This window comes from Mycolicibacterium houstonense (assembly GCF_900078665.2).
Classification (GTDB): domain Bacteria; phylum Actinomycetota; class Actinomycetes; order Mycobacteriales; family Mycobacteriaceae; genus Mycobacterium; species Mycobacterium houstonense.
Map to the genome: position 1 here is coordinate 1,138,231 of NZ_LT546207.1, position 52,090 is coordinate 1,190,320.

Genomic DNA, 52,090 nt, shown 5'->3' on the forward strand with positions numbered 1-52,090 from the left:
AGCGCCGCCCGCCGCGAGCGCCCCGGGCAGCCGGTCGGCCAGGAAGCCGGCGAACAACGAGCCGAAGATCGCGGCGCCGAAGGAACTGCCGATGGTCCGGAAGAACGTCACGCCCGACGTCGCGACGCCCAGATCGGCGAAGTCCGAGGTGTTCTGCACGATCAGGACGAGCACCTGCATGCACATGCCGATACCGGCGCCCAGGATCAGGAGATACAGCGACTGCAGCGGGATCGGGGTGGCGGCGTTCATCCGGGACAGCAGCACGAAGCCGACGAGCATGATCGCGGTACCTGCCACCGGGTAGATCTTGTAGCGGCCGGTGCGGCCGACCAGGCTGCCGCTGACGGTCGAGGTGATCAGCAGTCCGATGACCATCGGCATGGTCCGCAATCCCGACTCCGACGGGGATACGCCGTCGACGAACTGCATGAAGGTGGGCATGAACGTGAGCGCACCGAGCATCGCGAAGCCCACGACGAGCGACAGCACGCAGCACATGGTGAAGACCGGATTCCGGAACAGCCGCATCGGCAGAATCGGTTCGGCCGCCTTCAGTTCCACCCGGACGAACATCGCCAGGGCCAGGATCGACCCGACCACCAGTCCGATGATGGTCGGCGAGGTCCAGGCCAGCTCGCCGCCGAGACTGGTCGCCAGCGTGAGGCCCGACGCCCCGATTCCGACCCAGAAGATCCCGGCGTAATCGATCACCGGGCGGGCGCCACGGTGCGCGAGCGCGGGGATCGTGGCCGCGGCGACCACCAGGANGGCGCCGACTGCGGGCGCTGCCGGCGCACGATCCGCGCCATCATCGCCGCCCATCAGGCCGAAGGCCGGCCCACCCCGTACAACGGTTGCCCGTCGCGGGCGACTCGCTAGGCCTTGCGGTCGGCGAACTGAGCCAGCGCATCCACATTGGCCGCGGTGCCCACCAGTTCGACGAACAACGCCTTCTCCCGCTCGACGGCCGCGGTGATCGCGTCACGGACCGGCGCCACCATGGTCTGTTTGACGGCGATCAGGCTCGAAATCGGCTTGGCGGCCAGGGTTTCGGCATGCCGCCGGGCCTCGGCCAGCAGTGCGTCGGGCTCGCAGACCTTCCACACCAGGCCCATCTCCCGAGCCTCGGCCGCATCCACCCACTCCGAGGACATCAGCAGCCAGGCGGCGTTCTGCCTGCCCAGCAATCGCGGCATCAGATACGACGAGGCGGCCTCGGGCGCCACGCCCAAGCTGGTGAACGGACACTTCAACCGGGCCGATGACGACATGAAGGCGAGATCGGCAAAACCGAGGATCGTGGTGCCGATCCCCACGCCGACCCCATTGACCGCACAGATCAACGGCTTCGGGAAATCCGCGAGCGCGTCGAGCATGCCGTAGAACCCGTGCTCCCCCGGCGTGAACTCNCAGCGCCGCCGATGTCGACGACGCGCCGCTGACCTGGCTACGCGAGGTGTTCGCCGACAGCCAGGTGAGCCAACGGCCCCGGGCCTATCACGGTGGTTACCGGCTACCCGAACGCATCGCCGGAACCCTGGCTTCGCTGCGCTCCACCGCCGAGCGTGACACTTGCGCCGATGACCCCGAGTCGTCCGACACCGGGCTGTCACAGTTGCTGACCGCCGCGGCGGTGCTGCTCGACGCGATCGCCGACCAAGGCCACACCGCCCGGCGCGACGCCGAGCACGCCCTGGTTCGCGTGCAGACCGCGGCCGCGGGCGTCACCGGTCCCGAAGCGGCCCTGGCACAACGCCTCTGTGAACAACTACGTGAGGCCGCGGCGCTGCGGTTCGGCCAGTTGCACCGGCCCGACCTGATCGGGTCGCTGGCCTCGGCGCCCGCCGTGGTGCGCTCACACCTGACCTGGACCTCGCCGATCCTGCGGCACGCAATCCGGCTGTCCGTGACCACCGCGCTGGCGGCCGCGGCGGCCCGCTACGGCGGGCTCGAACACGGCTACTGGATGCCGTTGGCTGTGGTCGTGGTGCTGCGGCCGGAAACGGCACACACCTACACCCGCTGCGCCGGCCGGATGGCGGGCCTGGCCGCCGGCATCGTCGTCGCCTCCCTGATCACCTTGATGTGGCAGCCCGGTCCGGTGGGCTCGGCGGTGTGTGCGCTCGTGTTCGTCGCCGTCGGCTATGCGGTATCGCAGTTCGGTTATCTCGCAGTCGGCGTCGCGGTCGGCACGATCGTGGTCTTCGCCGTCGGCGTGANGCGACCACCAGGACGACGACGCCGACCGGGATGCTGAGCCAGAATGCCCAGCGCCAGCCGAGGTGATCGGTGACGAAGCCACCCAGCAGGGGGCCGGCGACGGTGGTGACGCCGAACACCGCGCCGAGCGCGCCCTGATAGCGCCCGCGGTCCCGCAGCGGGATGACCTCCGCGATCAGGGCGGACGAGGTCACCATGATCGCGCCGCCGCCGATGCCCTGCAGCGCCCGCGCTGCCACCAGCATGGCCATCGATCCGGCCAGTCCGCTGAGCACCGACCCGACCAGGAAGCACACAACGGCGGTCTGGTACACGGCTTTCCGGCCGAAGATGTCGCCGACCTTGCCGACGACGGCGGTGATCACGGTCGAGGCGAGCAGGTAGCTGGTAACCACCCACGCCTGATGACCGGCACCGCCGAGGTCGGCCACGACCGTGGGCAGCGCGGTGGCGACGATGGTCTGGTTGAGCGAGGCCAGCAGCATGCCGAGCAGCACCGCGACGAAGACCAGGTTGCGCCTGCGCACGCTCAGCAGCGCGGCACCGGACGGCTGCTCCTCGGTTGTTGTCGGGCTCGTCATGACTACCTTTCGTCACCCCCTGCAGATTCAACAGCCATATCGTTAGGCAGGCTATGAAAGTTACAGCACGCACAAAGCCGCCCCGAACAACCGGCGGTTCACCGGCTACCCGGGGCGGCTTCGGCTGAAACGGCCCTGCCGACCCCTACTGCGGCGGCCGGGAGACGCACTGCGCGGCGTAGAGCGCGTCGCCCAACTTGTCCATCAGCTCCAACTGGGTTTCCAGATAGTCGATGTGACCTTCCTCGTCGGCCAGGATGGTCTCCAGGATGCCTGCCGAGGTGGCGTCCTGCTTCTCGCGGCACATCACGATGCCCGGCTTGAGCCGGGCCACCACCTCGTACTCGATCGCCAGATCGGCCTCGAACTGTTCCCGGAGGGTCTGCCCGACGCGCAGCGAAAACAACCGCTGATAGTTGGGCAGGCCGTCCAGCAGCAGGATTCGGTCGGTGATGGTCTCCGCGTGCCGCATCTCCTCGAACGATTCCGCCCGAGTGTGCGCCGCCAGTTCCGTAAATCCCCAGTTGTCCTGCATTTTGGAATGCAGGAAATACTGGTTAATCGCAGTGAGTTCGCTCGTCAATTGCTCGTTGAGCAATTTCAGAACTTCCGCGTCGCCTTGCATCGTCACTCCTAAGCACCTTGAGGGCTGGTCAAGTGTTGCCGTTAGCCGTGCACATCCAATCTAGTCCAGAATGCGCCGCACGGCGCAATGATTGTTACCCAATTCGGCGTGTTCTCGCGTTCTTTACAGATCGGCTCGGCGAGGCGCGTCGTGGCGTGGCCACGAAGAGTGGACTGCCTGTCCTAACTAAGGTTAGACTGCGCTAATCTGTCCACCACCCCGAAAGAAAGGCCGGTATTAAATGAGTGAGTACGATTTACACTCGCTCATTCTCTCCTGTGATTTCCGCGTCGACGATGTCGAAGAGATGTGGAAATGGATGAAGAAACACCGGTCGGGACTGTTGTCGATCGGCGCCCATCACGTGGTGCTCTACAAATCCATTTGGGAGCCCGGCCGGGTATTGGTGACAATCGGAATTCGGCATGCTCGGTCCATTCGTGACGTGCTGCGCTCACCGGCGATTTTCGAATGGTTCGACATTTCCGGCGTCGAAGATATTCCGCCGATATTCGGCGGCGAAGTGGTGGAAAAGATCGACCTGACCGAACCGTCCCCGGAAGGACACGTGGCCGGCGTGATCGTCGGTGCGGTGGCGACCGTCGATGACGTGCCCACGCTGATGCGCAAGGTGCACGACGGCCTCGACCGCTTCGAACAGGGCGGTATCCGCAAGATTTGGGTGTACCAGGCGCTCGACGACGGCCAGGAAGTCATGATCCTGCAGGAGGTCGCCGACGAGATCAGCGCCCGGCAGTGGATCGACCATCCGGACGCGGCCGCCGAATGGATGGCCACGGCCGGTTTCGGCGCATACCCGAGCCTGTTCGTCGGCAAGCTGGCCCACNAACGGTTGCCCGTCGCGGGCGACTCGCTAGGCCTTGCGGTCGGCGAACTGAGCCAGCGCATCCACATTGGCCGCGGTGCCCACCAGTTCGACGAACAACGCCTTCTCCCGCTCGACGGCCGCGGTGATCGCGTCACGGACCGGCGCCACCATGGTCTGTTTGACGGCGATCAGGCTCGAAATCGGCTTGGCGGCCAGGGTTTCGGCATGCCGCCGGGCCTCGGCCAGCAGTGCGTCGGGCTCGCAGACCTTCCACACCAGGCCCATCTCCCGAGCCTCGGCCGCATCCACCCACTCCGAGGACATCAGCAGCCAGGCGGCGTTCTGCCTGCCCAGCAATCGCGGCATCAGATACGACGAGGCGGCCTCGGGCGCCACGCCCAAGCTGGTGAACGGACACTTCAACCGGGCCGATGACGACATGAAGGCGAGATCGGCAAAACCGAGGATCGTGGTGCCGATCCCCACGCCGACCCCATTGACCGCACAGATCAACGGCTTCGGGAAATCCGCGAGCGCGTCGAGCATGCCGTAGAACCCGTGCTCCCCCGGCGTGAACTCCGGGTTGGTGATGCGGGTCTGCATCTCCACGAGGTCGTTGCCCGCGCTGAACGCCCGGCCGGCGCCGGTCAGCAGCACCACCGCCACGTCGGGATCGTCGGCCGCGGCCCGCAGCGCCCTGGTGGTCTCGTCGTACAGCGCCTCGTTGAACGCGTTGAGAGCATCCGGGCGGTTCAGGGTAAGGGTGCGAACCCGATTGTCGTCCTCGATCAGCAGGGTCATTCTCACTCCTCGCGTGCGCGCCTGGACCGCTGCAGCCTAACTAGAACACGTTCCACTATCGCCGGCCGGGGTGGGAAGCACGCGCGTCAGAATGGGGCCCGGTAGACGTAACGACTGGTCGGCACGGTGTCGACGTTGCTGCTCGCACCGAACGCATCCGTGCTGGCCACCATCCGGCGCATGCGGTCGGCGAGATCGTCGTCATCGACGGCGCCGAAGAACACATGCAGATCCGAAACCGCCTCCTGCCGGAACAACTCTTCCACGATGCCGTCGATCGCCGGGGCGTCCGGGGTGAGCGCACGGACCACCGTGTTCTGCGTGTAGCCGAAGGTGTCCTGCGTTTCGATGGCCACCGACGTGTGGTCGAGGTGCCAGCGGTGCAACCAGGTCGCCTGATCCAGCTCGGCCGGCCGGCGCAGCAGCGCGATATTGGCCAGACCATTGGTCCGTTCCCCGGCGCCGGTCACCGGGGCCGGCAGCGGAACCGACTCGGTGACCAGATAGGCGGCGATCGAATCACATTCGGCGGCAAGCACTTCCAATGCCTCCCGGACCTGCTCACCGTAGTACTGGCGGGCCCAGATGCTGACCACCGCGACCACCGGCGGATCCAGGGTGGTCAGCGTCATCAGCGAGTCGCGCACCGCGTCGTCCCGAACGTTGACCGTCAGACCAGGCAGTCCGAGCGCGAGCAGTCGATCGGTGACCCGGGTGCGCATCTGTTGGCACCACTGCTCATCCGACGTCGCGGCACGCAGCAGGACGATGACTTTCTCCACGGTGGAGAACCTACCCGCGCCCCGATCCGCGCCACGCGCAGGCAGTTGTGCCACCGCGGGCCCGCGCCGAGTGAGAATGGTGGGGTGCACACGGGTGGACAGGCAGCCGACGCACTTCGGCTGAGTACCNGCGCGGCGCACCGCCGAGCCCCGCGGTGCCGTGGAGCCTGGACACCGCCGAACTCTCGACCGCGCTGCGGCGCGTCCACAACGTGGCCTCGACCCTGGCAGCCGACAACGGCGCCGCCCGCATCCTCATCGGCGAGCTGACCACGATCACCCGCAGCCTGGAGGAGATCTCCATCGACCGCGTGGCACCGGCCGGCGACGCGCGCTGAGCACGGCTCAGCCGCGTGCCCACTTCGGCAGGATGAACACCCCTTCGGCCTCGGCGGTGATCCCCTCGGCATCCGAAACATGACCGGAGGCAAAGGCTTTGATCCCGTCGGTGCGGGTGATCCGCCCTTCGGCGTGCAGATCGCCGAGCGGGGTGGCCCGCAGGTAGCGGATGGTCAGGGTGCCGGTGAAGCGCGGACGGTCCGAGTCACTGGCGGCCACCTCACCCAGCACGTGATCGAGCACCATGGCCACCATGCCGCCGTGCACGTGGCCGGGCGGGCCCTCGTAGGCAGCACCCAAGTGGAAATCGGTGCGCACGCCGCCGGCCGGGTCCTTGACGATCACCAATGGCGGCGCGATCGGGTTGCGGATGCCGATTGCCGGGTTGCCCCACGGCATTCGGTCTCCGTCGGAGGTGAACCTGACCCCGAACGGCCCGTCGATCTGTTCGGCCCGCAAGCGCGCGGTCGCGTCGTCGATCTGCGCCCGCACCGCGGCGACTTCGCCGGCGCCGACCTCCGACCGGATCGCGGCATCGATCAGCTCGCGCACCGAACCGGCCAACGGCTCCCAGACCGACCGCAGACGCTGCACATCCGCGGAACTGAGACCCTCGACATGGGTGTAACCCGGCATGCCAGCACTAGAACATGTCGGGTGCGCCGCTGTCGAGCTACCCCGGGGCCACCACAGCTACTACCGTCGTAGCGGTGACCGATCCCGCGCAGACCGAGCCGTACTACCGGCTCGGGTCCTACCACCGGCCGACAGACACCTCGTCGCCGCCGGCGCAGACCTGGTTCGACCGCGGGATGGTCTGGGCCTACGCGTTCAACCACGAGGAAGCCATCCGGTGCTTCGAACGCGCGCTGGCGCTCGACCCGGATTTCGGGCTCGCCCGTTGGGGCATCGCCTACGCGGCCGGGCCGAACTACAACAAGGCCTGGGACGCGTTCGATCCCATCGATCTGAGCACATCGCTGACCCGGGCCCGGGCTGAACTCGAACGCGCGGCCACGGGACGCGCCGACCCGTTGGAACGCGAGCTGATCGAGGCTCTGCGGAAACGCTTTCCGACCGCCGATCCCGACGACGGCGACGCCCTCACCGCCGGCCACGCCGCATATGCGGACGCGATGGTGGCGCTGGCCGACGGCCATCCCGACGACATCGACGTGCAGACGCTGGCCGCCGACGCCCTGCTCAACGTGACCGCCTGGGCGCTGTGGGACGGCCGTACCGGTGAGCCCGCCCCGGGATCCCGTGTGCTGGAGGCGAAACGCATCCTCGACTCCGCGCTGACCACCGAGGCCGGCCGGCAGCACCCGGGAGTGCTGCACCTGTACATCCACGCGATGGAGATGTCGACGACACCGCAGGCGGCGCTGCCGGCCGCCGACCTGTTGCGCGGACTGGTGCCCGACGCCGGTCACCTGCAGCACATGGCCAGCCACATCGACGTGTTGTGCGGGGACTACCGAAACTCCGTGACGGCCAACCTCGCTGCGGTACAGGCCGACCGGAAGTTCGTCGCGCGCGAGGGGGCGCTCAACTTCTACTCGCTCTATCGTGCGCACGACCTGCACTTCGTGGTGTACTCCGCGATGTTCGAGGGCAGCTCGCAGATCGCGTTGGACGCGGCCGAGGAGCTCGCCGCCCAACTGACTCCCGAGCTGCTCTCGGTCGCCTCCCCGCCGATGGCCGACTGGCTGGAGGCGTTCGTCCCGTTGCGGGTGCACGTGCTGGTGCGGTTCGGCCGCTGGGACGATCTGCTCGCCGAACCGCTGCCCGCCGATCCCGACCTGTACTGCACCACCACCGCGACGGTCCACTACGGCCGGGGAGTGGCGCATGCGGCCAAGGGGCAGATCACCGAGGCCCGCGCCGAGCGGGAGCGGTTCCTCGCGGCCTACCGCCGCATTCCAGACACGCGCTACCTGTTCAACAACACCAGCCTGGACATCCTGGCGATCGCCGAGCAGATGCTCAACGGTGAGATCGCCTATCGGGAAGGCGATTACGAGACGGCGTTCGAATATCTCCGACGGGCCATCGAACTCGACGACGCCCTACCGTACGACGAACCGTGGGGATGGATGCAGCCCACCCGCCACGCCTACGGCGCGCTGTTGCTCGAACAGGGCCGGGTCGAGGAGGCCGCCCACGTTTACGCGGCGGATCTGGGCCTGGACCCGACGTTGAGCCGGTCCAGCCATCATCCGAACAACGTGTGGAGCCTGCACGGGTATCACGAATGCCTGCGCCGCCTGGGCCGCGACGCCGAGGCCGGCATCATCGGCCAGCAGCTCGAGTTGGCGCTGGCACGAGCCGACGTCACGGTGCGGGCATCCTGCGCCTGTCGCCTGGAGGTGGCGAGCCCGTGTTGCGACTGAGCTTGCCCGCCTCGTCCCGGGCGTAAACTCGTGGCCGTGGCCATCACCGAGAGCGACCTCGATCAGCTGCGCAAATGCGTGGAATTGGCTCGTGAAGCCCTCGATTCCGGTGACGAGCCGTTCGGATCGATCCTGGTCGACGCCACCGGGACGACGGTGTTCAGCGACCGCAACCGGGTCAAGGACGGGGATGCCACCCAACATCCCGAATTCGCCATCGCCCGTTGGGCAGTGGAGCACCTGAACCCGCAGGACCGGGCTGCCGCCACGGTGTACACCTCGGGCGAGCACTGCCCGATGTGCTCTGCCGCGCACGCCTGGGTGGGCCTGGGCCGGATCGTCTACGCCACCTCCTCGGCGCAGCTCAGTGGCTGGTTGTCCGAGTGGGGCGTGCCGGCCGCTCCGGTGGCTCCCCTGCCGATCACCACGGTCGCCCCCGGTGTCGACGTGGACGGGCCGGCGCAGGAGCTGGCCGAGACCATGAAAGACCTGTACGCGGCGAAGTTTCGTGTCTGAGCCCGGCTGGGTGGCACACGCCGTCTGGTGGCAGATCTATCCACTGGGCTTCGTCGGCGCCTTCCCCGCCGACCAGCCGCCGACCGTCGACGAGCACCGGCTTCGGCGCATCGTCGGCTGGCTGGATCACGCCGTGCGGCTCGGCGCGTCGGGCATCGCGCTCGGACCGATCTTCGCGTCACGCACCCACGGCTATGACACCACCGACCACTTCCGCGTCGATCCGCGACTGGGTGACGACGACGATTTCGACCACCTGGTGGCCGAGGCCCGACAACGCGGTCTGCGCATCCTGCTCGACGGCGTGTTCAACCATGTGGGTACCGACTTCCCGCGGTACCGCGAGGCCGTCGACGGCGGGCCCGACCACCCATCGTCGAAATGGTTTCGCCGCCGCGGCAACACCTCTCGGTTCGACACGTTCGAAGGCCACGACGAACTGATCGCGCTCAACCACACCGATCCCGAGGTGGTGGATTACACCGCCTCGGTGCTGCGGCACTGGCTGGGCCGGGGAGCCGACGGCTGGCGTCTCGACGCCGCCTATGCGGTACCCGACGCGTTCTGGGCCAAGGTGCTGCCCGCCGTGCGCCGAGAATTCCCCGAGGCCTGGTTCGTCGGCGAGGTGATCCACGGTGACTACGCGTCGACCGTGCGCGCCGCGACCTTCGATTCGGTCACCCAGTACGAACTCTGGAAGGCCATCTGGAGCAGCCTCAACGACGGCAATTTCCACGAACTGGACTGGGGTCTGCAACGGCACAACGACTTCCTCGGCACGTTCGTGCCGTTGACGTTCGTCGGCAACCACGATGTCACCCGGATCGCGAGCCAATTGACCAATCCCGGACACCTGGAACACGCCCTGGTGATCTTGCTGACCACGGGCGGCACGCCGAGCATCTATGCCGGGGACGAGTCGGCCTACCGCGGTGTGAAAGAGGAACGCCGCGGCGGCGACGATGCGGTTCGCCCGGAGTTCACCACTCCCCCAGCGGATTCCGATGCGCTGCGGCTGCACCAGTACCTGATCGGGCTGCGCCGCCGCCACCCGTGGCTGCACGCCGCGACGACCTCACCACTACTGCTGACCAATACCCAGTACGTGTACCGGACCAGCGCCGGGGCCGAGTCGCTGATCGTCGCACTCAATGTCGACACCGCCCCACTTGCCGTGTCGTTGCCCGATTTCGGGGTGGCCCGGGGGCAGGTGCTCGCGGGTTCGGGCGCACCACCGCAAGAGGAGATCTCACGGACCGAGGTGCCCCCGCACGGCTGGCTGATCATCCAGCCGCACTGAGCATTTCGAGGGTGAGCGGATCGGCGCGTCCGTCGTACAACGTATCCAGTACCGCCTGGAAATCCGCGGCGTCGTCGGCGGCCGCGGCGAACAACGTCATCGATGACCGGACCTTCATGCAATCCGGCCGGCCGAAGATCTCCTCAGCGGTGCGCCCGTCGATCTCGACGACGAGGCGGGCGCATTCTCGCAGTCGCGGGCCCAACGTCGGGTGGGCCAGGTAGCCACGTGCCTCTTCGGTGGAGGCGATGCCGTAATGGTCGGCGGTCGCGCTGCGACCCAGCCCGCGCAGTTGGGGAAAGACGAACCAGATCCAGTGACTGCGCTTGCGGCCGTCCCGCAACTCGGCGAGCACCTGCGGGTACACGCGGGCCTGGGCATCGACGAACCTCTGCAAGTCGAACGGGTCGCTCATTCCTCGAGTTTGTCGCGCACCCACCCGCAATACATCGCGACAGGCTAATCTTCGGGATTCAATGGGTACAACTGCCGACGTCGACCGCGTCGCTCCGACCAGAAGTGCGCGTCGGCGCGTCATGTCGCGGATCAGCATTCAGTCGAAGTTGCTGGTGATGCTGCTGGTGACCAGCATCCTTTCGGCGGCCGTCGTCGGCGCCATCGGTTACCAGTCCGGCAGATCGTCCCTTCGGCAATCGGTGTTCGATCGGCTGACCGAGGTCCGCGAATCGCAGACCCGGCAGTTGGAGTCCAAGTTCACCGACCTCGAGGACTCGCTGATCGTCTATACCCGGGGCACGACCTCCATCGAGGCCGTGGAGGCGTTTTCGGACGCCTTCGGTCAGCTCGGCAACTCGACGATCAACCCGCAGCAGTGGCAGTCGATCGTCGACTATTACCGCACCGAATTCGAGCCGCTCGAGCAGAAACAGACCGGCGACACCGTGGACGTATCCCGGCTGCTGCCCACCTCCAACGCGCAGAAGTACCTACAGGCGCACTACACGGCGCCGGTCGCCGACCCGGAGAAGGCGATCGCCGTCGACGACGCGCGCGACGGCAGTGCCTGGTCGGCCACGAACGCGCGGTTCAACGACTTCTTCCGGGAGATCGTCGAACGCTTCCAGTTCGAGGACGCGCTCCTGCTCGACACGGTTGGCAACGTCATCTACACCGCGTACAAGGGCATCGACCTCGGCACCAACATCCTCACCGGGCCGTACCGACAGAGCCTGCTGACCGACGCTTACCAGAAAACCCTGGCCTCCAACACCGTCGACTATGTCGGGGTCACCGACTTCGCCGACTATCAACCGGCCGATGAGCCGACGGCCTGGATGATGGCACCGGTCGGTCCCCCGGGCCGGGTCGAGGGCGTGCTGGCCCTGCAGTTCCCGATCTCCAAGATCAACCGGCTGATGACCGCCGACCAACAATGGGAAACCGCGGGGATGGGCGCCACCGGCGAGACCTTCGTGGTCGGCCCCGACGCTTTGATGCGCTCTGATTCGCGCCTGTTCCTGGAGGATCCGGAGAAGTTCGAACGCGATGTCATCGACGCCGGAACCCCGGCGGCCATAGCGGCGAAATCGCTGCGCCAACACGGAACCACATTGGTGCAGCCGGTCGAGACCGAGGCCACCCGGCTGGCCTTGCGCGGCCAGACAGGCACCGTGATCGAGGACGACTATCTGGGCAATGAGACGCTGCAGGCCTACGCACCAGTTGATCTGCACGGGCTGAACTGGTCGATCATCGCCAAGATCGACACCTCGGAAGCGTTCGCCCCGGTCGCGACGTTCACCCGCACCCTGGTGTTGTCCACCGTCGTCATCACCTTCATCGTGTGTCTGGCCGCCATGATGTTGGCGCGGTTGTTCGTCCGGCCCCTGCGCCGCTTGGAGGCCGGCGCCCAGCAGATCGGCGCGGGCGACTACGACATCTCGCTGCCCGTGCAATCACGGGACGAGTTCGGGGATCTGACGACCGCGTTCAACGACATGAGCCGCAACCTAGCGATCAAGGAAGACCTGCTGGCCGAACAGCGCCGGGAGAACGACCGGCTGCTGCGCACGCTGATGCCCGAATCGGTGGTGCAGCGCTACCGGGACGGCGAAGAGACCATCGCGCAGGACCACCACAACGTGACAGTGCTGTTCGCCGACACAGTCGGGTTGGACGAGCTGACCTCCGGCATGCCCTCGGAGGAGGCCCTGGCGATCGTCAACCGTCTCGTGCACCAATTCGACGCCGCTGCAGACGATCTGGGCGTGGAGCGGGTCCGCACCCTGCGCAACGGCTACTGGGCCAGCTCGGGATTGAGCGTGCCGCGGCTCGACAACGTCCGCCGTACGGTCGATTTCGCCCTCGAGATGCAGCGCATCATCGAACGGTTCAACACCGAGAACGGAACCACCCTGAAGCTGCGCGCCGGAATCGACACCGGCGCGGTGAGCAGCGGCCTGGTCGGACGTTCCAATCTCGCCTACGACATGTGGGGTTCGGCGGTCAACCTCGCCTACCGGGTCCAGCGCGGCTCACCACAACCCGGCGTGTACGTCACCGAGCGGGTGTTCGACGCGATGGGCGATACCCGCGACCTCGAACCGGCGGGCACCGTGCGCGTCGACGACGCCGACGAGCCGATCTGGAAACTCCAGGACCGACGATGACCGGCGTGCTCGAGGCGCCCTGGTTCTATTGGGCCATCGGTGTCGCGGTCGGATTTCCGGTCTGCCTGGTGCTGCTCACCGAGCTCCACAGCACCCTGCGCCGCCGCGGCAGCTTTCTGGCCGGCCCGGTGCACCTGACCCGCACCTACATCCTGCCGCTGGGTGCGCTGCTGGTCCTGCTGGTCCAGGCGATCCAGATCTCCGGGGACGCCACCCCGGTGCGGATCGTGGCGACGGTGTTCGGCTTCGTCGTGCTGGTCCTGTTGCTGTCCGGGCTGAACGCCACACTGTTCCAGAGCGCGCCGGATGGCAGCTGGCGCAAGCGGATTCCGTCGATCTTCCTCGACGTCGCCCGGTTCGCGCTCATCGCGATCGGCGTGGGACTGATCTTCGCCTACATCTGGGGCGCCAACATCGGCGGGCTGTTCACCGCCCTTGGTGTGTCCTCGATCGTGCTGGGCCTTGCCCTGCAGAACTCGGTCGGCCAGATCATCTCCGGACTGCTGGTGCTGTTCGAGCAACCGTTCCAACTCGGTGACTGGGTCGATGCGCCGGCGGCGCGGGGACGCGTCGTGGAGGTGAACTGGCGTGCCACGCACATCGACACCGGTAGCGGCCTGCAGGTGATCCCGAACTCCGTGCTGGCCGGCGGATCGTTCACGAATCTGAGCCGCCCGGCAGGCGCGCACAGCATGTCCGTGATCACTGTGTTCGCCGTCGACGACGCGCCCGACGACGTCTGCCGAGTGCTCAACGAGGTGGCCCGCCGACTGCCTCAATTACGAAGCGACGGAACGGTATCCACTGTTGCCGCCGGCTCGTTGCAATACAAGACCCTGATCCCCCTGCACTCCCCGGCTGACGACTTCGCCGCCCGGGCGACGTTCCTGCGCTGGGCCTGGTACGCCTCGCGGCGGGCGGGCCTGCACCTGGACGAGGCCGAGGACGAGTTCGCGACCACCGAACGCGTGGAGGAGGCGCTGCGGCTCATCGCACCGACGCTGCGTCTGAGCCAGGACGACCAGCGCGAGTTGGTGCCGCACGCGCGTCTGACCCGGTACGGCACCGACGAGGTGCTCCAGGTTGTCGGCCAGGTTCCCAAGAAGCTGACGTTCGTCGTGGCGGGCACGGTGCAGCTGGCCGCTCCGGGTACCGACGATGCGTTCGTCCCGGTGCTCACCCTGGAGCGGGGCGACGTTCTCGGACAGACGACACTGACCCGAGAACCGATCATCACCACGGCCTATGCCCTGACCGAGGTCACCGTCGCGCAGTTCGACCGCGAGTGCATCGAGCAGCTGGTCTCGCGTAAGCCGGTCCTGCTGCAGGACATCGGCCGGGCGATCGAGGAGCGCCGGGCCAACGTCAGGCAAGCACTCACCGCGCCCGGCCGCTGAGGGTCTCGGCGCCGAGTTCCAATCGTTAGTCAACCGCGATCTGCGCGCGCGGTGTTGTTACGCGTGTGACTGATGAGACGCGTGATTCACTACCGGGGCAAGCGGCAAACTGCTTGAGATACGTGCAGAAAGGACGGTTGGTTGCCGTTATGAAGTTCCTCAACAAGATTCGCGGAGCGTGGATGCGCCGACTGGCGGCGGGGGCAATGGCAGCCGCCACCCTGCCCGCGCTGATCGGTTTCGCAGGAGGTTCGGCGACCGCTGGCGCATTCTCCCGGCCGGGACTGCCGGTCGAATATCTCGACGTGTTCTCGCCGTCGATGAACCGCAACATCCGCGTCCAGTTTCAAGGCGGCGGGCCGCACGCGGTCTACCTGCTCGACGGTCTGCGCGCCCAGGACGATTTCAACGGCTGGGACATCAACACCCCGGCCTTCGAGTGGTACAACGACTCCGGCCTGTCGGTGGTCATGCCCGTCGGCGGGCAGTCCAGCTTCTACACCGACTGGTACCAGCCGTCGAAGGGCAACGGCCAGGACTACACCTACAAGTGGGAGACGTTCCTGACCCAGGAACTGCCCACCTGGCTGGCCGCCAACCGCGGCGTGTCGCAGACCGGCAACGCCGTCGTCGGCATCTCGATGGCGGGCAGCGCGGCGCTGACCTACGCGATCCATCACCCGCAGCAGTTCATCTACGCCGGAACCCTTTCGGGCTTCCTGAACCCGTCCGAGGGCTGGTGGCCCATGCTGATCGGGCTGGCGATGAACGACGCCGGCGGATTCAACGCCGAGAGCATGTGGGGCCCGTCGACCGACCCGGCCTGGAAGCGCAATGACCCGATGGTCAACATCAACCAGCTGGTCGCCAACAACACCCGCATCTGGATCTACTGCGGCACCGGCACCCCGTCGGAGCTCGATGCCGGGACCAACGGCGGCAACCTGATGGCCGCTCAGTTCCTCGAAGGGCTGACGTTGCGCACCAACATCACCTTCCGCGACAACTACATCGCCGCAGGCGGCACCAACGGGGTGTTCAACTTCCCGGCCAACGGCACCCACGCCTGGGGCTACTGGGGTCAGCAGCTGCAGCAGATGAAGCCCGACATCCAGCGGGTGCTCGGCGCACAGGCCGCCACCTAGAGATCCACCCACCCAGGGAGCCTGTCGTCATCCCCCGACGGCAGGCTCCCTGCTCTGTGCCGGAGTAGGTTTGGTGGCGATGGCTCAGTCCCCGTCGAGGTCCTCGCCGAACGCACGGATGCTCGGCGGAATCGCGGCTGCCGCGGTGTCGCTCGGCGTCGCACAAGTCGCCGGCGTCTTCTTCCCCGCGCCGGCCGACCCGCGCAACGCCGTCGGATCGGCGATCGTCGACCTGACCCCCGGCCCCGTCAAAGAATTGGCGATCCAGGCGCTCGGCGGTCTCGACAAGCTCTTCCTGGCTGTCGCGGTTCTGGTGGTGATCGCCGCCGCAGCGGCCATTGCCGCGACCTACGAATCCCCACGCCGTCCGATCGGCAGCGCCGTCTTCGTCGTCGCGGGCCTGCTCGGCTGCGCCGCCGTCATCTCGCGCCCCGGTGCCACCGCCGCCGACATCATTCCCACCGTCGCGGGCACCGCGTGCGGAGTGGCTGCGCTGCGCCTGCTCGCGGTGCGGCTGTGGAGCCACACCGAGGCCGACGCCGAGGTCGGGTCCGGCGACGACCACGAGGAGGTCGACGACTCCAGGCGAATGTGGTTGGCGACCGCCGGGCTCCTCGGATTCGGCGCCGCCACCGGACTGCTGGGATTCCTCGCCACCAGGGTGGTGCATTCGGTGGCCGCCGAGCGTGACACCTCGGCCCTGCCCACGCCACGCCTGCCTGCCCCGCCGATTCCGCCGGAGGTGCAGCCGAAAAATGTTGCGCTGCCGAGTTTCGTCACCGACGCGGCGGACTTCTACCGCGTCGATATCGCCCTGAGCGTTCCCCAGCTCAGCCGCCAGGACTGGCGGCTGCGTATCCACGGCATGGTGGACCGCGAGATCACCTACAGTTTCGCCGATCTGGACCGGTTCGAAGTCGTGGAGAAGGTGGTGACACTGACCTGCGTGTCCAATCCGGTTGGCGGCGACCTGATCTCGAATGGAGTCTGGACCGGCTACCGCCTGACCGATCTACTGGCGGCGGCCGGGGTCTCCCCCGATGCCGACATGTTGCTCTCGACCTCCGTGGACGGGTTCACCGTCGGCACCCCGGTGGAAACCCTGCATGACGGCCGCGACGCGCTGCTCGCCGTTGGCCTCAACGGGCAGCCGCTCCCGGTCGAGCACGGGTACCCGGCCAGATTGGTGATCGCCGGACTGTACGGCTACGTGTCGGCCACCAAATGGGTGACCGATCTCGAGTTGACCCGATTCGACCGCGCGGAGGCGTACTGGACCAAGCAGGGCTGGGCGCCACGTGGTCCCATCAAGACCGAGTCCCGCATCGACGTGCCGAGAAACGGGCAGCGGCTGCCCGTGGGGCCGACGACGTTCGGCGGTGTGGCGTGGGCACAGAACCGCGGCGTGCGGGCCGTGGAGGTACGCATCGACGACGGCCCATGGCAACCCGCCCAGCTGGGGGCGGCCTACTCCGGCCAGACCTGGCGGCTGTGGAGCTTCCCCTGGCATGCCGTCGATGCGGGCGATCACACCATCACGGTGCGCGCCACCGACAACACCGGGACGGTCCAAACGTCAGACCAGGTCCCGACCGTGCCCGACGGCGCCACCGGATGGCACGCGGTGAACTTCACCGTGGTGTGACGCCACGGCTATTTCGAGGACAGCTTGCGCCAACTGAACACCGCGATGACCACCCCGACCGCCGCGGTGATCGGGCCGATGACCGACCAGGTCGTGGTGTTGCTCATCGGACTGCCCTGCAGCACACCGAACCCCTGTAGCGCCCAGATCAGGCCGAACAGCGCCACGATCACACCGAGCGCCAACGTCGCGATGAATCCCCGTTTCATGCTTGGAGGCTACGCCCGGCGCCGGCCGGGCGCTCTGCTCCCGTTCGCCGACGGCGAACCCCGGCGGCCGCCATGCCGGGAACAAACCCACGGCCGCCAAGGTTGAGCGCATCAGACTGAACTTTGGAGGTTTGATGTCCGAATCAAACGCAGTGCCCATCCTGTTTGTCAGCGAGCCGATCGTGCTGCCCGGGATGGTGGTGCCCGTCGAGCTCGATGACGCCGCCCGTGCCGCGGTCGACGCCGCCCAGGCCAGCGACTCAGGAAAACTGCTGATCGCCCCGCGCTTGGACGACCGCTACCCCACCCACGGGGTGATCGCGTCGATCGTGCAGGTCGGCCGCATGCCCGGCGGTGCAGAAGCCGCCGTCGTGCGCGGTGAACGCCGCGCCCACATCGGTTCCGGAACCACCGGGCCGGGCGCTGCCCTGTGGGTCGAGGTCGAGGAAGCGACGGAACCCGACGCCGCCACCGACGAGATCAAGGCGCTGGCCGCCGAGTACAAGAAGCTGCTGCTGGCCATGCTGCAGCGGCGCGAGGCCTGGCAGATCATCGACGTGGTCAACAAGATCACCGACCCGTCGGCCCTGGCCGACACGGCCGGCTACGCGTCGTACCTGACCGACGTCCAGAAGCGCGAGCTGCTGGAGACCGAGAACACCGCGACGCGCCTGAGCAACCTCATCAAGTGGACCGGTGAGCACCTGGCCGAGGTCGAGGTCAACGACAAGATCGCCGAGGACGTTCGGGCCGGGATGGACAAGCAGCAGAAGGAATTCCTGCTGCGCCAGCAGCTCAACGCCATCCGCAAAGAGCTGGGCGAGGGCGAACCTGAGGGGTCCGACGATTATCGGGCCCGCGTCGAGGCCGCCGATCTGCCCGAGAAGGTGCGCGAGGCCGCGCTGCGCGAGGTCGGCAAGCTGGAACGCTCGAGCGACCAGAGCCCCGAGGGCGGCTGGATCCGCACCTGGCTGGACACCGTGCTGGACCTGCCGTGGAACGAGCGGACCGAGGACTCGACCGACCTGTTGGGCGCCAGGGAGATCCTGGACGCCGATCACCACGGGTTGGACGACGTCAAAGACCGCATCGTCGAATACCTGGCGGTGCGGGCGCGACGCGCTCAACGCGGCATGGCCGTCGTGGGCGGGCGCGGCTCGGGTGCGGTGATGGTGCTGGCAGGCCCACCCGGGGTCGGCAAGACCTCGCTGGGCGAGTCGGTGGCCCGAGCGCTGGGCCGCAAGTTCGTGCGGGTTGCCCTGGGCGGCGTGCGCGACGAGGCCGAGATCCGCGGCCACCGGCGCACCTACGTCGGCGCGCTGCCGGGCCGGATCGTGCGGGCCATCGGCGAGGCGGGTTCGATGAATCCCGTTGTGCTGCTGGACGAAATCGACAAGGTGGGCTCCGACTACCGTGGCGACCCGTCGGCCGCGTTGCTGGAGGTACTGGACCCGGCGCAGAACCACACGTTCCGGGATCACTACCTGGACCTGGATCTGGACCTGTCCGACGTGGTGTTCCTGGCCACCGCCAACGTGATCGAGAACATCCCGTCGGCGCTGTTGGACCGCATGGAGCTGGTGCAGATCGATGGCTACACCGAGGACGACAAGGTCGCCATCGCGCGTGACTACCTGCTGCCCCGGCAGGCCGAACGCGCGGCCCTGACGGTCGAGGAGGTCACGGTGACCGACGCGGCACTGCGCAAGATCGCCGCCGACTACACCCGCGAACCGGGGGTGCGCCAGTTCGAGCGGTTGCTGGCCAAGGCGTTGCGGAAGGTCACGACCAAGCTCGATGCGGCGGAGCCGCCGATCACGATCGACGAGCCGGATCTCGTCGAGTACCTGGGCCGCCCGCGGTTCACCCCGGAATCCACCGAACGCACCGCGGTGCCGGGCGTGGCGACCGGCCTGGCCGTCACTGGCCTGGGTGGTGACGTGCTCTACATCGAGGCCAACTCGAACCAGGGCGAGCCGGGGCTGCAGCTGACCGGCCAGCTGGGTGACGTGATGAAGGAGTCGGCGCAGATCGCGCTGTCCTACGTGCGTGCCCACGCCGAGCAGTTGGGCGTCGACGCCAAGTCGCTCGACCGCACGATCCACGTGCACGTGCCCGCGGGCGCGGTACCCAAGGACGGCCCGTCGGCCGGTGTCACGATGGTGACGGCGCTGGTGTCGATGGCCACCGGACGGCAGGTGCGCGGCGATGTCGGCATGACCGGCGAGGTCACGCTGAACGGCCGGGTGCTGCCGATCGGCGGGGTCAAACAGAAGCTGCTGGCCGCGCAACGGGCCGGGCTGNCCTGCCGGTGACGACACCTTCGTGTCGGCCGGCAGGCCCGCACCGCGTCAGACGCCGGGTAACCGGCGGGCCGAGCTCGCGTCGCGCCTGCGCATGTCTTCCTCGGCGTCGAGCAGCTCGACCGCCCGCAACGCGAGCCACAGTTCGGCCAGCGAATCGGTCTCTGCGAGATCGAGTTCGGTGATCTCGGCGACCCGCCGCATCCGGTACATCACCGTCTGCCGGTGGACATGCAACGCCTGTGCCGTCTGCTGCCACGACCTCCGGTTTCGCAGGAACGCGTCGAGGGTCTCGACGAGATCGGTGTTCTGTTCGCGGTCGTAATCCTGCAACGGGCGCAGTACCCGGTCGACCAGGGCTTGCGCATCACCGACGTTCGACAGTCCCAGCCACGATGACCCGCTGCCGTACCGCGACACCGCCACCCCGCGCCGCTGCGCGACCGAAAAGGCCCATGACGCTTCGCGAATCGACTCCTGCAGACGGTTGATGGAACCCAGGCGCTGGCTGATCCCGATTCGGGCAGTCGGACCGAGTGCCCGCGTCAGGACATCGTCGGACGACGAGTCCTCGGGCACCACGGCGTAGAGAATCCCTTCGCGTGTCGTGCACACGTACGGGATCGAATGGCGCCACAGCGAATTGTGCACGTGCAGTACCCGGTCGTCGTCGGAGCTGTGTGCCGCGATCAGCACCACCGTCGCGGGATCCAGCCCGAGATCGACCAGTTGCCCGGCCGCCGCCGGACCGTCGATGCGGCTCTCCAGCAGTCGCTCCAGGAAGGCCGACCCCTGGCGCCGGCCGTGTTCGAGCATCAGCTGTGTCTGCGACAACTCGAGGCTGACGACGGTGGCGGCGTGCTGGAGCTGAATCGGGTCGACGCGCCCGCCCTCGGCAGTGACGGCCACCAGCGCTGCGCTCGGATGTCGCTGAATGTCGGTGAGCAGGGCCGTGTTTCCGGCGACGGCAGGAAGGCCGAAGGCGCCCGCGGCAACATTCGTGAGGTTGTCGGACAATGCGACGACCGCCTCCCGCGTGGTTTCGTCCAATTCGGCTGCCCGGGGAAACCAGGGCTCGCCGGTGTGTCGATCACAGACGTGAAGCCGGCAACCCAGTTCGCGTTCGAGCGCGGCGAACAGCTCCGCCGAGGTGGTGGCCCGTGCGATGTGACGGCGAACCAGATCGTAGATCCGCACCGTCCTGGTGAGGCGGCTGGATTGGTCGAGCAGCGTGGCCTCGGCGACCGCTCGGGAGATGGCCACGAACGGAAGCGGATAGCGGATGTTCAGTATCGGCAGGCCCAGCCTGTCACTGGCCGCCATCGCGTCGTCGCTGAGATCCGGGCAATACATCTTCTCCCCGATCGCCAGCCCGGATACGCCCGCCTCGTTCAATCGCTCGACGATGAGCACCTGCTCGGTCGATCCGGCGGGAAACGACAGCCCGTTGGTCATCAACAGCTCGCCACCGGTAACCCAACGCCACGGTTCGGGGAGGTCGGACGTGTGTGTCCAGGAGATCTCTCGGCTCAGGCCCGAGGCCCCGGCCAGCACCTCCAACCCGAGATGGGGTACCTGCGCGAGCTCGCCGACTGTGATCGCGATGGTGCCGCCTCCATCCTGTTTAGACGATCGCTCAAACCATAGGCGTGCTTTTTGCGCATCGTCTACTCGCGAACAGGTCGCGGTCGCCGCCATGCTGTGTCTCGGCTCACACCTCCCCGCACGAGAGCCCCGTCACGCAGGAGCTTCCATGTCCCAAACCGGCCACCTCATCGATGATGCGCCGCTCACGGCGTTCCACAAGAAGTTGACGCTGTTCTCGTCAGGTGGACCGTTCATCGACGGTTACGCGCTGTCGATCATCGGCGTCGCCCTCATCACGCTCGAACCCGCGATGAACCTGTCGGCCACCGAGATCGGGCTGATCGGCGCCGCCAGCCTCATCGGCATCTTCGTCGGCGGCGGGGTGTTCGGATACGTCACCGACAAGGTCGGTCGCCACCTGATGTACATCGCCGACCTGATCGCGCTCGCGGTGTTCTCCATCCTGTCGGCATTCGCCACCGAAGCCTGGCAGCTCATCCTGCTGCGGTTCCTCCTCGGCGTCGCGATCGGCGCGGACTACCCCATCGCCACATCGCTGCTGGCCGAGTTCCTGCCGAAAAAACAACGCGGCCGGCTGCTCGGGGCGATGTTCGTGGTGTGGGCCGTGGGGGCCGCGGCCGCCTACGTCGTCGGTTTCCTTCTCCGCGACTACGGGCCCGATGCCTGGCGCCTGCTGTTGGCGAGCCCGGCCGTGTTCGCCGTGATCACCCTGCTGGCCCGGATGGGAACCCCCGAATCGCCGCGCTGGCTGCTCAGCAAGGGGCGAGTCGCCGAAGCCGACGCCGCGATCAAGCAGGCGTTCGGACCCCAGTTCGGCGTGGGCGACCTGGACCAGCACGACGGCGAAACCGCAAGGAACACTTCGTTCGCGCAGATTTTCCAGCGGCCGTACCTGAATCGCACCATCTTCGTCGCCGTGTTCTGGACGGCCCAGGTCATCCCGCTCTTCGCGGTCTACACGTTCGCACCCGACCTGCTGGCGTCCTTCGGCCTGGAAGGCGATGCCAACCTCTACGGCGGATCGTTGTTGATCTCACTGCTTTTCGTGGTCGGCGGCATACCGGGCCTGTACCTCGTCGAGAAAATCGGCCGCCGGGCTCTGCTGATCGGATCGTTCGCGGTGATCGCGGTCGCGCTCGCGATACCCGCCCTCATCCCGGGCATACCGCCCGCCGCGTTCTTCCTCGCACTGGCCGTGTACGCGCTGGCCTCGGGCGCCTCGAGCTTCCTCGAGATCGTCTACCCCAACGAGCTTTTCCCCACCGAGGTCCGCGCGACCGCGGTCGGAGTGGGCACCGCCGTGAGCCGCATCGGCTCCGCGGGCGGCACGTATCTGATGCCGCTTGCGCTCACCGCACTGGGCGCCGGTGGTGCGCTCGGGGTCGGGGCCGCGGTCACCGCGGTCGGTTTGGTGGTCGCCATCTTCATGGCGCCAGAAACCCGCGGCGTCGCACTGACCGAGAGCGCGGCGCCGACCCCTGCCGACGAACAACTGCCCGCGTCCTGACCGTCCCCATCACCCCCTCACACAACGAAAGACAGGAAACCAGTGAGCATTCGACCGACCCCTCCAACCGTCGACGCACGTACCGGCCTCGTCGGGGCCGTGCCCGCCACGGAGGTACCCCGCTACGCGGGCAAGAGCACCTTCGCCCGCATCGCCGACGTGCACGAGGTGAGCGACTACGACATCGCCATCCTCGGAATCCCGTTCGACGGCGGCACGTCGTACCGGCCGGGCGCCAGATTCGGTCCGCTGGCCGTGCGCCAGGCCGCCCGCACCATCCGACCGGGCTATCACGTCGAACTCGGGGTCGCGCCATTGCAGACGGTTCAGGTCGTCGACGCCGGCGACATCTCGGTCACGCCCTACGACATCGCTGCCGCCTGCCGACAGATCCAGGACCACACGGCCGAGGTCCTCGGCAACGGCGACCGCCGCATCGTCGCAATCGGCGGCGACCACACGATCGCCCTGCCGAACCTGCGTGCACTGCATGCCAAGTACGGGCCGGTGGCACTCGTGCACTTCGACGCCCACCTCGACACCTGGGACACCTACTTCAACGCCCCGGTCACCCACGGCACGATCTTCCGCCGCGCATTCGAGGAAGGGTTGTTGATCGAGGACCACTCGATCCACGTCGGTATTCGCGGACCGATCTACGACCAACTCGACCTGAGCGACGACGCCGACATGGGATTCAAGATCATCCGGGCCGGCGACCTGGACGTGATCGGCACCGACGCCGCGGTCGACATCGTCGGCCGCCGCGTCGGCGACATGCCGGTGTACCTCTCGATCGACATCGACGTGCTCGACCCGGCGTTCGCCCCCGGCACCGGTACCCCGGAAGCGGGCGGTTTCACATCGCGTGAGCTGCTGCGCATGCTGCGCAAGCTGGGCGGACTGAACATCGTCGGCGCCGATGTCGTCGAGGTGGCGCCGGCGTACGACCACGCCGAGATCACGTCGGTGGCCGCCGCCACCATCGTCTTCGACCTGGTGTCGCTGATGGTCGCCGGCCGCGCCGCACAACCGGAAGCCCAGCTGGGCGACACCGCGATCGTCCCGTCGTGACCGGGGGTGCGCAATCCGCATCCGACTGATAACGTGACGCGCGGCACACTTCGAGGTCGGGAGTGGCTCACAACTCAAAACGCCGTTGAGTCGCGGCGGGAGAGCCCCGTCCCATCCGGTTGGCGGGCGCCGCAGGAGCAAATCCTCCCCAGGAATCTCTCAGGCACCGGTATCGCCGCGACTAGGCACCTCTGGAAAGCAGTCGAGCAGCATGTTCGGCTCACCGAAGGGGCAAGCGAATCGTCGGTCAACGGCGGATCGTGAAAACTCTCAGGTTCAAGCGACAGAGTGGGGAGGCGCCCGCAGTCCGCGCTCTCCTTCGCGCCTGAGATCCTTTGAGGTGTTATGTCCCAATCCAGTGACCTGACCGCCCCCGAAGCGGCATCGACTCCCTCATCGGCCGAGCCACGGCTCGACCGGCAGCTGTCCAACCGGCACATTCAGCTCATCGCCATCGGCGGCGCCATCGGCACCGGGCTGTTCATGGGCTCGGGCAAGACGATCTCGCTCGCCGGCCCGTCGGTGATCTTCGTCTACATGATCATCGGCTTCATGTTGTTCTTCGTGATGCGGGCCATGGGCGAGCTGCTCCTGTCCAATCTGCATTACAAGTCGTTCGCCGACTTCGCGGCCGATCTGCTCGGGCCGTGGGCGGGCTTCTTCACGGGCTGGACGTACTGGTTCTGCTGGATCGTCACCGGTGTCGCCGACGTGGTGGCGATCTCGGGTTACGTGAGCTATTGGTGGGGCGATCTGCCGCTGTGGATACCGGCGCTCGTCACGGTCGGCGTGCTGATCGGTTTGAACCTGCCGACGGTGCGCGCGTTCGGTGAGACCGAGTTCTGGTTCGCCCTCATCAAGATCGTCGCGATCGTGGCACTGATCGTCATCGGGCTCGTCATGGTCTTCCGCCATTTCGAAGCGCCCAACGGCGCGGTGGCGAGCTTCGCGAACCTGTGGAACGACGGCGGCTTCTTCCCGACCGGCCCGATGGGATTCGTCGCCGGATTCCAGATCGCCACCTTCGCGTTCGTCGGTATCGAACTGGTGGGCACGACCGCGGCCGAGGCCAAGAATCCCGAACGCAACCTGCCGAAGGCCATCAACTCGATCCCCGTGCGTGTGATGCTGTTCTACGTCGCCGCGTTGGCGGTGATCATCTCGGTGACGCCGTGGCGTGAGATCAGCCCGGACAACAGCCCGTTCGTGGCGATGTTCAGCCTCGCCGGTCTCGGCATCGCCGCGTCGGTGGTCAACTTCGTCGTGCTGACCTCGGCGGCGTCCTCGGCCAACTCGGGGATCTACTCGACCTCCCGGATGGTGTACGGCCTGGCCCAGGAAGGCGACGCCCCCAGCCGGTTCGGCAAGCTGACGTCACGACGGGTGCCGGCCAACGCATTGTTCCTGTCCGGAGTGTTCTTGTTGTCGGGCGTGGTGATGGTGGTCGTGGGCGACTCGATCATCGAGGCATTCACGATCGTGACCACGATTTCGTCGCTGTGCTTCATGTTCGTCTGGTCGATCATCCTGATCAGCTACCTGACTTACCGTAAGCGCAGGCCCGAACTGCACGAGGCGTCGAAGTTCAAGATGCCCGGCGGCGTCGTGATGTGTTACGTGGTGCTGGCCTTCTTCGTGTTCCTGGTCTGGGCCTTCACCCAGAAGCAGGACACGCTGCAGGCGCTGCTGGTCACGCCGGTCTGGTTCATCGTTCTCGGCATCGCCTGGGCGGTGCTGCGGCGGCGCCCGGGCCACCTGGCCCGCGAAGCCAGATTCCGCGCCGATCTCGAAGCCGCAGAACAGGACTGACCGCACGCCCGCGGAGCGGCGCCCCCCGGGATGGGGCGCCGCTCGCACCCGTGTGACGAAATTCGTTGCACCCCAATGGTTTACAACATCACATCGATCAGGTAAGGTGTGGTGAACAACTCAATACGCTGTTGACCCGCAGCGGGAGAATCCTCCATCTGGAGGCGCCGTAGGAGCAACTTCCTCCCCGGGAATCTCTCAGGCTCAATACCGCTGCGTCGAGGCAACTCTGGAGAACAGTGCTGCTTTTCCGGCACTTACCGAAGGTGTACGGCGCAATCGCGCTCAGACTCTCAGGTTTCAGGACAGAGCGGGGAGGTGTCCCAGTTGACGTCCGGTGTCCCCGGACGCTACCGAAACCGGAGTCACCTCGTGAACTTCCCCGCGCGCCACATCGGTCCCGACGCCGCCGAAACAGCTCACCTGCTACGCAGCCTGGGCTACCGCGATCTCGATGAGCTCATCGATGCGGCGGTGCCCGACCAGATCCGCATCACCGAACCGCTGGAGCTGCCTGCCGCTCGCGACGAGGATCGCGTGCTGAGCGACCTGCGAACGTTGGCCGAACGCAATCGGCCGCACGTGCAGATGATCGGTATGGGCTACTACGACACCGTCACGCCCGCCGTCCTGCGGCGCAACATGCTCGAATCGCCGGCCTGGTACACCGCGTATACCCCCTATCAGCCGGAGATCTCCCAGGGCCGGCTCGAGGCACTGCTGACGTTCCAGACCATGATCCAGGACCTCACCGCGCTGCCGATCGCGGGCGCATCCCTGCTCGACGAGGCCACCGCGGTGATGGAGGCGGTGCTGCTCATGCGGCGCGCCAACAAGACGAAGTCCAGCCGCGTCATCCTCGACGCCGAGTGCCTGCCGCAGACCATCGCCCTCGTGCGCGGCCGGGCCCGGGCGGTGGGCATCGACATCGACGTCGTCGACCTCACCGACGGCCTACCCGAAGGCGACGCGTTCGGCATGGTGCTGCAAGCCCCGGGGGCCAGCGGCGTGGTGCGCGAGCTGGCGGAGCTGATCGTCGCCGCCGCCGCCCGCGGAATGCTGACAACCGTTGCCGCCGACCTGCTTTCGCTGACGCTGCTGCGCGCCCCCGGTGAGCTCGGCGCCGACATCGCCGTCGGGTCGGCGCAGCGGTTCGGTGTGCCCCTGTTCTTCGGCGGTCCGCACGCCGGTTACCTATCGGTGCGCGCCGGCCTCGAACGCATGCTGCCGGGACGGCTGGTCGGGGTTTCCCTGGATTCCGAAGGCAAGCCGGCCTACCGCTTGGCGCTGCAGACCCGCGAGCAGCACATCCGCCGCGACAAGGCCACCAGCAACATCTGCACGGCGCAGGCGCTGCTGGCCAACGTCGCCGCGATGTACGCGGCCTACCACGGCCCGGACGGCCTGCGCGCCATCGCCACTCGCATTCACCGGCACGCCGGCACCATCGCGGCCGGTCTGCGCGCGGCCGGACACGATGTCGTCCACGAGTGGTTCTTCGACACCGTCCAGGTGCACACCCCCGGTGCGGCACGACGATTCGTCGCAGCCGCCGAGGCCGACGGCATCAACCTCAGGCTCGTCGACTCCGACCACATCGGCATCGCGTGCGACGAACGCACGACCGACGACGTCGTGGCCCGGGTGCTCGCGGTGTTCGACGCATCCATCCAGCCCGCCGTAACCACCGGATTCCCAACGGAACTGGTACGCACCTCGACCTACCTCCACCACCCGGTGTTCCACGAGCACCGGTCGGAGACGGCGATGCTTCGCTTCCTGCGCGAGCTGTCCGACAAGGATCTCGCCCTGGACCGCAGCATGATTCCGCTCGGCTCGTGCACCATGAAGCTCAACTCGGCCGTCGAGATGGAGCCGATCAGCTGGCCCGAATTCGCCGGTATTCACCCATACGCGCCGGGCGGGCAGACCGAGGGGTACCTGGCGCTGATCGCCGACCTTGAGGGCTGGCTCGCCGAAATCACCGGCTACGACCGGGTTTCGCTGCAACCCAACGCCGGGTCGCAGGGCGAGTTGGCCGGGCTGCTGGCCATCAACGCCTACCACTGCTCGCGCGGCGAATCCCACCGCGACGTCTGCCTGATCCCCCAATCCGCACACGGCACCAACGCCGCGTCGGCGGTGCTCGCGGGCATGCGGGTGGTGGTCGTCGGGACGGCGGCCAACGGCAACATCGACATCTCCGACCTGCGGGCCAAACTCGCCGCCCATGACGGCTCGGTCGGCGCCATCATGCTCACCTACCCGTCCACCCACGGCGTGTACGAGAACGACATCACCACGGTGTGCGATCTGGTCCACGCGGCGGGCGGCCAGGTGTATGTCGACGGCGCCAACCTCAACGCCCTGGTGGGGCTCGCCAAACCCGGCCGCTTCGGCGGTGACGTGTCACACCTGAACTTGCACAAGACATTCTGCATCCCACACGGCGGCGGCGGTCCGGGTGTCGGCCCGGTAGCCGTGCGGGCGCACCTGGCCCCGTTCCTCCCGGGCGATCCCCTGGCCGAGGACGGACCGGCACCCGTCTCGGCCGCGAACTACGGTTCGGCGGGCATTCTTCCGATCACCTGGGCCTACCTGGCGCTCATGGGTCCCGACGGCCTCACCGCGGCCACCAAGTCCGCGGTGCTGGCCGCCAACTACCTGGCCCGTGCACTCGCCGAGCACTACCCGGTGCTCTACACCGGTCCGGCCGGGCTTGTCGCGCACGAGTGCATCCTCGACCTGCGCGCCCTGACCAAGGCCACCGGAGTGACCGCCGAGGACGTCGCGAAGCGCCTGATCGACTACGGTTTCCATGCACCGACGCTGTCGTTCCCGGTGAACGGCACGCTCATGGTCGAACCCACCGAGTCGGAGAATCTCGCCGAGCTGGACCGGTTCATCGAAGCGATGATCGCGATCCGCCGCGAGATCGACCAGGTCGGCTCCGGCGTGTGGCCGCTGGAGCAGAGCCCGCTGCGGCAGGCGCCGCACACCGCCGAACAGGTGACCGCACCCGACTGGGATCTGCCCTACGACAGGCAGTACGCGGTGTATCCGGTCGATGCGCTGCGCCGCAACAAATATTGGCCGCCGGTGCGCCGTATCGACGGTGTGTACGGGGACCGCAACCTGGTGTGTTCGTGCCCGGCCCCGGAAGCCTTCGAGATCTCCGACGCCCCCACCACATCCGACCGTGAGGAAGTGTTCGCATGACCAGTACCGCACCCACCACCGCGTCACCGCTGCTCGGCGAGCACCGCGAGCTCGGCGCGACGTTCACCGACTTCGCGGGCTGGCAGATGCCGCTGAAGTACGGCAGCGAACTGACCGAGCACCATGCGGTCCGCCGCACAGCCGGGTTGTTCGACCTCTCGCACATGGGCGAGATCGAGGTCAGCGGTCCGCAGGCCGGCGCGGCGCTCGACTTCGCGCTCGTCGGCGAGCTGTCCAAGATCGCGGTCGGCCGGGCCAAGTACTCGCTGATGTGCAACGTCGACGGCGGCGTGATCGACGACCTGGTGGTGTACCGCCTGGCCGACGAGCACTTCCTGATTGTCGCCAACGCGGCCAACGCGCCGGCCGTCGCCACCGAATTCACCACACGCACAGAGGGTTTCGATGCCGCGGTGACGGATCGGTCCGGCGACACCGCGCTGATCGCGGTGCAGGGGCCTGCCTCGGCCGCGATCGTGCGATCACTGGCGCCGCAACACCAGGCCGAGGCCATCGCCGCGCTNCCGCGGGCGCCGACGGGAGCCCGGCCGGCCTGGCCTGCCGCGACACCCTGCGGCTGGAAGCCGGCATGGCGCTGTACGGACACGAACTGAGCTCGGCGACCAACCCGTACGAGGCGGGCCTGGGCAAGGTGGTGCGATTGACCAAGGACTTCGTCGGCCGCGATGCGCTACAACGTCTTTCCGAGCGGCCCCTGAAGCGGACCCTGGTCGGGCTCAAAGGCGCCGGGCGGCGGGCCGCGCGCGCCGGGTATTCCCTGCACCAGGCCGACAACGCCGAGCCGGTCGGTGTGGTGACCTCAGGTGCGCTCTCCCCCACCCTCGGATACCCGATCGCCCTGGCCTACCTCGACATCGGCCTCGCCGAACCCGGAACCGCACTCACCGTCGACGTGCGCGGCAAACGGGAACCGTTCGAGGTCACCCCATCCCCCTTCTACCGCCGCTAGCCGAGAGGAAAACCCATGTCTGCCAACCCGATTCCCGCCGACCGCAGCTACACCGAGGAACACGAGTGGGTGCTCATCGCACCCGGTGCCGCCCTGCCCGACGAGCCGGTGCGGATCGGTATCACCGCCGTCGCCGCGCAGGCCCTCGGCGATCTCGTCTACCTCGACCTGCCCGAGGTGGGCACGACCGTGACGGCCGGCGAGGTCTGCGGCGAGGTCGAATCCACCAAGACGGTCTCCGAGCTCTACCCGCCGGTCAGCGGTGAGGTCACCGAGGTGAACACCGCGGCCATCGACGACCCGAGCCTGGTGACCTCCGATCCCTATGGCCAGGGCTGGCTGTTCGCCGTCGCGCCCACCGACACGGCCGTGCTTATCACCGCCGCCGAATACGCTGACAAGAACGGAGTTCCGGCATGAGCGTGCTCAACGACACCTTGGTCGAATTCGATCCCGAGATCGCCGAGGCGATCGACCTCGAACTGCAGCGCCAACGCGTCGGGCTCGAGATGATCGCCTCGGAGAACCATGCCCCGCTCGCGGTGATGCAGGCGCAGGGTTCGGTGCTCACCAACAAGTACGCCGAGGGATATCCGGGGCGGCGCTACTACGGCGGATGCGAGCACATCGACGTCATCGAACGACTCGCGATCGGCCGGGTCAAGGAGTTGTTCGGCGCCGAGTTCGCCAATGTTCAACCGCATTCGGGCGCGCAGGCCAACGCGGCCGTCATGCATGCGCTGATCAAGCCGGGCGACACCATCCTCGGGCTGTCGCTGGACTGCGGCGGCCACCTCACCCACGGCATGCGGCTGAACTTCTCCGGCAAGCTCTACAACGTCGCGGCCTACGGCGTCTCCCGCTCCGATTACCTCATCGACATGGACGAGGTCGCCAGGATCGCGCGGGAGCGCAAGCCGCAGTTGATCATCGGTGGCTGGTCGGCCTATCCACGCCAGCTCGACTTCGCGCGCTTCCGGGAGATCGCCGACGAGGTCGGCGCCTACCTGATGGTCGACATGGCCCACTTCGCCGGTTTGGTGGCCGCGGGCCTGTACCCCTCCCCGGTGCCGCACGCGCACGTCGTCACCTCCACGACCCACAAGACACTCGGCGGTCCGCGTGGCGGGATCATCCTCACCAACGAGGCCGAGCTGGCCAAGAAGCTCAACTCGGCGGTGTTCCCCGGCCAGCAGGGCGGCCCGCTCGAACACGTCATCGCCGCCAAGGCCGTCGGCTTCAAGATGGCCGCCCAGCCCGAGTTCGCCGAACGCCAGCAGCGCGTCCTGCGTGGTGCCCGGATCCTTGCCGACCGGCTGAGCCAGCCCGACGCCAAAGAGGCCGGCATCACCGTCCTGACCGGCGGCACCGACGTGCACCTCGTGCTGGTCGACCTGCGGGACGCGGCCATCGACGGCCAACAAGCCGAGGACCGGCTCGACGCGATCGGCATCACCGTCAACCGCAACGCCGTGCCGTTCGATCCGCGGCCGCCGATGGTCACCTCTGGCCTACGGATCGGTACGCCCGCACTCGCGGCCCGCGGGTTCGACGATGACGACTTCAGCCGTGTCGCCGACCTCATCGCCCGCGCCCTGGTCGCGGGAGCCGACGCCGACGTCAGCGACCTGGCCGCCCAGGTCCGCACGCTCGCCGACAAGTACCCGCTCTACCCGGGACTATAGGAATGACCATCAGCGTGTTCGAGCTCTTCTCGGTCGGCATCGGGCCGTCGAGCTCGCACACCGTCGGACCGATGCGGGCGGCCGCGCGATTCGCCGAAGATCTCAGCAGAGACAGGCTGATCGGCGAGGTCGCCGCTGTCGATGTCGATCTGTACGGTTCGCTCGCGGCCACCGGCGGCGGCCACGGCACCATGCCGGCGATCCTGCTGGGCCTCGATGGGTACCAGCCGGAGACGATCGAAACCGACGAGATGGAACGCCGCCTGCGGGAATTACGCGCAAGCGGGCATATCAACCTGGGCGGACGCGTGCCGATCGCCTTGGCAGAAGGCGACATCCGGCTGCATCCGCACACCGTGCTGCCGCGCCACCCTAATGGGATGACCATCACGGCGCTGAACGCCAACGGGCGCCAGGTGCGGTCGGAGACGTACTTCTCGGTCGGCGGTGGGTTCGTGGTCACCGAATCCGAGCCCGAACAGAACCGCAGTGCGTCGCGCAACGCGTGGTCGTTCGGCTCGGCCGCCGAGTTGCTCGACCTGACCGACCGGCACGGGCTTCCGATCAGCGCCGTGATGCTCAATCACGAGATGGTGACGCGGTCACGGCCGGAGATCCGCGAACGGCTGCTGCACATCCGCGACGTCATGGCGGCCTGCCAGCGTCGGGGTATCACCCGTGACGGCGACCTGCCCGGCAACCTGCGGGTGCGTCGCCGCGCCCGCGACTGGTACGAGCGGCTCGACGCGGAAGACCCGAACCGGGACCCGGCGTTCGCCGAGGACTGGGTCAACCTCGTGGCGCTCGCGGTCAACGAGGAAAACGCCTCGGGGGGAAGGATTGTCACGGCACCGACCAACGGTGCCGCCGGCATCATTCCCGCGGTGCTGCACTATGCGCTGCACTACACCGCGGCAGGCAAGTCCGATTCAGATGACACGGCGCTACGTTTCCTGCTCACCGCCGGGGCCATCGGCTCGCTCTACAAGGAGCGCGCGTCGATCTCCGGAGCCGAGGTCGGCTGTCAGGGCGAGGTCGGCTCGGCCGCGTCCATGGCCGCCGCCGGCCTGGCCGAAATCCTCGGTGGCACAACGCAACAAGTCGAGAATGCCGCCGAGATCGCCATGGAACACAGCCTGGGCTTGACGTGCGACCCGATCGGCGGGCTCGTGCAGATCCCGTGCATCGAGCGCAACGCCATCTCGGCGGGCAAGGCCATCAACGCCGCGCGCATGGCGCTGCGCGGTGACGGGACACACCGGGTGACACTCGACCAGGTGATCGAAACCATGCGGTGCACCGGGCTGGACATGAGCGCGAAGTACAAGGAGACCTCGACCGGTGGCCTCGCCGTCAACGTGTCGGTGAATCTCGTCGAATGCTGAATCAGATTGAGGAAGAACCGAAATGACCAATGAGACCGGCACCGCGCGTGTGAAGCGCGGTATGGCTGAGATGCTCAAGGGTGGGGTGATCATGGATGTGGTCACTCCTGAGCAGGCGAAGATCGCCGAGGGTGCGGGTGCGGTGGCGGTGATGGCCCTGGAGCGGGTGCCGGCCGATATCCGGGCCCAGGGCGGGGTGTCACGCATGTCGGATCCGGACATGATCTCCGGCATCATTGAGGCGGTCACCATCCCGGTGATGGCCAAGGCCCGCATCGGCCATTTCGTCGAGGCCCAGATCCTGCAGAGCTTGGGTGTGGATTACATCGATGAGTCCGAGGTGTTGACCCCGGCCGATTACACCAATCACATCGACAAGTGGCGCTTCACGGTGCCGTTCGTGTGTGGGGCGACGAATCTGGGTGAGGCGTTGCGCCGGATCACCGAGGGCGCGGCGATGATCCGTTCCAAGGGTGAGGCCGGCACCGGCGACGTGTCCAACGCCACCACGCACATGCGCAAGATCGGTGGCGAGATCCGTCGGCTGACCTCGATGAGCGAGGATGAGTTGTATGTGGCGGCCAAGGAGCTGCAGGCGCCGTATGACCTGGTGGCCGAGGTGGCGCGGGCCGGCAAGTTGCCGGTGACGTTGTTCACCGCCGGGGGTATCGCGACTCCGGCGGATGCGGCGATGATGATGCAGCTCGGTGCCGAGGGGGTGTTCGTCGGGTCGGGGATCTTCAAGTCGGGTAACCCCGCGCAGCGGGCCGCGGCGATCGTCAAGGCCACCACGTTCTACGACGATCCCGATGTGTTGGCCAAGGTGTCGCGTGGTCTGGGCGAGGCCATGGTCGGTATCAACGTCGAGGAGATCGCCCAGCCCCACCGGCTCGCCGAACGCGGCTGGTAGCCGATGACCGTCATCCCACCGGGCCGCCGGATGCTGCGGCTGGAGGTCCGTAACGCCGCGACGCCGATCGAACGCAAGCCGCCGTGGCTCAAGACCCGTGTCCGCACCGGCCCCGAATATCGCGATCTCACCGCGCTCGTCGAGCGGGAGAACCTGCACACGGTGTGCCAGGAAGCTGGTTGTCCCAACATCTTCGAATGCTGGGAGGCCAGGGAGGCCACGTTCCTGATCGGTGGCGACCAATGCACGCGGCGCTGCGACTTCTGCCAGATCGATACGGGACGGCCCGCGCCGCTCGATCGCGACGAGCCGCGCCGCGTCGCCGAATCGGTGGCCACGATGGGACTTCGGTATGCGACCATCACCGGCGTCGCACGTGATGACCTGCCGGACGGCGGCGCCTGGCTGTATGCCGAAACGGTCCGCGAAATCCACCGCCGCTGTCCGGGAACGGGAGTGGAACTGCTCATCCCCGATTTCACCGGCCGGCCCGACCAACTCGCCGAGGTGTTCGACTCGCGGCCTCAGGTGCTCGCCCACAACCTCGAAACCGTGCCACGGATGTTCCGCCGGGTTCGCCCCGGATTCAGCTATGCCCGCTCGCTGCAGGTGATCACCAGCGCCGCAGAAGCCGGACTCATCACGAAGTCCAATCTCATTCTGGGTCTGGGCGAAACGCCCGACGAAGCCGTACAAGCGCTGCACGACCTCCACGAGGCTGGGTGCCACTTGGTGACCATCACGCAGTACCTGCGCCCGAGCCCTCGCCACCATCCGATCGCGCGGTGGGTCCCACCGGACGAGTTCGCCGAGCTCGGCGATATCGCCCGCGAGATCGGATTCGCCGGTGTGCTGTCCGGTCCACTGGTCCGGTCGTCGTATCGCGCCGGCCAGCTCTACACCCAAGCCAAAAAGGAGATTTCATGACAAGCACCTCTGCGGACGTCGTCATCCTCGGCGGCGGTCCCGGCGGCTACGCCACCGCACTGCGCAGCGCCCAGCTGGGGCTGTCGGTGATCCTCGTCGAGGAAGGCGAGGTCGGCGGGACGTGCCTGCACCGGGGCTGCATCCCCACCAAGGCCCTGCTGCACGCCGCCGAGATCGCCGACAATGCCCGGGCGGCAGCACAATTCGGGGTGAACGCCACATTCGACGGCATCGACCCGGAGCGGCTGCACGCCTACAAGGACGGCGTGGTCACGCGCCTGCACAAGGGACTGCAGGCCTTGCTGCCCGCACAGGGTGTCACGGTGCTCAACGGTCGCGGCCGCCTCACCGGACCGAACACCGTCGATGTCGGCGGGCAGACGGTCACCGGTGGCGCCATCGTGCTCGCGACCGGCTCCGCCCCGAAACCGCTGCCCGGAATCGAGACCGGTGACCGGGTGATCACCAGCGACGAGGCGCTCGAGCTGCGGTCGATCCCGCAGCGCGCGGTGATCCTCGGCGGTGGTGTCATCGGCGTCGAATTCGCCAGCCTCTGGGCCTCGTTCGGCACCGCGGTCACCGTCGTCGAGGCCGAACCCCGACTGGTCCCGCACGAGGACGAGGCGGTATCCAAACACCTCGAACGCGCCTTCCGCCGCCGCAAGATCACCGCCAAGACCGGCGCCCGCGTCACCGGCGTCGAGCAGACGAGCGAGGGCGTCACAGTCGCCCTGGAGAACGGCACCGTGATCGAGGCCGACCTACTGCTGGTCGCCGTCGGCCGCGTGCCGCGCACCGACGGACTGGAGGCGGCGGGCATCGCGCTCGAACGCGGCTTCGTGGTCACCGACGACCGGCTGCGCACGTCTCTGCCCACCGTGTACGCCGTCGGCGACATCGTGGCGGGCACCCAACTCGCACACCGCGCCTTCCAGCAGGGCATCTTCGTGGCCGAGGTACTCGCGCAACGCAATCCGGACCCGATCGACGAGACCGGAATTCCCCGCGTCACCTACTCCCGGCCCGAGATCGCCTCCGTCGGCCTCACCGAGGCCCAGGCACGAACCCGGTTCGGCGACAATGTCGAGACGGCGAGCCACGACCTCGCGGGCAACGGGAAGAGCCAGATCATCAAGACGTCGGGCACGGTGAAACTCGTGCTCGCCCCGTCCGGCGCGGTGGTCGGCATACACCTGGTCGGCGAACGCGTCGGGGAACTGATCGGCGAAGCCCAACTGATCTACAACCTCCAGATCAAGCCGGGCGAAGCGGCCAAGTTCGTTCATGCGCACCCGACACAGAACGAGGCCCTCGGCGAAGCACTGATGGCCGCAGCCGGAATGCCGCTGCACGGCCACGGCTGATCGCCTAGATTGGGGCGGCATGGCCTTCGACCCTGACCTCGCCGATCGCATCCGCGAGTTGGTCGCCGCCGAACGCGGCATCGACGAGAAGCGGATGTTCGGCGGGCTCGCGTTTCTGGTCAACGGCAACATGTCGGTGGCCGCGACTCGCGAAGGCGGCCTGATGGTCCGGGTGCCGATCGACGAATCCGCACAATTGCTGCGCCGGGACCATGTCGAGCCGATGGTGATGGGTGGCCGGGAGATGCGCGGCTGGTTGCGGGTACACGCCGACGCCCTGAAGACCAAACGGCAGCTGCAAGGCTGGGTCGCCCGAGGGGTCGGCTTCGCCAAAACCCTGCCGCCCAAATGAGACGTTTTCCGCACGGGGCCACCGGGTAGGCGCTGTGACATGCCGACCACGCAGCGGGACCTGGTTCACCGGCTGCTGAGCGCCGCCGGGCGAACCTATGCCGAGCAGGCGGGCATCCGGCTGGCCGACAAGCCGATGCCGCTGTTCGAACTGCTGGTGCTGTGCATGCTTGCCAGCAAACCGATCGACGCCGGCATCGCCACCGAGGCCGGCCGCGAACTGTACCGCAGTGGCATACGCACGCCGCATGCGGTCCTCGGCGCCGAGCGGCGCGAGATGATCCGGGCGTTCGGCCGCGCGCACTACGTGCGGTACGACGAAAGTTCGGCTACCCGATTGACCGACATCGCCACCATGGTCGACGACCGCTACCGCGGTGACCTGCGGCGGCTCGCCGCCGCGGCGGACCGCGACATCGCCGCCGCGAGACGACTCCTGAAAGAGTTCAAGGGAATCGGAGACACCGGCGCCGACATCTTCCTGCGCGAAGTACAGGACACCTGGACGTGGGTGCGGCCGTTCTTCGACGACCGGGCGCTGGCCGCCGCGCGCGACCTCGGGCTGCCCGGCGACCCGCGAGCCTTACACCGGTTGGCGCCGGACAAGACCGCGCAGCTGGCCGCGGCCCTGGTGCGCACGTCTCTGGACGACGACCTTCGCGACGCACTGATCCGGACACCCACACACGCCACTGCCTGAACGCCGACCCGATCTCAGCCGTTCCCCACCGCCGGGCCGGAATCGCCATTAACATAGTGAGGCCTGGCGAGAAGGGTGGCACCGGTAGATGTTGACCGCAGTACGCAAGATCCTCGGCTTCCAGATGACCATCGCCGAGTGGATCGGCACCGCGATCATCCTGGCGGTCCCCTACCTGCTGATCGGCCTGATCTGGTCGCTGACCCACACCGGCCACCTGGCCGATATGGACCGGACCTCCGCCGTGGTGTCGTTTCTGGGCGCGATCGCTTCCTGGCCGGTGCTGCTGTTCACCAACGTGTGCATGAGCTGAGGAGAACGAGCGCGAATGACCCTCGGCGACACCCGGATCTCGATCACCCGACGCACCGCACGCTGGTCCGACGACGATGTCACCATCGCCGACGCGATGGACCTGTGGGGATTCGCCGCCGGCGCGGCGAACGTCATCATGCAGCTGTCCCGCCCGGGCGTCGGCTACGGAGTCGTGGAGAGCACGGTCGACTCCGGCAATCTGCTCAAACACCCGTGGAAACGCGCCCGCACCACCCTGAGCTACCTCGCGGTGGCCATTCTCGGCACCCCCGAGGACCGGGCGGCGTACCGCGACGCCGTCGACACCGCCCACCGCCAGGTCCGCTCCGGGCCGTCAAGTCCCGTGCAGTACAACGCCTTCGACCGCGACCTGCAACTGTGGGTGGCGGCCTGCCTGTTCGTCGGCCTCGAGGACGTCTACCAGCTGCTGCGCGGCCAGATGACCGAAGCACAGGCCGAACAGTTCTACCAGTCCGCCGCCACCCTGGGCACCACCCTGCAGGTCAGCCCCGAACAGTGGCCTGCCACCCGCACGGACTTCGACACGTACTGGACCACGGCGTGCCGACAGGTGGAGATGGACGACGTCGTGCGACGGTACCTACACGATCTGGTCGATCTGCGAATAATCAACCCGTTGCTGCGGGTCCCGTTTCGGCCGCTGCTGAAGTTCCTGACCGCGGGCTTCCTCGCCCCGGCGTTCCGGGACGCCGTCGGCTTCAGCTGGGGCCGCGGCCGCCAACGCCTGTTCGAATGGTTGTTCCTGGCCGTGGCTTTCGGCAACCGGTTCCTTCCGGTGTTCATCCGCCAGGGCGGCAGCTACCTGCTGCTGGCCGATGTGCGCCGGCGGGTGGCAGCCGGCAAGGCGCTCATCTGATGAACACGATCCGCCGGGTGCTGAGCCGCAAGGCCAGTGTCGAGCAGGTGCTCGAGACGTTGATGTGGTTGTCGCTGCCGTACCTGGTGATCGGCCTGGTGTGGACGTTCCTCCACCCCGAACAGGTCCAGTTGATCGAGACGAGCCTGCTGACCAAATTTCCCGCCGGGGCCGACCTGGTGGCCTTCGGTCAGGTGACACTGCTGTGGCCGGTGCTGCTACTGGGCGCCGACGTGTGTATCGCGATGTGACCGCAGCAGCCGGACGGCCACGGCCGCGACGAACAACCACAGCACCGACCCGACCACCCACGTCGGCACATAGTTGAACGTGCCGGTCTGCTCGCCGGTGTTGAGTGCCAGATAACCCGACACCGACAACACCGCAATCCCGATACCACCCGACCACACCGCCCAGAGCCGATCCCCGACGATCGCGAAATACCGTGCCAGCGCGAAACATCCACAGGTGACGGCCAGAAATCCCAACAATCCGGCGACGCCGTGGATCTTCGCCGACGTGCTCATCTCGGCCACCCCGGGATACCCCTTCGGCGCCCCCGGCGGAAAACCGAACCCCGGATCGGCCGGATTGAACCCCACCACGACGCCGGCCAGCAGCCCGTAGACCGCCACGCATACCGCGGCGATCCGGCCCGACCGCACGCCCACGGTCGACCGCCAGATCCCGACACCGAAGGCCAGCAGCAGCAACCCGCACACGACGAAGTTCACCGACTGGACCCAACCCCAATCCCCCAGCGCCAACAGCGAATTGGCGTGTCTGGTCGGGTCGAAACCCGGTCGGGTGACGGCCAGCGTGAGCGACACCGTGGTGATCACCAGGCCGGCCACCGCTCCGGCGGTCAACAAGGCGGCGGTGAGCCGGGTCCCGGCGGAGCGCGCATCGGAGGTCACGGAATGTCGACGCTACCGTCCGGCCCGCCCGAGGGTTGGCTAGGGTCTTGCGTCGTGAAGGCTTGCCTCGTCATGCTCGCCGCCGCGGCGGCATTGTCCGGATGCGCGTCGAGAACCGTCGTCAACACCGACGACGCCGCGCCGCCACCGCCGGCGAGCACCACCACACCGCCGCCGCAGTACAGCACGGCGAACCTGGTCAACGCCGCCGACTACCTGCTCGACGTCGACGGCCGCAGAGGCTATTACTTCAGCACCCCCAGCGGGCGATGGCGCTGCGCGATCCTGCCCAGGGACCGGGCCGGATGCCAACCGGCGGACGGCGCATCGGCGATGGGCGTGACGGGAGCACCCGAGGAGGTCCCCGACGCCACCGGGGAGACCGCGGCCCCGAACGCCCTGGTGCTCGGCCAGGACGGCGACGCACAGTTCGCCGCGCTGGCCCAACCCGACTTCGCACAATCCGCCGCCGTGGTGCTGCCGTTCGGAAAGGTGCTGGCAGTGGCGGGTTTCCGGTGCAACGTCCAGGAGCAGTCCGGCGTGTCCTGTGTGCGCGAAGTGACGGGCAAAGGTTTCACCTTCTCGGCCGAGGGATACACCCCGCAGTACACCGACGTCCCCTAGCGATGGCAGATGATCAGGATCGGCACCTCCGGCTGGTCGTACGACCACTGGAACGGTGTGCTGTATCCGCGCGGCACCCCGGCCAGATCCAGACTGTCCCACTACGTGGGCGAATTCGACACGGTCGAACTCAACGGCAGCTTCTACCGCTGGCCGGCTGACGCGACCTTCGCCGATTGGTGCAAGCAATTGCCCGCCGGCTTCACCATGTCGGTCAAGGCACACCGCGGGCTGACCCATTTCCGGCGGCTGCGCTCACCCGAGGCCTGGACGCCACGGTTCGAGCGGTACTGGCAATTGCTCGGCGACCACAACGAGGCCCTGCTGGTGCAGCTTCACCCGGCGATCGAGCGGGACGACCAACTGCTCGACGCTTTCCTGGCCCAGCTCCCCCGCCCGATCCGGGTGGCGATGGAACTGCGGCACCCGTCCTGGCACGAACCCGCGGTGTACAAGATCCTGGAGCGGCACGGCGCGGCGTATGTCGTGATGAGCGGGCCCGGGCTGGTCTGCCGGATGATCGCGACCGGCGACCTCGTCTACGTCCGCATGCACGGCCCCGGCGACGACCGCGATCGCATGTACGACGGTTCCTACGCCGACGACGCGCTGCTCCGCTGGGCACGGCAACTGCGGCAATGGGACCACGACGGCCATCGCGTCGTCGTGTACTTCAACAACGACCTCGGTGGTCACGCGGTACGCAACGCCAGAAAACTCAGGCAGCTGGTGTCGGGCGAGTAGGCTGAGTTGGCATGACAACCTCGTCCACATTCGCGATCGTCGGGGGCGGGCTGGCCGGAGCCAAGGCCGCTGAAGCGCTGCGGGACAACGACTTTGACGGTCATGTCGTGCTGTTCGCGGCTGAGGACCGGCTGCCCTACGAACGTCCGCCGCTGTCCAAGGAATACCTGGCAGGCAAGAAGACACTGGACGACTTCACCGTCGATCCCGCCGCCTGGTACCGCGACCACAACATCGAGTTGCGGCTGGGCACCGAGGTCACCGGCATNGCCGACGTCTTCCCGCCCGCCGACGCATCCGTTGCGTCGGGCGCACCCGCGCCCGTGCCCAACGGGAATCCCGAAGTCCAGCTGCGGAGCGCCTACGCCGGCCTGGCCGCCCGGCCCGGCGGCTGGGTGAGCCTGCTGCGATTGCGCCAGGCCGTGCCCGGGCTGCCCCGTCCCACCGTCGATGCCGCGCTGATCAGCCTCTATCAACAGCCCGGCGTCAGCCTGATCCCCGAGGAGAACCAGAAGGTGCTCACCCCCGCAGACCGCGATGCCGCAGTGGAGATAGGCAATCAGCACAAGCATCTGATCGCGATCGAGTCCTGATGGAGCTGTCACACCGCGAGGCGCTCAGCGCGCTTCGCCTGACCTGGGCGCCGACCGCCGACGATCTGTGGCACTCACAGGGCGCGTTGCACGTGCGCGGCCTGCACGACCGGCCGATGGCCGATGTGATGGCGGCCTTCGGTGATGCCGAACGCGAGACGGACTCCAGCCCGCTGGGCGTGGTGGTGCGTGGCCCCGCCGGATCGGGAAAGACCCACCTGCTCGGTCAGGTCCGCGAGCAGGTACAGACCGGCGGCGGCTTCTTCTTCCTGGTCGAGTTGCTCGACGCGGCCAGTTTCTGGCAGTCCGCGCGCGCGGGCATCCTGGAGAGCCTGGGGCGGCCGGGCAGCGAACGGGAGACCCAGCTCAAAGATCTGTTGTGGGAACTGTCCTCGGTGGCGCACATCTCGCGGGCCAATCGCCGCGCCGTGATCGGCGACGACGACCTGACACCCGAGATCCTCACCGACTTCGTCAACGCGCTGCACAAGGTCCACCGGCACACCGTCAAACGCGCACACCACACCCTGCGGGCCCTGGTGCTGCTGGGTGCCGGCGACCTCGAGCTGCAGGACATCGGCGAGGCCTTCCTGACCGGCAGCGGCGAACAGGAGTCCTGGGGCCTGCCCGCACCGACGCTCACCGCACAGGAATNAACGTGCCGGACTCGCCGTCGGCGACGGGGGCGTGCTCGTCGACGCCTCGCTGCGCACCAGCGATCCCGACATCTACGCCGTCGGCGACATCGCGGCCGCGCAGCATCCGCTGTTCGGGGGACGTATCCGCACCGAGCACTGGGCCAACGCGCTCAAACAGCCCGCGGTGGCGGTCGCCGGGATGCTGGGCCGGACCGTCGCATATGACGAGTTGCCGTATTTCTTCACCGATCAGTACGACCTCGGGATGGAATACGTCGGCCACGCACCCGAATATCAGCGCGTGGTGTTCCGCGGTGACGTTGCTGGGCGCGAGTTCGTGGCGTTCTGGCTCGACGCGGACAACCGGGTACTGGCGGGCATGAACGTCAATATCTGGGACGTCCTTGACGACGTCAAGGCGTTGATCCGGTCGGGACAGCCGGTCGATCCCGAGCGCATCGCCGACCCGGCACAGCCGCTGCGCGCCGGGTAGCTGGAGCCACCCCGTCCGCGGCGCGGGCGAAATCCGTGTGGCGCAACAAGTTTCTCGCGGGGTCAGGGGTACGCGCTAACGTGCTTGAGACACGTGCCGGTATCGGCCGCCCGCGTGCCACACCCATGACGGCAGGAAGGTGAGCATCCGGTGAATGTCATGCCCGACGAGCTGACCGGCTCCGAGCAGGCAGTCCTGCTGGTCCTGATGGCCGAGTCCCGCCCGGTGCCCAACCCTGAGCTGGAACGGCTCGGGCCCAAACTCGACAAACCCCGGCGGGACCGCCTGAACCGGTTGGGCCTGATCGAGAGCACCGGCACCCGGCCCGTCATCCACGAACTCACCGACGCGGGCTGGGCGTTGTGCCGGAAACTGTTCGGCACCGAGGCGCCGCCGCGGTCCACCGGGCAGGGAAAGGCGCTGTACACGCTCCTGAGCNCCGCAGGCGGGACCGCGCATGGCGACACCGGAGAACTGGACCGCCGCTTCGCCGAATACCGGCGCCGGGCGGTGACGGTGGCCGCCCTCGATCCCGACGGCGAGGACACCACGATGCCCGGCCTGCTGTCGGCGGCGCTGGACGCCTGGATCACCGAGCTGGGTGAGGCCGGGCAGGCGTTCCGGCCGGACCCGCTGCCGGGCCAACGCGTGGTGCTGCACGGGCGGTTGCGCCAGACGCTGGACGCCGCCACCGACGACGAGCGGCACTGGGCGTTCCGCGCGATCTCGTCCGGTAACGCCGTCGCTGTGCAGAACCGGATCAGGAAAGCCTGGGAGGCAACGGGTTTCAATCCGGACCGGCGTCAACTGTTCCTGCTGCGCAATTCGCCGTGGCCCAAAGGCGCGAAAACCACCGTGATGATCGCGGAGTTCGAGGCCGCCGGTGGCCGGGTGTTACCGATGAGCGAGGACGACGTGGGCACGATGACCGCGCTGCGCGATCTCATCGACGACAACCACCCCGACCTGCCCGAGTGGCTGCGCCGGCGCCGACCCGCCCACGGGATCGGCTGGCTGCGTGCCGCGCTCGGCGACATCGCCGGAGATCCGCCGCCACCGGCCCAGATCGATATCGACGCCGAGCTCCCGACCGGCCCGATCCCTGCGCAGCCGGCCGCTCCGGTGATCGAGCATTCGGCCACCGCGGTCACCCTGGGGCCGGACAGCACCACCGGCCGCCCGGTGTCGGTCGACCTGGCCGCACTGCGCAAACACACCGCGATCTTCGCCGGCTCCGGATCGGGTAAGACCGTGCTGATCCGGCGCCTGATCGAGGAGTGTGCGCTGCGCGGCGTCTCGTCGATCGTGCTCGACCCCAACACCGATCTGTCCCGGCTCGGCGCCCGCTGGCCCGAGACCCCGCCGGGCTGGAACCCGGGCGACGACGAGCGCGCCGACGCCTACTTCGACAACGCCGAAGTCGTGGTGTGGACCCCGCGCCGGTCCACCGGCCGACCCCTGGCGTTCCAGCCGCTGCCCGATTTCGCCAGCGTGATCGATGACGCCGACGAATTCTCCGAGGCCGTCGAATCCGCGGTCGCCGCACTCGAACCGCGCGCCCTGATCAGTGGCAACACCGCGAAGGCCGAGCGATCCCGCGCGGTGTTGCGCGAGGCCCTGCGGTTCTACGGCGCGGGCCGCTCGATCACCCTCGATGGCTTCATCGACCTGCTCGCCAATCTGCCCACCGAGGTCAGTGCGCTGGGCGGGGCGCAGAAGCTGGCCGCCGAGCTGGCGCAGAACCTGCGTGCCGCCACCGTCAACGACCCGTTGTTCGGTGGCGCCGGAACCGCCGCCGATCCGGGGGTGCTGTTGACGCCGTCGCCCGGTTACCGGGCAAGGGTGTCGGTGATCAGCATGGTCGGCCTGACCAACGACCAGCAGCGGGAGGGGTTCGTCAATCAGCTGCAGATGGCGCTGTTCGCCTGGATCAAGCGCAACCCGGCCGGTGACCGGCCGCTCGGTGGGCTGCTGGTGATGGACGAGGCGCAGAACTTCGCCCCGTCCAGCCACGCCACGGCCTGCACCCACAGCACCCTGGCCTTGTCGTCACAGGCCCGCAAGTACGGGCTGGGTCTGGTGTTCGCCACCCAGTCCCCGCGCGGGCTGCACAACCACATCCCCGGCAACGCCACCACCCAGTTCTACGGACTGTTGAACTCCCCCGCCCAGATCGCCGTGGCCCGGGAGATGGCGCGGGTGAAGGGCGGCAATGTGCCCGACATCAGCAAGCTGCGCTCCGGACAGTTCTATCTGGCCTTGGAAGGCAACGCCTTTCACAAGATCCAGACACCCTGGTGCCTGTCGCATCACCCGCCGAGCCCCCCGACCACCGATGAGGTGCTGGCCCTGGCCCAGCGGGAGTTGGTCGCGCGCTGAGCCGTCGGCCGCGGCCGCTACAGCAGGGTCGCCGAACCGTCGTCGTGCACCTGCACCTTCGCCCCGGCGATGTCCTGCACCATGGTGGCCGCGGCCGCTGACTCGTCGACGATCCGGGCCAGCGTGCGCCCGTCCTCGGGCGTGCGGACCGCCAGGAACGCCCGCTCCACGGTGCCGTCGCGACCGACCGGGGTGGTCCAGGATTCCACCGTGCCGATGCCCGACCACTCCACCTGCAGCCGGCGGGTGGGCTCCGCGTCGACCTCGGATTGCACGTCCTGCCAACGGAATTCCCGCACCGGCGGCTCAGTGCCGTACACGCCGAAACTGTGCTTGGTGAGGTAGCCGCCGTTGGCGGTGATCAGCCCCCGGGTTCCCGGGTTGGCCACCAATTGTTCGGCCATGGTGGCGATCGAGTGCGACACGTAGTTGTTCCACGGACCGCCGGCGAAGGTCAGGCCGCCGGTGACCGTCAGCGGCCGCGACGGATCTGCCAGCGGCAGGCCGATCTCGGCGGCCGCGACCTGCACCGCGGACGGGAAACAGGAGTACACGTCAATGAGATCGACCTCGTCGACGCCGAGGCCGGCCAACTCGAGCACCCGGCGCCCGGCGATCCGGATCGCCGGGGACCGATGGAGCTCGGCCCGCTCGCCGATGGCGTAGGTGTCGTGCGCATCGGTGCCGGCGTACGGAAAAACCCAGCGGTCGGTGGGGATCTGGAGATACGTGGCCTTCTCGACGGTGGTCAGGATCAACACCGCGCCTTGGTTGACCATGTTGTTGGAGTTCATCAGCTTGGTGTAGGGCCAGCTGATCATCCGGTTGTCCGGACCGGGCTGCCAGATCTGCTCGGCCGGCACGGCGTCGCGGCTCCAGGCATGGCTGTTGCCCGCCGCCACGGCACTGAACTGCGACCACAGCTCGCCGATCCGTCTGCGATGGTCGTCGCTGCTCTCCCCCGCGGCGATCCGCAGCGCCTGTTCGAACATCGGGTACACGAACGCCGGGCGGTCCAGATTGATCCGGAGCTCGGCGTCGCCGGCCATGGGCACACCCTCGTGGGCGCCGGGAGCCTCGGGCACCGATTCGTCCTGACGCGTCCAGTCCGGCTTGATCCCGCGAGCCCGCAGCCGACTGCGGGTGCGCCAGGTCTCGGCGCCGGCGATCAGGACCGCCTCGGCCCGTCCGTTCTGCAGGTCCAGACAGGCCTCGTTCACCAGCGACTGCGGGACGTTGCCACCCACACCGGTGTAGCGCGTCGTCGCCTTGTCGGCCCGGATCCGTTGCGCCAACAGCAAACCCGGATCCCGGTAGTGCCACGACAGCAGATTGACGATCCGCACCGAGTCGACCGCCTCCAGGACCCGCGGATCGGCGGCGTCGCGGGCCGCCGCCACCATCAGATCGACGGGTTCGACGTCGGGATCGTCCTCCCGCCGGTTGACCTGGCCATAGCCGACGAGGACCGGAGTGCGTGGGTCGAGGGTGCTGGGGACGGGCATGATTCGAACCTAGCCGACGCGAACACGACCGCGTCCGCGGTGTGCTTCGCGTGGCGTTGGTTGGCCAGTATGAATTCGGGTACCCGGATCGCAGGCGCCATTCACCGACACCGGCCACCATGGAGACCATGAGCGACGCGACTGGATCACCGGCATTGACCGATACGGAACTCGAGCGGCTCGACGCGTACTGGCGAGCGGCCAACTACCTGTCCGTGGGCCAGATCTACCTGCTGGACAATCCGCTGCTGGACCAGCCACTGACACCGGAGCACATCAAGCCGCGTCTGCTGGGCCACTGGGGCACCACGCCCGGCCTGAACCTGCTCTACGCCCACCTCAACCGGATCATCCGCGAACGCGACGCCAACGTCATCTACATCACCGGGCCCGGGCACGGCGGCCCGGGGCTGGTGGCCAACGCCTACCTGGAAGGCACCTACAGCGAGGTGTACACCGGCATCGGACCGGACACCGACGGGATGCGAAAACTGTTCCGCCAGTTCTCCTTTCCCGGCGGCATTCCCAGCCACGTGGCCGCCGAGACGCCCGGATCCATCCACGAGGGCGGCGAGCTGGGCTATGCGCTCGTGCATGCCTACGGCGCGGCGTTCGACAATCCGGATCTGGTCGTGGCCTGTGTGGTCGGCGACGGCGAGGCCGAGACCGGCCCCCTGGCCGCCAGCTGGCACTCCAACAAGTTCCTCAATCCCGTCGTCGACGGTGCGGTGTTGCCGATCCTGCATCTCAACGGCTACAAGATCGCCAATCCCACAGTGCTGTCCCGCATTCCGGCCGAGGAGCTCGAATCGCTGTTCTACGGCTACGGGTACCGGCCCATCACGGTGGCCGGCGACGACCCCGCCAACGTCCACCAGCAGTTGGCCGCCGCCATGGACGAGGCGTTCGACCAGATCGCCGCGATCCAGCGTGCCGCACGCCTCGACGGTGAACCGGGCCGCCCGCTGTGGCCGATGATCATCATGCGCACCCCGAAAGGCTGGACCGGTCCGGCCAGCGTGGACGGCAAGCAAGTCGAAGGGACCTGGCGCGCCCACCAGGTGCCGCTCGCCGAGACCAGGACCAACCCCGCGCACATGGCCCAGCTCGAGTCGTGGCTGCGCAGCTACCGGCCCGAAGAACTGTTCGACGCCACCGGGGCGCTGCGCCAGGATCTGCGGGACCTGGCCCCGGCCGGTGACCGGCGGATGAGCGCCAACCCGCACGCCAACGGCGGGCTGCTGCTGCGGGACCTCGACCTGCCGGACTTCACCGACTACGCCGTCACCGTGGACCGTCCCGCCGCGGGCACCGCCGAAGCGACCCGGGTGCTCGGCACCTTCCTGCGTGACGTCATCGCCGCCAACCCGGACCGGTTCCGGTTGATGGGCCCGGACGAGACCGCCTCGAACCGGCTGGCCGCGGTGTTCGAGAAGACCGACAAGGCATGGCAGGCCGAGATCCTGCCCGTCGACGAGAACCTGGCGCCCGAGGGCCGGGTGATGGAGGTGCTCTCCGAGCACCTGTGCCAGGGCTGGCTGGAGGGCTACCTGCTGACCGGACGCCACGGCTTGTTCAACTGCTACGAGGCCTTCGTCCACATCGTCGACTCGATGCTCAACCAGCACGCCAAATGGCTGTCCAGCAGCTCCCAGCTGCCGTGGCGCCGCCCCATCGCGTCACTGAACTACCTGCTGACCTCCCATGTGTGGCGCCAGGACCACAACGGCGCATCGCACCAGGACCCCGGCTTCATCGACCACGTCGCCAACAAGCGCCCCGAGGTGGTACGCGTCTACCTGCCACCGGACGCCAACACCCTGCTATCGGTCGCCGATCACTGCCTGCGCAGCAGGCAGTACGTCAACGTGATCGTCGCGGGTAAACAGCCGGCCCTGACCTACTTGAGCATGGACGAGGCCATCGCCCACTGCACCCGCGGGCTCGGCATCTGGGACTGGGCCGGCACCACCACCGGTGAACCCGACGTGGTGCTGGCCTGCGCCGGCGACATCCCCACCCTCGAAACCCTGGCCGCGGCCGACATTCTGCGGCGCCGGCTGCCCGACCTGCTGGTGCGCGTCGTCAACGTGGTCGACATCATGCGGTTGCAACCGGAATCCGAGCACCCGCACGGGATGTCCGACCGGGAGTTCGACTCGATCTTCACCAGGGACAAGCCCGTGATCTTCGCCTACCACGGCTATCCGTGGCTCATTCACCGGTTGACCTACCGCCACACCAACCACGATCAACTCCACGTCCGGGGATTCAAGGAGCGGGGCACGACGACGACGCCGTTCGACATGGTGATGCTCAACGACCTGGATCGCTTCCATCTCGTCATCGACGTGATCGACCGCGTCGAGGGGCTGGGTACGCGGGCCGCGGGGCTGCGCCAGGAGATGGTCGACGCCCGGCTCGCCGCCCGGCGCTACACCCGCGAGCACGGCGAGGATGACCCGGCGATCGCGAACTGGACCTGGGATCCGGTGTGACCTGGGTAATTGCGCCCCGCCGGTACGCTTGTTTGGTTATGTCTGACGAGAGCGCCGTGGCCGCGCATCCCAATCCGCTGGTGGCCCAGCTCTCGGCACTGCATCACTTCCGCATCTACGCCGACATCGGCATCGTCGTCATCATCCTGACGCTGACCAACCTGATCGCGCACTTCACCACCCCGTGGGCCAGCGTCGCCACCGTCCCGGCGGCCGCCGTGGGCCTGCTGGTCCTGGTGCGAGCCCGCGGCCTGGGCTGGGCCGAACTGGGGCTGGGCCGCGAACACTGGCGCTCCGGAGCCGGTTATGCGCTGGGCGCCGTCNTGGGACCGTGGTGAATTCGGCGTAGCCGCCGTCGGCGTCCCAGCCGGTGTAGCGCGAGGACGGGCAGAGGTTCTCCCGGCCGCGCAGACAGTAGTCGCACCGGCCGCAGGTATGCCGCAGCCAGGCCACCCCGACCCGGTCCCCCGGAGCGAATCCGCCGCCGGTATCGGCGCCGACCGCCGCCACCTCGCCGACGACCTCGTGGCCCGGGATGACGTGCGGCCGGTGCACCGCCAGATCGCCCTCGGCCACATGCAGATCGGTGCGGCACACCCCGCACGCCAGGACCTTCACGAGCAGTTCGTCGGGTCCGGGCTCGGGAATGGGGACGCTGGCCTGACGCAGCGGCCGCGAACCCACCGGGCCGGGGTTGACGACCTGCCAGGCCGTCATGACCCCCGTACCCATCAGCGGTGCCGAATCAGCCGCGCTTACGCACCAATCCGACCACCCACAGCAGGATCACCGACCCGAGGATCGCGGTGAAGAGGGTGAACCACCACCCGCCGGAGGCTGTATCGACGAAGAAGCTGAGCAGGAATCCGCCGATCAGAGCGCCGACCACACCGATGACGATGTTCATCAGAATGCCCTGGCCGCCGCCGTCGACGATCTTGCCCGCGATCCATCCGGCGATTGCGCCGATGATGATGTAGCCGATCCAGCCGACGCTCGTCTGCGTGGTGGAACGAGCCAGGATCTCGGTAGCCGCCATCACGTCCATTGCAGGTCTCCTGCCTGTCACTGGCTATGCCCAGCGGGCTCGCTGAGCCACACCTCAGGTGTACCCCGCGAACGTAACAATTCGGTTGGCCAATTGGGAACGATCAGCGTTCGCCCACCCGGCACAGGGTTCGCCTCGCCCCGGCGCCGCGGCCCGTGGGCAAACCGAAATCACATTGTCGGCGGGTTCCCCGATGGCTAATCTCGAAAATATCTGGCAACTGGCTGCGAACACGCGGACGGTGCTAACCGGACACCGCGTCATCGGGATGGGGTGAGGGCGATGTACTGCACATTCGCACCGACACATCGAACCGGTACGACGCGCCGCAGGAACCGGGAACAGCGGCGAAACCGCGCCGCAGCTATCTCATCTGCCACACAGGTCACACCGGCCTCAGCTGTCNCCAGGAGATGGTCGACGCCCGGCTCGCCGCCCGGCGCTACACCCGCGAGCACGGCGAGGATGACCCGGCGATCGCGAACTGGACCTGGGATCCGGTGTGACCTGGGTAATTGCGCCCCGCCGGTACGCTTGTTTGGTTATGTCTGACGAGAGCGCCGTGGCCGCGCATCCCAATCCGCTGGTGGCCCAGCTCTCGGCACTGCATCACTTCCGCATCTACGCCGACATCGGCATCGTCGTCATCATCCTGACGCTGACCAACCTGATCGCGCACTTCACCACCCCGTGGGCCAGCGTCGCCACCGTCCCGGCGGCCGCCGTGGGCCTGCTGGTCCTGGTGCGAGCCCGCGGCCTGGGCTGGGCCGAACTGGGGCTGGGCCGCGAACACTGGCGCTCCGGAGCCGGTTATGCGCTGGGCGCCGTCGCCCTGGTGGTCTCCGTGATCGCCATCGGGGCGGCCCTGCCGTGGACCCGCCCGATGTTCATGAACGACAACTACGCCACCATCTCAGGTGCGCTGCTGGCGTCGATGGTGATCATCCCGCTGCAGACGGTGATCCCCGAGGAATTGGCGTTCCGCGGTGTGCTGCACGGCGCGCTGAACCGGGCCTGGGGTTTTCGCGGAGTCGCGGCAGGCGGCTCACTGCTGTTCGGCCTGTGGCACATCGCGAGTTCGCTGGGTCTGACCAGCGAGAACGTCGGCTTCACACGACTGTTCGGCGGCGGCCTGTTCGGCATGGTGGCGGGTGTGGTGCTGGCCGTGGTGGCCACCGGTATCGCCGGCTTCATCTTCACCTGGCTGCGCAAGCGCAGCGGGAGCCTGCTCGCACCGATCGCCCTGCACTGGTCGCTCAACGGCGTGGGCGCACTCGCGGCCGCCCTGGTCTGGCATCTGTCGACCTGACCTCCGGCGCAGGTCCTAACGCGCGCCTCCGGCGCGGTGTCTAACGCGCGCCTCCGGCGCGGGTCCTAATGCGCGCCTCCGGCGCGGCGCCGCGCCCGGAACTCCCGGTTCTTCAACTTGTTCCCACATTCGGACATCACGCACCAGGTACCGCCGTGGTTGCGGGACCGGTCATAGAACGCCCAGGCACATTCCTCGTTCGCGCAGGCCTTGAGGCGAGCCCAGGTGCCGTCGCGCTGCGCGTCGCGGATCACCACCAGGAGCTCGAGCAGGCGCTCACGCAGGCTGTCGCCTGCTGCCGACAAGCCCACTGTGCCGTCGGAGGCCAGCTCGACTTTCGCGGTTGCGGTTTCGGTCAGCGCTCGCAGCACGTCCAGGTGCTCGGCAGGCGGCGGTGGACCGCCCGAGTTGTGAATCAGCAAGGCGCGCAATGCCTCGCGCACCTGGCGCAATTGGTCCAGGTCTTCCCGGCTCGGGTGGTCGCCCGATCGCAACAGCCCGTGGGCGACCAGCCAGGGCTCCGCGTCGTCGAGATCGGCGAGGCGGTCGGGGCCCGCCGGGAGTTCGACGGTGTTGACCAGGGCCTGGATCCGGGCCAGCGGCCCGGGCGCGGGTTTGGTCTCGGCGTCGCCGGCCCATGCAGTCGTCATGACACCAGCGTACCGCCGTGACCAGTAAATTGGTTTGACTAGTCATTCGTGACCGGCGTAGGGTTATAGGTAGTCACGAACTACCGGACCTGGCACCACGGAACCTACGAGGTATCGCCATGAACGACAACCGAATTTCTCCCATTCCAGCGATCACCGCCGACCGTGTGCCTGCCCCCTGCCGCCCGCCCCTTCGGGCACGACTGAGCGCCCGGATGCGCTCGGGACGACTCGACGCCATGCTGGCGGTCGGCGCGCCGACGCCGCCGGGCA

The 52,090-nt window shown here is 67.8% G+C and carries 39 protein-coding genes, 12 pseudogenes and 2 riboswitches; of the genes and pseudogenes, 36 read left to right on the forward strand and 15 right to left on the reverse strand.

What is annotated here, in order from left to right; genetic code table 11:
* Positions 1–768, reverse strand: a pseudogene (locus BN4332_RS05695) (MFS transporter); the annotation flags it as partial.
* Positions 769–878: 110 nt separating this feature from the next.
* Positions 879–1,412 (reverse strand): annotated as a pseudogene (locus BN4332_RS05705) (enoyl-CoA hydratase/isomerase family protein); the annotation flags it as partial.
* A 557-nt stretch (positions 1,413–1,969) separates the two neighbouring features.
* Here BN4332_RS05705 and BN4332_RS34135 point away from each other — a divergent pair.
* Positions 1,970–2,260: an FUSC family protein gene (locus BN4332_RS34135; protein WP_235654242.1), complete on the forward strand. Its 291-nt coding sequence runs from the start codon at positions 1,970–1,972 to the stop codon at positions 2,258–2,260.
* Here BN4332_RS34135 and BN4332_RS05715 read toward each other — a convergent pair.
* Both BN4332_RS05715 and bfr read right to left on the reverse strand, forming a co-directional pair.
* Positions 2,220–2,804: pseudogene (locus BN4332_RS05715) on the reverse strand (MFS transporter); the annotation flags it as partial. The gene BN4332_RS34135 and the pseudogene BN4332_RS05715 sit on opposite strands and share 41 nt — an antisense overlap.
* 145 nt (positions 2,805–2,949) lie before the next feature.
* The gene (gene bfr / locus BN4332_RS05720; RefSeq protein ID WP_066897586.1) at positions 2,950–3,429 is read right to left on the reverse strand and encodes a bacterioferritin; all 480 of its coding nucleotides are present in this window, start codon (positions 3,427–3,429) and stop codon (positions 2,950–2,952) included.
* Between the two features lie 241 nt (positions 3,430–3,670).
* Here bfr and BN4332_RS34140 point away from each other — a divergent pair.
* Positions 3,671–4,276 (forward strand): annotated as a pseudogene (locus BN4332_RS34140) (fatty-acid--CoA ligase); the annotation flags it as partial.
* A gap of 27 nt (positions 4,277–4,303) precedes the next feature.
* Here the strand turns inward: BN4332_RS34140 and BN4332_RS05730 are convergent.
* Together BN4332_RS05730 and BN4332_RS05735 are read right to left on the reverse strand one after the other, a co-directional pair.
* Positions 4,304–5,059 carry an enoyl-CoA hydratase/isomerase family protein gene (locus BN4332_RS05730; RefSeq protein ID WP_066897588.1) on the reverse strand — a complete coding sequence of 252 codons (756 nt, stop codon included), beginning with the start codon at positions 5,057–5,059 and terminating at the stop codon, positions 4,304–4,306.
* An 86-nt stretch (positions 5,060–5,145) separates the two neighbouring features.
* A complete protein-coding gene (locus tag BN4332_RS05735) occupies positions 5,146–5,841 on the reverse strand; it encodes an EthD domain-containing protein (protein ID WP_066897589.1) in 696 nt (231 codons plus the stop codon).
* Positions 5,842–5,996: 155 nt separating this feature from the next.
* Between BN4332_RS05735 and BN4332_RS05740 the strand changes: the two genes are divergently transcribed.
* Positions 5,997–6,179, forward strand: coding sequence for a hypothetical protein (locus BN4332_RS05740; protein ID WP_066897590.1), 183 nt, complete (start codon positions 5,997–5,999; stop codon positions 6,177–6,179).
* A gap of 7 nt (positions 6,180–6,186) precedes the next feature.
* Here BN4332_RS05740 and BN4332_RS05745 read toward each other — a convergent pair whose 3' ends face one another.
* Positions 6,187–6,816: a PaaI family thioesterase gene (locus BN4332_RS05745; RefSeq protein WP_066897591.1), complete on the reverse strand. Its 630-nt coding sequence runs from the start codon at positions 6,814–6,816 to the stop codon at positions 6,187–6,189.
* A 14-nt stretch (positions 6,817–6,830) separates the two neighbouring features.
* Between BN4332_RS05745 and BN4332_RS05750 the strand changes: the two genes are divergently transcribed.
* From BN4332_RS05750 to BN4332_RS05760, 3 genes are read left to right on the forward strand one after another with little or no spacing between them, the layout of a single operon-like run.
* Positions 6,831–8,573 carry a tetratricopeptide repeat protein gene (locus BN4332_RS05750; protein ID WP_084459191.1) on the forward strand — a complete coding sequence of 581 codons (1,743 nt, stop codon included), beginning with the start codon at positions 6,831–6,833 and terminating at the stop codon, positions 8,571–8,573.
* A 36-nt stretch (positions 8,574–8,609) separates the two neighbouring features.
* Positions 8,610–9,089 carry a nucleoside deaminase gene (locus BN4332_RS05755; protein ID WP_066897622.1) on the forward strand — a complete coding sequence of 160 codons (480 nt, stop codon included), beginning with the start codon at positions 8,610–8,612 and terminating at the stop codon, positions 9,087–9,089.
* Entirely contained in the window at positions 9,082–10,389 is a 1,308-nt protein-coding gene (locus BN4332_RS05760; RefSeq protein ID WP_066897593.1) for an alpha-amylase family protein, read from the forward strand. The genes BN4332_RS05755 and BN4332_RS05760 overlap by 8 nt, the downstream gene beginning before the upstream one ends.
* Here BN4332_RS05760 and BN4332_RS05765 read toward each other — a convergent pair.
* Positions 10,373–10,804, reverse strand: coding sequence for a DUF1810 domain-containing protein (locus tag BN4332_RS05765; RefSeq protein WP_066897594.1), 432 nt, complete (start codon positions 10,802–10,804; stop codon positions 10,373–10,375). The two genes, BN4332_RS05760 and BN4332_RS05765, sit on opposite strands and share 17 nt — an antisense overlap.
* A gap of 61 nt (positions 10,805–10,865) precedes the next feature.
* On the opposite strand from BN4332_RS05765, the gene BN4332_RS05770 reads away from it, so the two are divergent.
* The 4 genes from BN4332_RS05770 (at position 10,866) to BN4332_RS05785 (ending at position 17,206) form a co-directional block, all read left to right on the forward strand.
* Positions 10,866–13,019, forward strand: a complete 2,154-nt coding sequence (locus BN4332_RS05770) for an adenylate/guanylate cyclase domain-containing protein (RefSeq protein WP_066897595.1) — start codon at positions 10,866–10,868, stop codon at positions 13,017–13,019.
* Entirely contained in the window at positions 13,016–14,416 is a 1,401-nt protein-coding gene (locus BN4332_RS05775) for a mechanosensitive ion channel family protein (protein ID WP_066897596.1), read from the forward strand. Before BN4332_RS05770 ends, BN4332_RS05775 begins: the two co-directional genes overlap by 4 nt.
* A 149-nt stretch (positions 14,417–14,565) precedes the next feature.
* Positions 14,566–15,561, forward strand: coding sequence for an esterase family protein (locus tag BN4332_RS05780; RefSeq protein WP_066897597.1), 996 nt, complete (start codon positions 14,566–14,568; stop codon positions 15,559–15,561).
* Positions 15,562–15,640: 79 nt separating this feature from the next.
* Complete coding sequence (locus BN4332_RS05785; protein ID WP_200820265.1) at positions 15,641–17,206, forward strand: molybdopterin-dependent oxidoreductase; 1,566 nt, start codon at positions 15,641–15,643, stop codon at positions 17,204–17,206.
* Positions 17,207–17,214: 8 nt separating this feature from the next.
* Here the strand turns inward: BN4332_RS05785 and BN4332_RS05790 are convergent, their stop codons facing one another.
* Positions 17,215–17,415 carry a hypothetical protein gene (locus tag BN4332_RS05790; RefSeq protein WP_066897599.1) on the reverse strand — a complete coding sequence of 67 codons (201 nt, stop codon included), beginning with the start codon at positions 17,413–17,415 and terminating at the stop codon, positions 17,215–17,217.
* Positions 17,416–17,549: 134 nt separating this feature from the next.
* On the opposite strand from BN4332_RS05790, the pseudogene lon reads away from it, so the two are divergent.
* Positions 17,550–19,718, forward strand: a pseudogene (lon, locus tag BN4332_RS05795) (endopeptidase La); the annotation flags it as partial.
* A 48-nt stretch (positions 19,719–19,766) separates the two neighbouring features.
* Here lon and BN4332_RS05800 read toward each other — a convergent pair.
* Positions 19,767–21,323 (reverse strand): PucR family transcriptional regulator, encoded by a 1,557-nt coding sequence (locus BN4332_RS05800; protein ID WP_066897623.1) that lies wholly within the window; start codon positions 21,321–21,323, stop codon positions 19,767–19,769.
* A gap of 148 nt (positions 21,324–21,471) precedes the next feature.
* Between BN4332_RS05800 and BN4332_RS05805 the strand changes: the two genes are divergently transcribed.
* The 16 genes and pseudogenes from BN4332_RS05805 to BN4332_RS05880 all read left to right on the forward strand — a co-directional run bounded on the left by BN4332_RS05805 (position 21,472) and on the right by BN4332_RS05880 (position 38,670).
* The gene (locus BN4332_RS05805; RefSeq protein ID WP_066897600.1) at positions 21,472–22,833 is read left to right on the forward strand and encodes an MFS transporter; all 1,362 of its coding nucleotides are present in this window, start codon (positions 21,472–21,474) and stop codon (positions 22,831–22,833) included.
* Positions 22,834–22,875: 42 nt separating this feature from the next.
* Positions 22,876–23,907: an agmatinase gene (gene speB / locus BN4332_RS05810; RefSeq protein WP_066897601.1), complete on the forward strand. Its 1,032-nt coding sequence runs from the start codon at positions 22,876–22,878 to the stop codon at positions 23,905–23,907.
* Positions 23,908–23,993: 86 nt separating this feature from the next.
* Positions 23,994–24,092: riboswitch (glycine riboswitch) on the forward strand.
* Between the two features lie 160 nt (positions 24,093–24,252).
* On the forward strand, positions 24,253–25,716 hold the full coding sequence (gene cycA / locus BN4332_RS05815) for a D-serine/D-alanine/glycine transporter (protein WP_066897602.1): 1,464 nt from the start codon (positions 24,253–24,255) through the stop codon (positions 25,714–25,716).
* Between the two features lie 132 nt (positions 25,717–25,848).
* Positions 25,849–25,939, forward strand: a riboswitch (glycine riboswitch).
* A gap of 149 nt (positions 25,940–26,088) precedes the next feature.
* Positions 26,089–28,935 (forward strand): aminomethyl-transferring glycine dehydrogenase, encoded by a 2,847-nt coding sequence (gcvP, locus tag BN4332_RS05820; RefSeq protein ID WP_235654031.1) that lies wholly within the window; start codon positions 26,089–26,091, stop codon positions 28,933–28,935.
* Positions 28,932–29,905: pseudogene (locus BN4332_RS05825) on the forward strand (glycine cleavage T C-terminal barrel domain-containing protein). The gene gcvP and the pseudogene BN4332_RS05825 overlap by 4 nt, the downstream one beginning before the upstream one ends.
* A gap of 15 nt (positions 29,906–29,920) precedes the next feature.
* Positions 29,921–30,325, forward strand: coding sequence for a glycine cleavage system protein GcvH (gene gcvH, locus BN4332_RS05830; protein WP_066897603.1), 405 nt, complete (start codon positions 29,921–29,923; stop codon positions 30,323–30,325).
* A complete protein-coding gene (gene glyA, locus BN4332_RS05835) occupies positions 30,322–31,590 on the forward strand; it encodes a serine hydroxymethyltransferase (protein ID WP_066897604.1) in 1,269 nt (422 codons plus the stop codon). The genes gcvH and glyA overlap by 4 nt, the downstream gene beginning before the upstream one ends.
* A 2-nt stretch (positions 31,591–31,592) precedes the next feature.
* Positions 31,593–32,975, forward strand: a complete 1,383-nt coding sequence (locus BN4332_RS05840; protein ID WP_066897605.1) for an L-serine ammonia-lyase — start codon at positions 31,593–31,595, stop codon at positions 32,973–32,975.
* A gap of 22 nt (positions 32,976–32,997) precedes the next feature.
* Positions 32,998–33,885, forward strand: a complete 888-nt coding sequence (pdxS, locus tag BN4332_RS05845) for a pyridoxal 5'-phosphate synthase lyase subunit PdxS (RefSeq protein ID WP_066897606.1) — start codon at positions 32,998–33,000, stop codon at positions 33,883–33,885.
* Positions 33,886–33,888: 3 nt separating this feature from the next.
* On the forward strand, positions 33,889–34,812 hold the full coding sequence (gene lipA, locus BN4332_RS05850) for a lipoyl synthase (RefSeq protein WP_066897607.1): 924 nt from the start codon (positions 33,889–33,891) through the stop codon (positions 34,810–34,812).
* Positions 34,809–36,176 (forward strand): dihydrolipoyl dehydrogenase, encoded by a 1,368-nt coding sequence (gene lpdA, locus BN4332_RS05855; RefSeq protein ID WP_066897608.1) that lies wholly within the window; start codon positions 34,809–34,811, stop codon positions 36,174–36,176. The genes lipA and lpdA overlap by 4 nt, the downstream gene beginning before the upstream one ends.
* Positions 36,177–36,195: 19 nt before the next feature.
* Positions 36,196–36,528, forward strand: coding sequence for a TfoX/Sxy family protein (locus BN4332_RS05860; protein ID WP_066897609.1), 333 nt, complete (start codon positions 36,196–36,198; stop codon positions 36,526–36,528).
* 39 nt (positions 36,529–36,567) lie between these two features.
* Positions 36,568–37,227: an endonuclease gene (locus BN4332_RS05865; protein ID WP_066897610.1), complete on the forward strand. Its 660-nt coding sequence runs from the start codon at positions 36,568–36,570 to the stop codon at positions 37,225–37,227.
* Positions 37,228–37,315: 88 nt separating this feature from the next.
* On the forward strand, positions 37,316–37,540 hold the full coding sequence (locus BN4332_RS05870; protein ID WP_066897611.1) for a hypothetical protein: 225 nt from the start codon (positions 37,316–37,318) through the stop codon (positions 37,538–37,540).
* Positions 37,541–37,555: 15 nt separating this feature from the next.
* Complete coding sequence (locus BN4332_RS05875; RefSeq protein ID WP_066897612.1) at positions 37,556–38,419, forward strand: oxygenase MpaB family protein; 864 nt, start codon at positions 37,556–37,558, stop codon at positions 38,417–38,419.
* Positions 38,419–38,670 (forward strand): hypothetical protein, encoded by a 252-nt coding sequence (locus tag BN4332_RS05880; RefSeq protein ID WP_066897613.1) that lies wholly within the window; start codon positions 38,419–38,421, stop codon positions 38,668–38,670. Before BN4332_RS05875 ends, BN4332_RS05880 begins: the two co-directional genes overlap by 1 nt.
* On the opposite strand, the gene BN4332_RS05885 is transcribed toward BN4332_RS05880, so the two are convergent.
* Positions 38,638–39,336, reverse strand: coding sequence for a DUF998 domain-containing protein (locus BN4332_RS05885; RefSeq protein ID WP_066897614.1), 699 nt, complete (start codon positions 39,334–39,336; stop codon positions 38,638–38,640). The genes BN4332_RS05880 and BN4332_RS05885 overlap by 33 nt on opposite strands.
* Before the next feature lie 54 nt (positions 39,337–39,390).
* Here BN4332_RS05885 and BN4332_RS05890 point away from each other — a divergent pair, with 54 nt between their 5' ends.
* The 6 genes and pseudogenes from BN4332_RS05890 to BN4332_RS05920 form a co-directional block, all read left to right on the forward strand.
* Positions 39,391–39,960, forward strand: a complete 570-nt coding sequence (locus tag BN4332_RS05890; RefSeq protein ID WP_235654032.1) for a hypothetical protein — start codon at positions 39,391–39,393, stop codon at positions 39,958–39,960.
* Between the two features lie 9 nt (positions 39,961–39,969).
* Entirely contained in the window at positions 39,970–40,704 is a 735-nt protein-coding gene (locus BN4332_RS05895) for a DUF72 domain-containing protein (RefSeq protein WP_066897616.1), read from the forward strand.
* An 11-nt stretch (positions 40,705–40,715) separates the two neighbouring features.
* Positions 40,716–40,967: pseudogene (locus BN4332_RS05900) on the forward strand (FAD-dependent oxidoreductase); the annotation flags it as partial.
* 329 nt (positions 40,968–41,296) lie between these two features.
* Positions 41,297–41,950, forward strand: a pseudogene (locus BN4332_RS05910) (ATP-binding protein); the annotation flags it as partial.
* Between the two features lie 4 nt (positions 41,951–41,954).
* Positions 41,955–42,428 (forward strand): annotated as a pseudogene (locus BN4332_RS05915) (oxidoreductase C-terminal domain-containing protein); the annotation flags it as partial.
* Positions 42,429–42,890: 462 nt separating this feature from the next.
* Positions 42,891–44,807, forward strand: a pseudogene (locus BN4332_RS05920) (ATP-binding protein); the annotation flags it as partial.
* A gap of 17 nt (positions 44,808–44,824) precedes the next feature.
* Here BN4332_RS05920 and BN4332_RS05925 read toward each other — a convergent pair.
* Positions 44,825–46,312 carry an acetyl-CoA acetyltransferase gene (locus BN4332_RS05925; RefSeq protein ID WP_066897618.1) on the reverse strand — a complete coding sequence of 496 codons (1,488 nt, stop codon included), beginning with the start codon at positions 46,310–46,312 and terminating at the stop codon, positions 44,825–44,827.
* 128 nt (positions 46,313–46,440) lie between these two features.
* Between BN4332_RS05925 and BN4332_RS05930 the strand changes: the two genes are divergently transcribed.
* Entirely contained in the window at positions 46,441–48,810 is a 2,370-nt protein-coding gene (locus tag BN4332_RS05930; protein WP_066897625.1) for a phosphoketolase family protein, read from the forward strand.
* A 38-nt stretch (positions 48,811–48,848) separates the two neighbouring features.
* Positions 48,849–49,133: pseudogene (locus BN4332_RS05935) on the forward strand (CPBP family intramembrane glutamate endopeptidase); the annotation flags it as partial.
* 1 nt (position 49,134) lies between these two features.
* Here BN4332_RS05935 and BN4332_RS05940 read toward each other — a convergent pair.
* Both BN4332_RS05940 and BN4332_RS05945 read right to left on the reverse strand, forming a co-directional pair.
* Positions 49,135–49,527 (reverse strand): annotated as a pseudogene (locus tag BN4332_RS05940) (alcohol dehydrogenase catalytic domain-containing protein); the annotation flags it as partial.
* Between the two features lie 28 nt (positions 49,528–49,555).
* Positions 49,556–49,858, reverse strand: coding sequence for a GlsB/YeaQ/YmgE family stress response membrane protein (locus BN4332_RS05945; RefSeq protein WP_066897619.1), 303 nt, complete (start codon positions 49,856–49,858; stop codon positions 49,556–49,558).
* Between the two features lie 544 nt (positions 49,859–50,402).
* Here BN4332_RS05945 and BN4332_RS05950 point away from each other — a divergent pair.
* Complete coding sequence (locus tag BN4332_RS05950; RefSeq protein ID WP_066897620.1) at positions 50,403–51,167, forward strand: CPBP family intramembrane glutamic endopeptidase; 765 nt, start codon at positions 50,403–50,405, stop codon at positions 51,165–51,167.
* A 65-nt stretch (positions 51,168–51,232) separates the two neighbouring features.
* Here BN4332_RS05950 and BN4332_RS05955 read toward each other — a convergent pair whose 3' ends face one another.
* Positions 51,233–51,817, reverse strand: coding sequence for a CGNR zinc finger domain-containing protein (locus tag BN4332_RS05955; protein WP_066897621.1), 585 nt, complete (start codon positions 51,815–51,817; stop codon positions 51,233–51,235).
* Positions 51,818–52,090 lie beyond the last annotated feature (273 nt).

What these genes read in the sequence shown, in the direction of transcription:
- BN4332_RS05770 (WP_066897595.1), top strand. Translation starts at nt 10,866, where the DNA reads ATGGGTACAACTGCCGACGTCGACCGCGTCGCTCCGACCAGAAGTGCG.
- BN4332_RS05805 (WP_066897600.1), top strand. Translation starts at nt 21,472, where the DNA reads ATGTCCCAAACCGGCCACCTCATCGATGATGCGCCGCTCACGGCGTTC.
- BN4332_RS05790 (WP_066897599.1), bottom strand. Translation starts at nt 17,415, where the DNA reads ATGAAACGGGGATTCATCGCGACGTTGGCGCTCGGTGTGATCGTGGCG.
- BN4332_RS05750 (WP_084459191.1), top strand. Translation starts at nt 6,831, where the DNA reads ATGTCGGGTGCGCCGCTGTCGAGCTACCCCGGGGCCACCACAGCTACT.
- BN4332_RS05780 (WP_066897597.1), top strand. Translation starts at nt 14,566, where the DNA reads ATGAAGTTCCTCAACAAGATTCGCGGAGCGTGGATGCGCCGACTGGCG.
- BN4332_RS05860 (WP_066897609.1), top strand. Translation starts at nt 36,196, where the DNA reads ATGGCCTTCGACCCTGACCTCGCCGATCGCATCCGCGAGTTGGTCGCC.
- BN4332_RS05765 (WP_066897594.1), bottom strand. Translation starts at nt 10,804, where the DNA reads ATGAGCGACCCGTTCGACTTGCAGAGGTTCGTCGATGCCCAGGCCCGC.
- BN4332_RS05950 (WP_066897620.1), top strand. Translation starts at nt 50,403, where the DNA reads ATGTCTGACGAGAGCGCCGTGGCCGCGCATCCCAATCCGCTGGTGGCC.
- BN4332_RS05745 (WP_066897591.1), bottom strand. Translation starts at nt 6,816, where the DNA reads ATGCCGGGTTACACCCATGTCGAGGGTCTCAGTTCCGCGGATGTGCAG.
- BN4332_RS05840 (WP_066897605.1), top strand. Translation starts at nt 31,593, where the DNA reads ATGACCATCAGCGTGTTCGAGCTCTTCTCGGTCGGCATCGGGCCGTCG.
- cycA (WP_066897602.1), top strand. Translation starts at nt 24,253, where the DNA reads ATGTCCCAATCCAGTGACCTGACCGCCCCCGAAGCGGCATCGACTCCC.
- BN4332_RS05955 (WP_066897621.1), bottom strand. Translation starts at nt 51,817, where the DNA reads ATGACGACTGCATGGGCCGGCGACGCCGAGACCAAACCCGCGCCCGGG.
- BN4332_RS05895 (WP_066897616.1), top strand. Translation starts at nt 39,970, where the DNA reads ATGATCAGGATCGGCACCTCCGGCTGGTCGTACGACCACTGGAACGGT.
- pdxS (WP_066897606.1), top strand. Translation starts at nt 32,998, where the DNA reads ATGACCAATGAGACCGGCACCGCGCGTGTGAAGCGCGGTATGGCTGAG.
- BN4332_RS05945 (WP_066897619.1), bottom strand. Translation starts at nt 49,858, where the DNA reads ATGGACGTGATGGCGGCTACCGAGATCCTGGCTCGTTCCACCACGCAG.
- BN4332_RS05930 (WP_066897625.1), top strand. Translation starts at nt 46,441, where the DNA reads ATGAGCGACGCGACTGGATCACCGGCATTGACCGATACGGAACTCGAG.
- BN4332_RS05925 (WP_066897618.1), bottom strand. Translation starts at nt 46,312, where the DNA reads ATGCCCGTCCCCAGCACCCTCGACCCACGCACTCCGGTCCTCGTCGGC.
- lpdA (WP_066897608.1), top strand. Translation starts at nt 34,809, where the DNA reads ATGACAAGCACCTCTGCGGACGTCGTCATCCTCGGCGGCGGTCCCGGC.
- bfr (WP_066897586.1), bottom strand. Translation starts at nt 3,429, where the DNA reads ATGCAAGGCGACGCGGAAGTTCTGAAATTGCTCAACGAGCAATTGACG.
- BN4332_RS05875 (WP_066897612.1), top strand. Translation starts at nt 37,556, where the DNA reads ATGACCCTCGGCGACACCCGGATCTCGATCACCCGACGCACCGCACGC.
- BN4332_RS05775 (WP_066897596.1), top strand. Translation starts at nt 13,016, where the DNA reads ATGACCGGCGTGCTCGAGGCGCCCTGGTTCTATTGGGCCATCGGTGTC.
- BN4332_RS05730 (WP_066897588.1), bottom strand. Translation starts at nt 5,059, where the DNA reads ATGACCCTGCTGATCGAGGACGACAATCGGGTTCGCACCCTTACCCTG.
- BN4332_RS05870 (WP_066897611.1), top strand. Translation starts at nt 37,316, where the DNA reads ATGTTGACCGCAGTACGCAAGATCCTCGGCTTCCAGATGACCATCGCC.
- gcvH (WP_066897603.1), top strand. Translation starts at nt 29,921, where the DNA reads ATGTCTGCCAACCCGATTCCCGCCGACCGCAGCTACACCGAGGAACAC.
- BN4332_RS05880 (WP_066897613.1), top strand. Translation starts at nt 38,419, where the DNA reads ATGAACACGATCCGCCGGGTGCTGAGCCGCAAGGCCAGTGTCGAGCAG.
- BN4332_RS05785 (WP_200820265.1), top strand. Translation starts at nt 15,641, where the DNA reads ATGGCTCAGTCCCCGTCGAGGTCCTCGCCGAACGCACGGATGCTCGGC.
- lipA (WP_066897607.1), top strand. Translation starts at nt 33,889, where the DNA reads ATGACCGTCATCCCACCGGGCCGCCGGATGCTGCGGCTGGAGGTCCGT.
- BN4332_RS05865 (WP_066897610.1), top strand. Translation starts at nt 36,568, where the DNA reads ATGCCGACCACGCAGCGGGACCTGGTTCACCGGCTGCTGAGCGCCGCC.
- glyA (WP_066897604.1), top strand. Translation starts at nt 30,322, where the DNA reads ATGAGCGTGCTCAACGACACCTTGGTCGAATTCGATCCCGAGATCGCC.